Raw genomic sequence first — 55,982 nt, forward strand, 5'->3', positions numbered from 1 at the left:
GGCCGCTCGGCCGCGCAGTGCTCGGCCAGCCCGGCGACGGCGGCGGCCAGCACCTCGGGGTCGCCCTCGGCGGCCAGCAGGCGACGCGCGTCGTCCGGCACCGGCCCCGTCGTCGGCCTGTCAGCCCGCGGCCCGCAGATTGGCCTCGACCCAGGCGACCACGTCGCTGGTCGGCGTGCCCGGGGTGAAGATGTCGGCGACGCCCATCGCCTTCAGCTCGACGATGTCCTCGTCCGGGATGATCCCGCCGCAGAAGACCTTGATGTCCTCGGCGTCGCGCTCCTTCAGCAGCTCCAGCACCCGCGCGCAGAGCGTCATGTGCGCCCCCGAGAGGATCGACAGGCCGATGCCGTCCGCGTCCTCCTGGATCGCGGTGTCGACCACCTGCTCCGGCGTCTGGTGCAGACCGGTGTAGATGACCTCCATGCCGGCGTCGCGCAGGGCGCGCGCGATCACCTTGGCGCCGCGGTCGTGGCCGTCCAGCCCCGGCTTGGCGACCACCACGCGGATCGGGCCTGACACACCCATCACTGCCTCCCGGACCTCGTCGTCCATCCCCCACCGGACCTCGTGGGCACGGGCGAGGTTAACGATCAATAACCAACCTGAGGGGAGGGTAGCGCCACCCGTCCGGGTTGGCCGCACCACCCCTCAAGACGAGGGGAAAATCACAGACCGCCTACCGCCCTCCCCTGTTCTACCCCGCAACCGCACACCCCCAGCCCCTTGACATACGGACTTTTGTCCGGATGTCGGGCTTCCGGCTACAGTCTCGGTCGTTTGGCCCCCCGCCCGACGACGCGCCCGAGGCCCACTGAGGAGGCAGCCGCGATGGCTCCCGAAGCAGCCGCCCGCCCGACCCGTGCGGAACTGCGCCTCGCCGCGCGCGAGCAGTCCCGGTCCCAGCGCCGCGATGCCGCCAAGGCGGCCACCCGCACGGCGCTGCTGCGGGTCGCGCTGCCCTCGGTGGCCGCGCTCGGCGTCGCCGCCGCGGCGGCCGTCACCGTCCAGGGCGAGGCCGACCAGCAGCGCGCCCAGGCCGCCGGGCTGGTCCCCCAGCAGATCACCGCCGCGGACGCGCCGGACAACGCGCCCGCCGAGGCCGCGCAGGCCGCCCAGCAGGCGCTGGCCGCCGGCGATGCCGCCCAGGCCTCCCGCGGCGACGCCCGCCAGCCGCTCGCCGGCACCCAGGGCACGCCCGACGCCGGGCAGGACGGGCAGAGCGGCCAGGCCGGCCAGCAGGCCGCGCAGGCCGCCACCACCGACCAGCCGCCCGCACCGGCCCGCCCGACGGTCTCGATGCCGGTCGCCCAGCACGGCATCGGCGAGGCCTTCGGCGCGGCCGGCACCCACTGGGCCAAGCGGCACACCGGCATCGACTTCCCGGTGGACGGCGGCACCCAGGTGATGGCCGTCGCCGACGGGACCATCCGCACGCAGTGGAACCCGTCGTACGGCTACATGACCATCCTCAAGACCTCCGACGGCACCGAGGTCTGGTACTGCCACCTGCGCTCGTACAAGATCCGCAAGGGCACGGTGAAGGCCGGCGACGTGATCGCCTTCGTCGGCAGCAGCGGCAACAGCACCGGCCCGCACCTGCACCTGGAGATCCGCCCGGCCGGCGGGGGCGCCCCCGTCGACCCGCTGCCCTGGTTCCTCGCCCAGGGCCTCGACCCGCGCTAGGAAGCGCGCGGGCCGGGGACCCGCCGCTCTACAGCTTCTCCACCGGCGCGTAGCGCAGCAGCAGCTGCTTGCGCCCCTCCGTACCGAAGTCCACCGTGGCCTGCGCCTTGTCGCCGGCCCCGGTGGTGGCCACCACGGTGCCCAGCCCGAAGGTGTCATGGGTGACCCGGTCGCCGACCGCCAGCCCGACCACCTCCCGCTCCGCCGCCGCGCCCGAGCGCCGCGCCGACTGCCCCCAGCCCGCCTTCGGCGAGGCCGCGGCCGACGAACCGCGCGAGGAGGAGCCGCCGCGCGAGGAGGAGCCCGCGCCGCCCGAGGACCTCCCGCCCCAGGACGACCCGGACGAGAAGCCGCGCGAGGCCGGCGCCGACGCCGCCCCCGTGCGCTTCCACTCCACCAGCGGCTCCGGGATCTCCTCCAGGAACCGCGAGGCCGGGTTGTACGACGGCTGCCCCCAGGCGCTGCGCAGCACCGACCTGGTCAGGTAGAGCCGCTGCCGCGCCCGGGTCAGCCCGACGTACGCGAGGCGCCGCTCCTCCTCCAGCTCCTTGACCTGGTTGAGCGCCCGCATGTGCGGGAAGATGCCGTCCTCCATGCCGGTCAGGAAGACCACCGGGAACTCCAGGCCCTTGGCGGTGTGCAGGGTCATCATCGTGATGACGCCCTGCCCCTCCTCGTCCTCGTCCGGGATCTGGTCGGAGTCGGCGACCAGCGCCACCCGCTCCAGGAAGTCGGCCAGCGAGCCGACCGGCGGCGCGCCGTCCTCGCCCGCGTCCGGGCGCTCGCCCGGGTCCTGCTCGTACTCCAGGGCGACCGAGGCCAGCTCCTGGAGGTTCTCCACCCGGGTCTCGTCCTGCGGGTCGGTGGAGGCCTGCAGCTCGGCCAGGTAGCCGGTCTCCTCCAGCACCGCCTCCAGCACCGCCGCCGGGCCCGCGCCGGACGCGACGACCTGGCGCAGCCCGGCCATCAGCGCGTTGAACTTCTTCACCGCGTTCGCCGAGCGCGCGGCCATGCCGTACGCCTCGTCGACCCGCTGCAGCGCCTGCGCGAAGGAGATCCGCTCGCGCGCGGCCAGCGCGTCCACCATCGCCTCGGCCCGCTCGCCGATGCCGCGCTTGGGCACGTTGAGGATCCGGCGCAGCGGCACGGTGTCCTCCGGGTTGGAGAGCACCCGCAGGTAGGCCAGGACGTCCTTGACCTCCTTGCGCTCGTAGAAGCGCACCCCGCCGACCACCTTGTACGGCAGGCCGACCCGGATGAACACCTCCTCGAAGACCCGGGACTGCGCGTTGGTGCGGTAGAAGATCGCGACGTCGCCGGGCCTGGCGGCGTCCGCGTCGGTGAGCCGGTCGATCTCGTCGGCGATGAACTGGGCCTCGCCGTGCTCGTCGTCCGCGACGTAGCCGACGACCTTCTCGCCGTCCTCGCCGGCCGTCCAGAGCTTCTTCTTCCGCCGGTTGGCGTTGCGCTCGATGACGGCGTTGGCCGCGCTCAGGATGGTCTGGGTGGAGCGGTAGTTCTGCTCCAGCAGGATCGTGGTGGCGTTCGGGTAGTCCTCCTCGAACTGGAGGATGTTGCGGATCGTCGCGCCCCGGAAGGCGTAGATCGACTGGTCCGCGTCACCGACCACGCACAGCTCGGCGGGCGGCACCTCGGCCAGCCGGCCGGCCGCCGGGTCGACCCAGTCGCCGTCGACGGTGCGCTTCGGGGCGTCGGCGACCGCGCCGCCGCTCAGCTCGCGGACCAGCGTGTACTGGGCGTGGTTGGTGTCCTGGTACTCGTCGACCAGGATGTGCCGGAACCGCCGCCGGTAGTGCTCCGCGACGTCGGGGAAGGCCTGCAGCAGGTTCACCGTCGTCATGATGATGTCGTCGAAGTCGAGGGCGTTGGCCTCGCGCAGACGCCGCTGGTAGAGGAAGTACGCCTCGGCGAGCTTCTTCTCCATCGGGTTGGCGGCCTGGTCGGCGTAGGTCTCCTCGTCGATCAGCTCGTTCTTGAGGTTGCTGACCTTCGCGGTGAAGGACTTCGGCGGGAACTGCTTCGGGTCCAGGTCGAGGTCGCGGCAGACCAGCGCCATCAGCCGCTGCGAGTCGGCCGCGTCGTAGATCGAGAACGACGAGGTGAAGCCGAGCAGCTTGGACTCGCGGCGCAGGATCCGCACGCAGGCGCTGTGGAAGGTGGAGACCCACATCGCCCGGGCGCGCGGGCCGACCAGCTGCTCGACGCGCTCGCGCATCTCGCCGGCCGCCTTGTTGGTGAAGGTGATCGCCAGGATCTCGCCCGGCTGCACGCCGCGCGCGGCCAGCAGGTACGCGATCCGGTGGGTGAGCACCCGGGTCTTGCCGGAGCCGGCGCCGGCCACGATCAGCAGCGGCGAGCCGGCGTGCAGCACGGCCTCGCGCTGCGGGTCGTTCATGCCCTCCAGCAGCGTGGCCGGGTCGATCACCGGGCGGGCGGCGCCGTTGCGGTACCAGGCGTCCCGCTCCGCCTCGGCGGCGTGGTCGGTCTGGAACAGGCCGTCCGGGATCGCCTCCTCGAAGGCGTCGTACGGGGCGTCGTCCTCGTACGGCGGCGGCTCCTCGTCGATCGGCGGCGCGGGCTGCTTCGACCCGGCGGCGGGGGCCTCGAAACCGGGGAGCGGGAGGTCGTCAAAGAGGCTACTCATGGCACTGACGAGTCTATGGCCACCCGCCGACAAGCCCGCCCGGCCCCTGACAGGACCGGGCGGGCGGGCCGGACGACCTGCTCAGACCAGCCGGCGCGCGGTGGCCCACCGGGTCAGCTCGTGCCGGTTGCTCAGCTGGAGCTTGCGCAGCACCGCCGAGACATGGCTCTCCACCGTCTTCACCGAGATGAACAGCTGCTTGGCGATCTCCTTGTACGCGTAGCCGCGCGCGATCAGCCGCAGCACCTCGCGCTCGCGCTGGGTCAGCCGGTCCAGGTCCTCGTCCACCGGCGGGGTGTCGGTGGCGGCGAAGGCGTCCAGCACGAAGCCGGCCAGCCGGGGCGAGAAGACCGCGTCCCCGTCGCCGATCCGGAAGATCGCGTCGACCAGGTCGGTCCCGGTGATCGTCTTGGTGACGTAGCCGCGGGCGCCGCCGCGGATCACGCCGATCACGTCCTCCGCCGCGTCCGACACCGAGAGCGCCAGGAACTTCACCCCCGCCCGGCGCCCGCCACCGCCCTTGTCCGAGGCGCTCTGCGCCGCCCCTCCCGACTCCCCCATCAGCCCGGCCGAGCGGCGCAGCACTTCGACACCACCGCCGCCGGGCAGGTGGACGTCCAGCAGCACCACGTCGGGCCGCGTCTCGGCGACCACCCGGACCGCGGACTCCACGTCGTCGGCCTCGCCGACCACGTCGATGCCGGTCACCTCGGTGCGCCCGATCTCCGCCCGTACCCCCGTCCGGAACATCCGGTGGTCGTCGACCAGGACGACCCTCGCGCGGCGCTCCGGCGCTGCCTCAGTCATTCGCTCTCTCCATCTCCAGCTCGACCTCGGTCCCGCCGTCCGGCGCGGGCCGCACCCGTGCGGTGCCGCCGTTGCGCTTCATGCGGCCGAGGATCGACTCGCGTACGCCCATCCGGTCCTCGGGCACCGTGTCCGGGTCGAAGCCCGGGCCGTGGTCGCGGACGAACACCATCACGGTCCTCCCCTCGACCTCGGCGTAGACCTGGACCGGTCCCCCGCCACCGTACTTGGCCGCGTTGACGGTCGCCTCCCTCGCGGCCTGCATCTGCGCCGCGATGCGCTCGTCCATCGGGCAGTCGCCGACGATCACCACCTCGACCGGAACGCCGTGCCGGTCCTCGACCTCGGCGACCACCGCGCGCAGGCTCTCCGCCATGGTGTCCGGCGCCTGCTCGGCGACCGCCTCCGGGCGGTAGAGCCACAGCCTCAGCTCGCGCTCCTGCGCCCGGGCGAGCCGCAGCACCTCCTTGGGGTCCTCGGCGCGGCGCTGGATCAGGGTCAGCGTGTGCAGCACCGAGTCGTGGACGTGGGCGGCGATCTCGGCGCGCTCCTGGGCGCGGATGCGGGCGGTGCGCTCGGCGCCGAGGTCCTGCCACATCCGCAGCGCGTACGGGCCCAGCAGCACCAGCACACCGGCCAGCACCGCGAGCGAGGCCTCGACCACCGAACCGATCGTCGAGCCGCTGCCCTGGGTGGCGAGGAAGGCGATGATGCCCGCCACCACCAGCAGCACGCCCGCGCCGACCCGGGTGTAGGCGCCGCGCCGCTTCTCGCCCTCCTCCAGGCCGAACCAGCGCTGCCAGCGCGAGTCGTCGGCCTGCCGCCAGACCAGCGCCACGCCGACGCCGATCGCCAGCAGCGGCCAGGTGTACGGCTTGGCGGTCTGCACGTTGAGCGCGTTGAGCAGGGCGATCACACCGATCACCAGCATCACCAGCGCGGCCAGCTGGCCCAGCCCGCCCTGCCGCTGGCCGACGGCCGCGGCACCGGAGGCGCCGGCCCCCTCGCCCGCCTCGACCGGCTCGCCCCGCAGCGCGTGCTGCAGCACCTCGCGCATCCGGCCGATCCACCCGCCGCGCCGGCCGCCGTCCTTGCTCAGCTCCCCGCCGCCGCCCGCCTGCCCGGAGCCGACCGGGACGAAGGCGCCGTTCACGTACACCCAGTGCGCGCCGGCCCGCCGGGCGGGCTCGCCGATGCCGATCGGCACCACGAACCAGAACGCCGCGTACAGCAGGCCGCCGAGGCCCTGGGCGAAGAACAGCACCACGAAGGCGATCCGCACCCAGCTGACGGGCAGTCCGAGGTGCACGGCCAGCCCGTGCGCGACCCCGCCGAGCATCCGTCCCTGCGGGCTGCGGTACAGCCGGCGGTACGGCGGCCTCCCGTCGGCCGGCGCGGACGGGTCGCCGCCCCCGGGCGACGCGGGCTCGGGGGCGAGGGGACGGGGGTCGGAACCGGGTGCTGCCACGGCACCGATGGTTCCACGCGGGCGGACCCGGACGCATCAGGGTGGAGCCCTGACGCTTATCAGGGACAAGTCAGGGTCCGAGCAGGGGCGGGACCGGTTGGGCCGGGGTCCGGCACCCACCAGGATGGTGGCATGACCGAAGACCACCGCGCAGAGGAGCTCCACGAGGCCGGGACGAGCGCCCCGCCCGCCCCGGACCGGCCCCCGCTGACCCGGGCCGAGCACCACCGCGTGGTGGCCGGCGTCTGCGGCGGCCTCGGCCGGCACCTGGACATCGACCCGGTGGTGTTCCGCGTGGTGACGGTCGTGCTCTGCCTCTCCGGCGGCCTCGGCCTCTTCCTCTACGGGCTGGCCTGGCTGATCGTGCCGACCGAGGCGGGCGCGGACGGCACGGGCGGCGGCCGCTCCGGCCGCACCGAGCTCCAGCGGGTGCTCACCGGCCGGGTGGACGGCCAGTCGGTCGGCGCGGTGCTGCTGACCGTGATCGGCACCGGCGTCTTCTTCTCCGAGATGGGCGACGGCGACCAGCTGTTCCCGCTGCTGCTGCTCGCCGGGCTGGTCTTCCTCGCCGTCCGCTACGACCCGGAGCGCCGGCGCGGCGGCCGGGTCCGCGGCCGCCGCCGGCACCACCACGACCACGACCACGGCCACGGGAACGGCGGACGGCCGGGCGGCCCGTACGACCGGTACTTCCCCGAGGCCGACCCCGCCGCCGGAACCGCCGCGAGCGACTACCGCTGGCCGCGCGAGGAGCCCGCCGCGGACGACGAGGCCCGCGCCCGGCACGCCGCCGCGCGCGAGGCCGGCACCGTCCCCGCCGACACCCCGCACGCCGGCCCGTCCGGCTACCTGTGGGACCCGCGCCACCCCGAGCGCAACCCGTACGGCGGCAGCGCGCCGACCCCGCCGCCCGGCGCCCCGGCCCGGCCGTGGTGGCAGCGGACCGACCTGCCGCAGGGCGACCCGCTGCGCAAGGACGCCGGCCCCGCCGCGCCGGCCGCCCCGCGCCCGCCCGTGGTGGTCCACCGGCGCGAGCGCTCCCCGCTCGGCCTGATCGGCCTGCTGCTGGCGGTGGGCGCGGCGAGCGCCGTCTGGTCGGCCTCGACCGACGGCGGGGCGACGGTGCGGGCCGGCAGCGTGCTGGCCACCGCGCTGCTGGTGATCGGGCTGACCCTGCTGCTCGGCGCGAAGTTCGGCCGGGCCCGCCGGCTGGTGGTGCCGGGCCTGCTGCTCACCATCGCGCTGACCGCGGTCGGCGGCTCCTCGATCACCGCCCGGAACGTCGTCGGCGACCGCACCTGGACCGTCGCGACGGCCGCCGAGCTGCAGCCGAAGTACTCCCTGGGGGTCGGCTCGCTGCGGCTGGACCTCAGCGGGATCGACCCGACCGGCGCGACCCTGGCCACCAGGGCCGAACTGGGCGCCGGCGAGCTGACCGTGACGGTGCCGGCGGGCGTGACGGTCAACGTGCGCAGCGAGATCGGCCTGGTCGAGGTCCGCATCGCGGGCCGCGAGGGCTACGACGAGGGGCCGGGGGAGCGCACCTACCAGTTGCTCCCGGTGAACGGACAGACATCCAAGGGCACGCTCGACCTCACGCTGAAGGCCGGGCTCGGCAACATCAAGGTGGTCCAGCAGTGAGGAAGCACCAGCTCGACCTGTTCTCGCTGATCGCCGGGGGGCTGTTCACCGCGATCGCGGTGCTCTACCTGGTGGCGGCGGTGAACGACGTCTCGGTGAACGGCCGGATCGTCATCCCGGTGACCTTCATCGTCCTGGGCGTCGGCGGCCTGGCCGGGGCGGTGGCGGCGGCGGTGCGCCGCTCCCGGCCGGAGGAGCCCCGGCAGGACGCCCCCTAGCCTCCGGCCCTCCGCTAGCTCTCCAGAGGGCCGAGCCGGAGCTGGTCGCCCTCCTTGGTGACCCGGTACTTCGGCAGCGGCTTGGTGGCCGGGCCGTTCACCACCGCGCCGGTGGCCGCGTCGAACCGGGAGCCGTGGCAGGGGCAGTACAGCTGGCCGTTCTTCGGCGCGTCGACCGCGCAGCCGGAGTGGGTGCAGACCGAGGAGAACGCGCAGTACTGGCCCGCCTTGGGCTGCACCACGTAGACCGCGTCGCCGCTGGCCGGGTCCTTGACCTGGGCGGAGCCGCCGACCGGGACGCTCGCGGCGTCCACCGTGACCGGCGCGCCGGCCGCCGGGGCCGCGGACTGCTTCGCCTTCGCGGTGGGCTTGTCCCGCCCGAAGGTGGCGGTCAGCGAGCCGGAGAGCAGCCCGGCGCCGCCCATCGCGACGGCCGCGATGCCGCCGTCCATCAGGGCCCGGCGCCGGACGTGGTCCTCGCGCAGGCCGCGGGCGCGGTCCCGGGCGGCCCGCCGGGCGAGGTAGCCGTCCACCGAGAGGTACGGGGTGCCGGCCAGCACCAGCGGCGTCCAGGCCATCAGGTAGGCGAGGTCGTTGCCGAGGTAGTACGGCGTGACGGTCCAGCTGACGGTGAGCCAGAGGGTGAGATTGATCAGCGCCCCGCCGGCGGCGGCGAGCCGGCCCCAGAGGCCGAGCAGGGTGCCCAGGCCCACGGCCAGTTCGCCGAAGGCGACCAGCAGGGCGAACGGGGTCGGGTGGTTCAGGGCCGGGCCGAGCAGGAAGTCGATCGGGCTGGAGCCCTTGACGGCCCGGGTCTGCGAGACGAACGAGGCCGGGTCCCCGGCCCCGGCCAGGTAGTGGCTGTCGGAGAGCTTGTCGAGCGCCGCGTAGACGAAGGTGACGCCGAGGAAGAGCCGCAGCGGCAGCAGCGCCAGCCGCGAGCCGGCCGCCTTCCACCCGGTGATCCGCCCGGTCCTTCCCGTCGGGCCCGCGCCGTCCGGGGTGCCCGGGCCCGGTCCGGCCGCGCCGTCGCCGACGGTCCCGGCCGCGGCCGCGCCCGGCCCGGCCGCCACGGAGCTGCTGGCCTCCGTCATTCCCCACACCTTCCCTCACCGGCCCGCCAGCCGCCTGACAGGTCCGGACGCATTCTGCCCGCTCGTGAGCCCTTTCGGTGGGAGGGCCCACCACGGCCGGCGAACCCGGCCGGCAAACACACCCGCGCCGCCGCCCCCTGGTACGGGGACGGCGGCGCGGGTGTTCAGAACCGGTCAGGACCGGCCGGGACGGGGAGTGCTCACTCCCACTCGATGGTGCCCGGCGGCTTGCTGGTGCAGTCCAGCACCACGCGGTTGACGTCGCGGACCTCGTTGGTGATCCGGGTGGAGATGCGGGCCAGCACGTCGTACGGCAGGCGCGACCAGTCGGCGGTCATGGCGTCCTCGGAGGACACCGGGCGCAGCACGATCGGGTGGCCGTAGGTGCGGCCGTCGCCCTGGACGCCGACGCTGCGGACGTCCGCGAGCAGGACCACCGGGCACTGCCAGATCTCGCGGTCCAGGCCGGCCGCGGTCAGCTCCTCGCGGGCGATCGCGTCGGCCTCGCGCAGCAGGTCCAGGCGCTCCTCGGTGACCTCGCCGACGATCCGGATACCCAGGCCCGGGCCCGGGAACGGCTGGCGCTGGACGATCTCCTCCGGCAGGCCGAGCTCCTGGCCGACCATCCGGACCTCGTCCTTGAACAGCTTGCGCAGCGGCTCGACCAGCTCGAACTGGAGGTCCTCGGGCAGGCCGCCGACGTTGTGGTGGGACTTGATGTTGGCGGTGCCGGTGCCGCCGCCGGACTCCACCACGTCCGGGTACAGGGTGCCCTGGACCAGGAAGTCGACCGACTCGCCGTGCTCGCCGGCCTCGGCGATGATCTCGGCCTGCGCCTGCTCGAAGACCCGGATGAACTCCCGGCCGATGATCTTGCGCTTCTCCTCCGGGTCGCTGACGCCCTTGAGCGCGTCGAGGAAGCGCTCCTGCGCGTCGACGACCTTCAGCTGCACGCCGGTGGCGGCCACGAAGTCCTTCTCGACCTGCTCGGTCTCGCCCTTGCGCATCAGGCCGTGGTCGACGTAGACGCAGGTCAGCCGGTCGCCGATGGCCTTGTTGACCAGGGCGGCGGCGACCGCCGAGTCCACGCCGCCGGACAGGCCGCAGATCGCGCGCTTGTCGCCGACCTGGGCGCGGATCGCCGCGACCTGCTCCTCGACCACGTTGCCGGTGGTCCAGGTGGGGGCGAGGCCGGCGCCGCGGTAGAGGAAGTGCTCCAGGACCTGCTGGCCGTGGTCGGAGTGCAGCACCTCGGGGTGGTACTGGACGCCGTAGAGGCGCGCCTCGTCGTTCTCGAAGGCCGCGACCGGGACCACGTCGGTGGAGGCGGTGACGGTGAAGCCCTCGGGGGCCGCGGAGCAGGCGTCGCCGTGCGACATCCACACCGAGTGCGCGGCCGGGACGCCCTCGAACAGGGTCGAGCCGGTGCGCGAGACGGTCAGCGGGGTGCGGCCGTACTCCCGGGCGCCGGTGTTGTCGACGGTGCCGCCGAGCACGGTGGCCATCAGCTGGAAGCCGTAGCACATGCCGAAGACCGGCACGCCGGCCTCGAAGATCGCGCGGTCGAGCTGCGGCGCGCCCTCCTCGTAGACCGACGAGGGACCACCGGAGAGGATGATCGCCTTCGGGTTCTTGGCGAGCATCTCGGCGACCGGCATGCTGCTCGGCACGATCTCGCTGTAGACCCGGGCCTCACGCACCCGACGGGCGATGAGCTGGGCGTACTGGGCACCGAAGTCGACGACCAGGACGGTGTCGGTCTCAGGTACGGACTGGACGGGAGTAGCAGAGGACACAGACGGCCTTCCGGCAGCGGTACGAAAGGTGTCGCGCGGCGCGCCCTACGGAGGGTGTGCGGCGGGCGACGGGCGGGGGTCTGCCATCGAGTCTACCGGGCTGGCCGGTTTCACTCGTCTGCCCGCCCCGGCGGCCGTGACCGCCGTGGCGCCCGGTTCGTTGCTCCGGGCGGACCGTACGACCCGCGCCGCGCCCACCAGACGCGTCGCCCCGGCCCCGGCCAGGGCCCTCCGTACGGCATTGCAGGACCACGCGTGGAGCTCACCCCAGTCCACCGGCGCGCGTGGCGTCGTCGCGGAGAACCGGCCCGGCCGGGGAGCGGCGCGCCGTGGGACCGTGCGCGGGTGCTGCGGCCGGCCAGCAGGGGACAGCGACCCCGGCCGCGACTGGACCAAGGAGGTGGGGCGGCCGGCCGCCGGGGACGCCCGGAGCCGGCCGCCACACCCGCCGCGATGCCGGCGCATCCCGTCCGCCGTCCCCGCGCCGCGCGCACGTCCCCGTGCGCTACGGCCAGCGCCATTACGCACCGTGATCATCGCCGACACCCCTCCGCCGACCCTCCCGGCCCCCGGCCCGGCGGGCCCCACCGCGGTCCAGCCACCGGCCCGGCCGGAAACAGCCTGTACCGAATCATGCCGAATCGGTTGCAGAGCAAGCCCTTCGTCCAGGACGATGCTGCGTGGAAGCGGTTCCCCGGTGGCCGAACGGCCACCCGAGGGTCCCGTCCCGGTGCCCACCGAGACCCACGGTGGCAACGATTATCAGCTCACGCTCCGTGAGCGCTGGTCCGATGCAGGCCTGCGTGCCGGACCACCGCCGCGGCACTGTGCGCCCGCGCGCGCCGGCCCATCCCCGCCGGAGCGTCGGCGGTGCCCCACCCATCGAGCCAACCGTCCGGACGGCGCTCCTCCCCCGGCGCCGTCACCCAGCACCCGGCGCGGCCCTGACGCCGAGTGCTGAGCGACAAAGGGCCCCGTTCCCCCGCGGGGCCCTTTGCCCTGTCCGGGGCCGCCCGCCCGTACCGGCGGCGGGCCCGGACCGGCGGCGGGCCCGTACCGGCGGCGGGCCCGGACCGGCGGCGGGCCCGGACCGGCGGCGGGCCCGGACCGGCGGCGGGCCCGGTCAGGGCCGGCGGCTCCAGACGCTGGGATCCACCGGATCGTCGTCCTCGGGCCGGCCGCCGGCGGGCTTCGGCCCGTCCCCCGAGCCGATCACCTCCGAGAGGACCGGCGCGCCGGGGAACTCCCCCTCGGGCTGCGCCGGCACCTCGGCCGGCGGCGTCGCCGGCCGGCGGTCGCGGGCCGCCAGCAGCGGCGGCAGCGCCAGCGCGCCGACCGCCGCCCAGACCAGGTTGGCCGCCAGCAGCGTCCACGGCACCAGCGACAGCGTGCTCTCGAACCCGGTGTCCTGGCTCCGGCCGAGGTAGTGGACGGTGCTCCTTGAGGAGCTCAGCATCCCGGACACCACCATCAGCAGGCTGAGCCCCACCGCGTACACCGCCGCCAGCCGGAGCCGGTCCGCGGCGTCCAGGCGCCGCCGGTACGCCGTCCAGCCGAGCACCGCGGCGGCGGCCAGCGCGAGCAGCCCGGTCCAGCGCCAGTCGCCGTTCGCGCCGTGCAGGTCGAAGAAGGAGTACTCGTCGATCTCACGCGGATCCCGGGACCAGTCCGTTTCGCCGCCGCCCGCCATCCGGCTGTCGGCCCGGAAGGTCGCCCCGGAACCCAGCCCGAGCAGCATCAGGCCCACATTGGGCAGGAAGGCCGTCGCGGTACCGGTCAGATCACCGGCGGCACCCTGCTCGTCGCCCAGGACCGCGACCACCACCAGACCGGCGGCCGACGCCAGGCCCACCGAGACCGCCAGCGCGCGGCCGGCCGCCAGCCCGGCGACCGCCCAGCCGCGCACCGTCCGGTTGCGCCAGGCCGCCCAGCGCAGCGCGTCCGTGCCGTACACGGCGAACGCGAGCAGCCCGGCGAGCAGCGCCGTCCAGCCGGCCGCCTCGACCCAGCCGGCCGAGGACTCGTAGCCGGTCCGGTCGAGCGCCCCGGAGGCGACGTCCACATCGAAGCGGCCGCCCGGGTGCCAGGTGGCGCCGCCGAGCAGGCCGAGCAGCACGGTCACCGCGGCCGCGACCACGGCGGTGCGGCCCGCCTCGGCGGCCGCCTGCCGGCGGGTCTGCTGCTCGCCGGTGCGCTCCTGCACGCGGCGCGCCCCGATCCGCAGGCCCAGCCAGAGCGCGAGCAGCCAGAGCACGGTGACGGTCAGCGGCACCGCGCGGACCAGCACCTCGCTGCCGTGCGCGAGGCCGGCCCGGGCGTCGGCGTCGGAGTCCAGCCGGAACGGCGCGCCGAGGGCGCCGAGGACGACCGCCAGCGCGGTGCCGAAGCGCTTGCCGTAGGAGGGCGGGTCGAGGACGACGGTGTAGGGGAAGAAGCCCTCCGGGATCGCGACGACGAGCGCGGCCAGCAGCAGCACGGCGGTGGGCGCGACGACCGCGCGCAGCGCCGGGCGCCAGTCGGCGCCGGTCAGCCGGGCGAGCGCGGCGGGCCGGCCGGCGGCCGGGTCGTACGGCCGGCCGGCGCCCCAGGGGCCGCCGGCTCCCGCTCCCGGCGGATCCGGGGGCAGCACCGGCGGCGGCAGGTGCATGGGCGGCGCCGGTGGCGCGGACGGCGGTGGCGGTGGCGGTGGCAGCGCCGGTGGCGGCACCAGCGGCCTCCCGCAGGACGCGCAGCCGAGCGCCCCCTCCGCCGAAGCCGCGCCGCAGGATGCGCAGATGGCCATGGACCGCGTCCCCCCGTCCGAACGAACGATCTCCTGGTCCCCCAGGGCGCCCCTTTTCTCCCATCGGGTACGGACGGCTGTCAACCGGTCACGCGCCACCGGGACACGCCCGGGACATTCCCGGAGGTCGGCGACCGTCCGCCGGCGGGCCGGATCAGGACCCCGTCCGCTGGCGGGCCCGGGTCAGGACCGCTTCTTCGGCACCTCCGGGACCGCCAGCAGCGGCAGCCGCAGCGCGCCGAACGCGTCGTCCGGCACCGCCGGGACGGCCGGCGCGACCGGGGCGACCCGGCGGTACTCCTCGCCGGGCGCCGGACGGGGGTCCGGCTCGCCCTTGTTCGGCCACAGCGACATGGCCCGCTCGGCCTGCGCCGTGATGGTCAGCGACGGGTTGACGCCGAGGTTGGCGGAGACCGCGGCGCCGTCCACCACGCTGATCCCCGGGTGGCCGTAGAGCCGGTGGTACGGGTCGACGACGCCGGTCAGCGGGGAGTCGCCGATCGGGCAGCCGCCCAGGAAGTGCGCCGTCATCGGGATGTCGAAGATCTCGCCGACGGTGCTGCCGGGGAAGCCGTTGATCTCCTCGGCGAGCGCCCGGGCGCCGCGCTCGGCGGCCGGGATCCAGGTCGGGTTGGGCGTGCCGTGGCCCTGGCGGGAGGTCAGCGTGCCCTTGCCGAGGCCCTTCTCCTTCAGCGAGACGGTGATCGAGTTGTCCAGGGACTGCATCACCAGGCCGATGATCGTCTTCTCGGACCACCGGTGCTGGTTCATCGACCGGGCGAAGGTCACCGGGTGCTTGACCGAGTTGCCGAGGTAGCGCAGCCAGCGCGGGACCCGGCCGCCGCCCGCGACCTGGGCGATCGACAGCGCGCCCATCGCGTTGGAGCCCTTGCCGTAGCGGACCGGCTCGATGTGGGTGTTCCCGTCCGGATGGATCGAGGAGGTGATCGCCACACCCTTGGTGAAGTCCGCGCGGGCGCCGTACCGCCGGTCGGTGGTCTGCGCGCCCACCAGCGCCTCGGAGTTGGTCCGGGTCAGCTCGCCGAGCCGGGCGGAGATCCGGGGCAGGTGGCCGGCCGCCCGCATCCGGTGCAGCAGGCTCTGGGTGCCGTAGGTGCCGGCCGCCACCACCACCCTGGCGGCGGTGATGGTCCGCGCGCCGGCCTTGACCGGGTCGGTGGTGGAACGGCTGTCGGTGCGCCGGACGTCCACCGCGAAGCCCTCGCCCCGCTCGCGGATCCGGGCCACCGTGGTGAGCGGGTGGATCTCGGCACCGCCGCGCTCGGCCAGGTACAGGTAGTTCTCGGTCAGCATGTTCTTGGCGCCGTGCCGGCAGCCGGTCATGCACTCGCCGCACTCCACGCAGGCCCGGCGGGCCGGACCGGCGCCGCCGAAGTACGGGTCCGCCACCTCGCCGCCGGGCGCCGTCCTCGCGCTGCCGTCACCGTCCTCGCCGTCGCCGAAGAAGACCCCGACCGGCGCCATGTGGAAGGTGTCTCCGACGCCCATCCGCTCGGCGGCGGCCCGCAGGTGGACGTCGGACGGGGTGACGGTCGGGTTGAGCCGTACCCCGAGCATCCGCCGCGCCTGGTCGTAGAACGGCGCCAGCTCCTCCTGCCAGTCGGTGATGTGGCGCCACTGGCGGTCCTCGAAGAAGGCCTTCGGCGGCACGTACAGGGTGTTGGCGTAGTTCAGCGAGCCGCCGCCGACCCCGGCGCCGGCCAGGATCATCACATTGGCCAGCAGGTGGATGCGCTGGATGCCGTAGAGGCCGAGCTTCGGCGCCCACAGGTAGGCGGCCACGTCCCAGGAGTTCCTGGGCAGTTCGTCGCGGTCGAAGCGGCGCCCGGCCTCCAGGACGGCGACCCGGTACCCCTTCTCGGTCAGCCGCAGTGCCGAGACCGAACCACCGAAGCCGGAGCCGACCACGACCACGTCGTAGTCGAACTCCCGCTCCTCAGCCGAACCCACCATCTGCCACTGCTCCTTCGGAAGTCGTCCACGAGTCCATGAAACGGGGTACCGGCCCGCGGCCGGCGAGGTCACCTGACGCGCAGGGCCTTCAGCACCCGCAGTCCGGCGCTCATCACCGCGGCGTACTGCCGGTCGTCCTGGCCGAACACCGGCGCGATCGGCAGCAGCCGCTGGCTGGCGATCGTCTGCGCCTCGGTGAACCGCAGGATGCCCTCGGCGCCGTGCCGCCGGCCGAGCCCGGAGTCGCCCATGCCGCCCATCGGCGAGCCGGCCGAGCCGTACGCCGCGCCGTAGGCCTCGTTGACGTTGACCGTGCCGGTGCGCAGCCGGGCCGCGACCGTCCGGCCGCGCCGCACGTCCCGGGTCCAGACACTGGAGTTGAGGCCGTACGGGGTGGAGTTGGCGGCGGCCACCGCCTCCTCCTCGGTGTCGAAGCGGTAGACCGAGACCACCGGGCCGAAGGTCTCCTCGCCGCACACCGCCATGTCCGGGGTGACGCCGTCCAGGATGGTCGGCTCGAAGAAGAACGGGCCGAGGTCCGGCCGGGCCTTCCCGCCGGCCACCACGGTGGCGCCGGCCTTGACCGCCTCCTCGACGTGCCGGGTGGTGGTCTCCAGCTGCCGGGCGGAGACCAGCGAGCCCATGTCGGCCCCGTAGGCGAGGCCGCCGCCGAGCCGCAGCGCGCGGGTGCGGGCGGCGAACTTGGCGAGGAACTCGTCGGCCACCGAGCGGTGCACCAGCAGTCGTTCGATCGAGATGCAGAGCTGGCCGGCTGAGGAGAAGCAGGCCCGGACGGCGCCCTCGGCGGCCCGGTCGAGGTCGGCGTCGGCGAGCACCAGCATGGCGTTCTTGCCGCCGAGTTCGAGCGAGACGCCGACCAGCCGCTCGGCGGCGCGCCGGGCGACGTCGCGGCCGGTGCGGGTGGAGCCGGTGAACGAGACGTAGTCGCCGTGCTCGACCACCGCCGGGCCGATCACCGGGCCGTCGCCGATCACGATCTGCCACAGGTCGGCCGGCAGCCCGGCCTCGACCAGCAGCTCACGGGCCCAGAGCGCGGTCAGCGCGGTCTGCGTGTCCGGCTTGTTGACCACGGCGTTGCCCGCCACGAAGGCCGGCAGGGCGTCGCCGACGGACAGCTCCAGCGGGTAGTTCCACGGCGAGATGTGGCCGACCACGCCCTTGGGACGGCGGGCCTCGACGGCCTGGGTGAGCAGCGGCAGCGCGCCGAGGTGCCGCTTGTCGCGCAGGTAGGCCTGGGCGGAGCGGCCGTAGTGGCGGGCGGCGATGGCGACGGCGAGGATCTCCTCGAAGGCGTGCAGCCGGGCCTTGCCGGTCTCCGCCTGGATGAGGTCGAGCACCTCGTCCTGCCGCTTGAGCAGCAGGTCGTGGAAGCGCAGCAGCACGGCGGCGCGGCGGCGGACCGGCAGCGCGGCCCAGGCCGGCTGGGCACGCCGGGCCAGCTCGAAGGCGACCTCGACGTCCGCCGGGGTGGACCGCGGCAGGCCGGCCAGCCGTTCGCCGGTCAGCGGGGCGACGGTCTCCACCACGCTGGGCTCACCGGTGGCGGTGACCCCGGCGGCGAGCCGGGCGACCAGTGACGGGGGCACGGCCGAGGCGACGGTGCGCCCGCCGCCGGGGGCGGCGGGGTTGCGGCCCGGCGAGCCGGTGCCGGCGGGGTCATGGGCCGTGGCAGCTGCTGTGAGGTCCGTCATAGGGCGCAGCCTAGGCGCTCGGCGCCCGCTTCGGTACCCGTCGGTAACAACAAACCGGGCGGTCGGCGGCCCGGCGGGTCAGCCGGTCAGCGGGTCGGGGTGAAGTAGTGCAGGACCGCGTTGAAGCGCTGCTCGGCCTCGTTCCACTCGTTGCCCCGCTCCGGGCTGGACGAGTAGATCGCGTAGCTGGTGCCGTCCTGGTCGATGAACTCGGCCTCGATCGCCCGGCGGCGGCCGCCCTCCTTGGCCAGGTAGCTGAACTCCCAGACCGCCGCCTCGTGGCCGTTCACCGCGACGCTGGTCAGCTTGTGCTGCTTGTACTCCTTGCGCGCGACGGAGACGCCGGCCTCCATCTGCCGCATGTGCTCCAGCGGCCTGACCGACTGGCCCACGGTGACCGCGAACTGCAGGTAGTGCACCTTGTTGTCGGGGCTGTAGTAGATCTGGTTGTCGGACGTACTGCTGCGCTCCCAGACCGGGGTGGTCGCCGGCAGCGGGAAGCGGAAGCCCGCCGGGTCGTCCACCCAGCGGTAGCCGGCGGGCGGCGCGGGCATGCCGTCGCCGGGTCCGCTCGGTTCGGCCGCGGTCGGGACCGGCTTGACCGGGTCCGTCCCGCCGTCGCGGTCGGCCAGGTAGAGCGCCCCGGTGGCGCCCCCGGCGACCAGCACCGCCAGCGCGACCGCCAGGACCAGCAGCACCCGCCGGCGCTTGGCCGGCCCACGCACCGGCGCGTCGGCGTACCCCACCGGCGCGACCGGCCCGGTGGGCGCCCCCTCGGCGGCCTCCCGCGCCGGGCCGGCCCCCACGGACGGCACCGTCGACGCCTCCTCGGTCACCGCCGCGGCCGCCGCCGGACGCGGCACCGTGACCGCCTCGGCCGAGCCCTCCGGCCCGTCCGGTCCGTCCGAGCCCTCCGGCCCGCCTTGCTCGCCCGACCGGTCCACCACCGGCACCGACTGGGTCGGCATCCGCACCGGCGTGACCGGCTTGAACCCGATGGTGTGCCCGGCCTGCACCTCGGCCAGCATCCGGGCAGCCTCGTCCGCGCTCGGCCGGTCCGCCGGGTCCTTGGCCATCAACGCGGCCAGCACCGGCCCCAGCGGGCCCGCCCGGCGCGGCTCCGGCAGCGGGTCGCCGACCACCGCGGCCAGCGTGGTCAGCGGCGAGGTGCGGCGGAACGGCGAGTCGCCCTCCACCGCCGCGTACAGCGTCGCGCCGAGCCCCCACAGGTCGGAGGCCGGGCCCGGCCGCTCGCCCTGCGCCCGCTCCGGCGCCAGGTAGTCCGGCGACCCCACCAGGTCGCCCGGCCGGGTCAGTTCGGCCGAGCCCTCGTACGTCGCGATCCCGAAGTCCAGCAGCACCGCCCGCCCGGTCCCGTGCTCCAGCAGCACGTTGGCCGGCTTCACGTCCCGGTGCAGCACGCCCAGTTGGTGGCCCCGGTGCAGCGCGGCCAGCACCTGGCCGCCCACCCCGGCGGCGGCGCGCGGCGGCAGCGTGCCGTCCTGGCTGATCACATCGGCCAGCGAACGGCCGTCGACCAGCTCCATGACGATCCACGGCCGGCCGTCCTGCTCCAGCACGTCGTGCACGGTGATCACGCCGGGGTGCTTGATCCGGGCCGCCGCGGAGGCCTCCCGCTTCATCCGGGCGTGCAGGATCTCCAGCTCCTCCTCGGGGAGGTGGCTGACGGTCAGCTCCTTGACCGCGACCTCGCGGTCCAGCATCCGGTCCCGGGCCCGCCAGACCGTGCCCATCCCACCGCGGCCCAGCCGCTCACCCAGCTCGTAGCGCCCGGCCAGCAGCCGCTCCGCCTCGGCCGACTCCGGCCGGTCCTGCGCGCCCATCCGCGACCGCTCCCCCTCATCCACCTGCCGTCACCGCGACGGAGGGCCCGGCGCAGACCACTCGGTGCAACCACTGAATCGAACAATCCCACGGACACATTAGGCGCCCCGGGCGCCCCCCGGTAATCTCCCCCACCCGCCACGGTGGCGACCATGCTCCCACCGGCCCCGTCAGCCTGCGAACAGCACCACGGCCACCACTCCGAGGACCAGCAGCAGGAACACCCCACCGACCAGCAACGGGCCCAGCAGCGACGGCGGGATCCGCGGTGGCCGGGCCGGGCCGGACACCTCCGCCCGCGCCCGCTCCGCGCCGTCCGCGCCGCCGCCCTTGGCCGCACGGCGCTTCCCGGCCGGGCGACGCGGCTCCGGCACGGGCGCCGCCACCCGCTCCCCCGCCGCCGGCTCCGGCGCGCCCGCCAGCAGCTCCGCCAGCTCCAGCCGGACCTCCGCCGCCGTCGGCCGCCGCGCCGGATCGGACTGCACCAGCCGCTCCACCAGCGGCCCCAGCGGCCCGCACGCCTCCGACGGCACCCGCCGGCCCTCCCGCACCGCCGTCACCAGCTCCGGCACCCCGCTCTCCGGGTACGGCGCGCGGCCGGTCGCCATCCGGTGCAGCAGCACCCCGAGCGCCCAGCAGTCACCGGCCGGACCGCCGTCCAGCGGCCAGCGCTCCGCCACCGGCCCGACCAGCTCGGCCCGGACCTCGTAGCGCCGCCGCCCACCGGGGCCGCCCAGCTCCTCGGCCAGCACCTCCTCGGCGACCCCCGGCAGCAGCCCGCCCAGCAGCGCCGCGCCGTCCTCGCAGACCAGCACCGACCCGGCGGTCAGGTTCCCGTGCGCCAGCCCCGCGTCGTGCAGCGCCCGCAGCGCCGCGGCGAGGTCCGCCGCGATCTCCGCCGCCCGGTACGGCGGCAACGGCCCGTCCGCGAGCACCGCGGCCAGCGAACGCCCGGCCGGGCACTCCTCGACGGTCCAGAGCAGCTCGCCCTCGACGAACGCCCCGGCCCCCTGCAACAGCCGCGGATGCCGCGGTGCACCGGCACCGACCGCCGCCACCCGGCGCACCAGCCGCTCCCCCGGCTCCGGGCCGGCGCCGTCCGGCTCCTGAACCCCGGTCAGCGGCGCGGGCAGCTCCCACCCGCGAAGCCGCACGACATCGCCGCTCCCCTCGTCCACGGCGACCGCACTCAGCGCCTCCGGACGGTCCGTCAACCGGTAACGCCCCGCCAGCACCTGCCCCGGGCCCGCTCGCATGCGTGTTCCTCTCCGCTCACCGCCCAAGCCTAGGCCCTGCCTGGCCGCAGGAGGCGCCGCGCGTGCCCCGGATTACCCTCGGTCCATGGACTGGACCGATCTGATCGACGCGGCCTTCGACGTGGCCGGCAACAGCAGCAGCGACAACCGGGCCGCGGCCCTGCGCACCGTCGAGGCGAACGTCGCCCCCGACGAGAAGCCGGTCGCCTCCACGGCCGGGCGCCACCCCGACCACTTCCGCAAGGGCGTGCTGGTCCTGACCACCCACCGGCTGCTCTTCCTCAAGGACGGCAAGCCCCCGGTCCCGGTTCCGCTCGACGCGGTCACCGACGCCACCGTCACCAGGACCCGGATCAACGGCGAGGTGCTGCTGGTGGTCGCGCTGACCGGCTCGCACCGCTTCGAGGACGTGGTCAAGGCGGAGATCTTCGCCGAACAGCTCCGCGCCGCCGCCCGGCTGGCCCGCGAGGCCTCGCGGAAGGCGCTCACCGCCCCGGCCCCCGCCGCCCCGGCCGCCTCCTCCGGCGCCGAGCTGCTGGACCAGCTGGAGCGGCTGGCCGCCCTGCACACCGCCGGCGCCCTCACCGACGACGAGTTCACCCGGGCGAAGCAACGCCTCATCGGCTGACGGGCCCGCCCCGCCCCTACTCACGCCCCGAGCCGAAGGGGCGCGCCGGCGCCGAAAGGGAGGAGCGAGGACGCCGTGACGAAGGAGCGGCGTTGGAGCGACGACCGTCGGCGCCGGGTCAGAGCGCCCCGGAGGCGAGCGGGCGAATCACAGCGCCGGGTCAGAGCGCCCCGGAGGCGAGCGGGCGAATCACAGCGCGGGCTGGAAGGTGTCGAACGCGGTCTGGCGGGCCTGGGCGTTCTGCGGCGCGGCCCAGTCCGCGTCCGGCGTCGTCCAGTAGATGGCGTAGCCGTACTTGGCCGGGGTGCCGGTGACGAAGCCGCGGTTCAGCGAGTGCATCCGCGCGCTGCCGCTGATCCACTCCCAGTCGGCGGCGTTGGTCCACTCCCGGTAGGCCACGGACTGCAGTTGCACCCGCTGGTAGTTGGTCACCTGGCCGCGCAGCCCCGGCTCGGCGTCCTGCCAGTCGGCGAGCGCGCTCGACCCCGGCGCGGTCGTCCACTCGATCCGCAGGGTGCTGCCGTTGCCCTTGAAAGTGCGGCGGATCGACTCCGAGCTCGACAACTGCAGCCAGTCGGGCAGCACGATCGAGAAGCCGGACGGGTCCTTGTACTCGTGGTACCCGGCCGGCACGACCGCCCCGGTCGGCGTGGGAGTCGGCGTCGGCGTGGGAGTGGGCGTGGGAGTGGGCGTAGGCGTCTCGCTCGGCGTGGGGGCGGGCTCCGGCGCCGCGCTCTCCACCGGGGCGGAGCTCTGCGAGGCCGTCTCCTGCTCCGCGCCGCCGCCCGGCGTGGCGTCGGAGGCCGCCACCACCGGAGCGGTGCCGTGCGCGCCCTCCGCCGAGCCGTCGTCGGAGCCGCCGAGCGCCTGGACCAGCGCGACCACACCCGCGATCAGCAGCAGCACCACCACGACCGTCGCCACGGCCAGGCGCCGCCGGCCGGTGCGCGGGTCCGCCCCGGCCGCCTGGGTCGCGCCCAGCGTCCACTCACTGGTCACCGGCCGAGCCGCCTCGGTCTCCGGCCCCGACGGCCCCGACGGCTCCGATGGCCCCGATGGCTCCGACGGACTCGACGCCCCGGCCGGCTTCCCGGACTCCGTCGCCTCCGCGGGCGCGACCGGCTCCGCCGGCGCCTCCCCGCCCTTCGCGTCCCCGGCCCGGCTGCCCACCCGGACCGTCCCCAGCAGCCCGCCGACCCGCGGCTTCCCGCCGCCCTCGGCGACCGGCACCGCCTGCTCGGTGGTCGACTCGGCCCGCGCGGTCGACTCCGCGACCACCCGCTTGAGCATCGACCGGGTCTGCGAGGCGGTCAGCCGCTCCGCCGGGTTCTTGGCCAGCAGCCCCTCGATCACCGGCAGCAGCGGCCCGGCGTTCACCGGGGTGGACAGCTCCTCCGTCATCACCGCCGTCAGGGTGGCCAGCGCCGAGCCCCGGTCGTACGGCGGACGGCCCTCGACCATCGCGTACAGCGTGCCGCCCAGCGACCACAGGTCGGCCGGCGGTCCGGGCTTCTGCCCCTGGGCCCGCTCCGGGGAGATGTAGGAGGGCGCGCCGACCAGCATCCCGGTGGAGGTCACCGAGGTGTCGCCCTCCACGCTGGCGATGCCGAAGTCGGTGAGCACCACCCGGCCGTCCTCGCCGATCAGCACATTGGACGGCTTGACGTCCCGGTGCAGGATGCCGAGCGCGTGCGCGGCGCTCAGCACGCCGAGCACGTCCAGCGCGATCTCCGCCGCCCGGGCCGGCGCCAGCGGGCCGTCCTCCCGGACCACGTCCGCCAGCGACCGGGACTCGACCAGCTCCATGACGATCCACGGCCGGTCGTCCTCCTCGACCACGTCGAAGACGGTGACCGCCGAGTTGTGCCGGATCCGCGCCGTCGCCTTGGCCTCGCGCAGGGTCCGGACGATCAGCCGGTGCTTCTCGTCCTCCTCCACGCTGGCGTTCATCCGCAGTTCCTTGACCGCGACCGTCCGGCCCAGCATCTCGTCCTCGGCGCGCCAGACGGTGCCCATGCCACCGCGCCCGAGCACCGCGTTCAGCCGGTAGCGGCCGGCCAGGAGGCGGCCGGTGGAACCCTGCGCCTGGGTCATTTCGGAACGTTCCCCCATGTGCTGCTGGCGGTCGTGGTGACGGCGCGTCGGACCGGCCGGGCCCGAACGCCCAAGCCTCCATCATCCCCTGTCCCGCGCGCCCCCGACCACCCGGCCCCCGGCCACCCTGGCACGCGTCGCGGACCGGGGCGGCGCTCCGTGCCCGATCTGTGATCGAAAACTCTGTCGATGCCGCTCCGGGCCCTGCTACCGTGCGGCAGCTCATCGTCTTTCCGGGGGGAACACGACGTCCATGACCGCATCCGCACCGGGCGCTGACGGCCAGTCGGGCCGGCCGCCCACGGCCCCGCACTTCTCGGTCGCACCGGAACCGGAGACCCCGGAGGGGTACGTGGCGCCCGGCATGCCCGGTGCCCCGGTGGCCGGTTACCGCCCCGCCGTCCCAGCCGCCCCCGCCGATCCCGCCTCCTCCGGCGACGCCGCCGACGCGGCGGGCCGCGCCCCCGGCCGGCGGCACCGGACGGGCCGGGCCGTGGCGCTGGCCGTGCTCGCGATGCTGGCCGGCGCCGTGGCGTTCGGCTGCGCGCCGACCCGCGCGGAGGCCACCGTCGGCTGGCTGGCCATCGCCCCGGCGGCGGCGGTCGCCTGGCCGCTGGGCCGGCTCGGCGGCCCGGGCCGGCTGCTGCCGCCGCTGGGCGCCCTGCTGGCGTCCGGCGCGCTGTTCCTCGGCCAGTTGCTCGGGCAGACCCGCCGGCTGCACGAGCTGGCCGGCCCGGGTTACGGCGAGCTGCTGCGCGACGCCCTCCCGCTCTGGCGCGACGCCCGCCGCCCGCTGGACCTGGTCTTCTACGGCATCGCGGTGATCGGCGGCTTCCTCCTCACCCGCCGCGCCGCGACCCGCCAGTAGGCCGCCCCCACAGGCCCGCCCCGGCACGGCGCGGGGCCCCCGTCGCGCGATGCGACGGGGGCCCCGGGACGGCGGAGCCGCAGGACCGGCTCAGCGGTGGTTGAGCGCCGGGTTGACGGTCACCTCGACCCGCTGGAACTCCTTGAGCTCGGTGTACCCGGTGGTCGCCATCGCCCGGCGCAGCGCGCCGAAGAGGTTCATGGTGCCGTCCGGGGTGTGCGACGGGCCGGCCAGGATCTCCTCGGTGGTGCCGACGGTGCCGAGGTCCACCCGCTTGCCGCGCGGCAGCTCCTCGTGGACGGCCTCCATGCCCCAGTGGTAGCCCTTGCCGGGCGCGTCGGTGGCCCGGGCCAGCGCGGCACCGATCATCACCGCGTCGGCGCCGCAGGCGACCGCCTTCGGGATGTCGCCGCTGTAGCCGACGCCGCCGTCCGCGATGACGTGCACGTAGCGGCCGCCGGACTCGTCCATGTAGTCGCGGCGGGCGGCGGCCACGTCGGCGACCGCGGTGGCCATCGGGACCTGGATGCCGAGCACGTTGCGGGTGGTGTGCGCGGCGCCGCCGCCGAAGCCGACCAGCACGCCGGCCGCGCCGGTGCGCATCAGGTGCAGCGCGGCGGTGTAGGTGGCACAGCCGCCGACGATGACCGGGACGTCCAGCTCGTAGATGAACTGCTTGAGGTTGAGCGGCTCGGCCGCGCCGGAGACGTGCTCGGCGGAGACGGTGGTGCCGCGGATGACGAAGACGTCGACCCCGGCGTCCACGACGGCCTTGGAGAACTCGGCGGTGCGCTGCGGCGAGAGCGCGGCGGCGGTGACCACGCCGGAGTCGCGGACCTCCTGGATCCGCTGCTTGATCAGCTCGGCCTTGATCGGCTCGGCGTAGATCTCCTGCAGGCGGCGGGTCGCGGCGGCCTCGTCGGAGATCGCGGCGATCTCGTCGAGCAGCGGCTGCGGGTCCTCGTAGCGGGTCCAGAGGCCTTCCAGGTTCAGCACGCCCAGGCCGCCGAGGCGGCCGATGGTGATGGCCTGCTGCGGGGAGACCACGCTGTCCATGGGAGCGGCCAGGAACGGCAGCTCGAAGCGGTAGGCGTCGATCTGCCAGGCGATCGAGACCTCCTTCGGGTCACGCGTACGGCGGCTGGGGACGACGGCGATGTCGTCGAAGGAGTACGCCCGGCGGCCGCGCTTGCCTCGCCCGATCTCGATCTCAGTCACTTCGAGCCCTTCTGGTGGTATTGCTCATGCCCGCCGGGTCACCCCGGCCGCCCCCCAGTATCCCGCACCCGCCCGCCGCCGCACGGCGCCGCCTGCCGCCCGGCCCCGCGAGGGGTGGGTGCCCGGACAGCCCGCGGGGCCCGCCACCGAGCGGTGGCGGGCCCCGCGGCCGGGTACCGGGATCAGCGGCGGGCGCTGTAGTTCGGCGCCTCGACGGTCATCTGGATGTCGTGCGGGTGGCTCTCCTTGAGGCCCGCCGAGGTGATCCGGACGAACCGGCCCTTGCTCTCCATCTCGGCGACGGTGGCCGCGCCGACGTAGCCCATGGTCTGGCGCAGGCCGCCGACCAGCTGGTGCAGCACCGCGGCGAGCGGGCCGCGGTAGGGCACCTGGCCCTCAATGCCCTCGGGGACGAGCTTGTCGTCCGAGGCGACCTCGGCCTGGAAGTAGCGGTCCTTGGAGTAGGACCGGCCCTGGCCGCGGGACTGCATGGCGCCCAGCGAGCCCATGCCGCGGTAGGACTTGAACTGCTTGCCGTTGATGAACATCAGCTCGCCCGGGGACTCCTCGCAGCCGGCCAGCAGCGAGCCCAGCATCACGGTGTCGGCACCGGCGGCGAGCGCCTTGCCGATGTCGCCGGAGTACTGCAGGCCGCCGTCGCCGATGACCGGCACGCCGGCCGCCTGGCAGGCCAGCGCGGCCTCGTAGATCGCGGTGACCTGGGGGACGCCGATGCCGGCGACCACGCGGGTGGTGCAGATGGAGCCCGGGCCGACGCCGACCTTGACGCCGTCCACGCCGGCGTCGATCAGCGCCTGGGCGCCGTCACGGGTGGCGACGTTGCCGCCGACCACGTCGACCTTGACGGCCGACTTGATCTTGGCGATCCAGGCCAGCGCGTTGTGGCTGTGGCCGTGCGAGGTGTCGACGACCAGGAAGTCCACGCCCGCCTCGACCAGGGCCTGGGCGCGGTCGAAGGCCTCGGCGCTGGCACCGACGGCGGCGCCGACCAGCAGCCGGCCCTCGGCGTCCTTGGCGGCGTTCGGGTACTGCTCGGCCTTGACGAAGTCCTTGACGGTGATGAGGCCCTTGATCCGGCCGTCGTCGTCGACCAGCGGCAGCTTCTCGATCTTGTGGCGGCGGAGCAGCGCCATGGCGTCGACGCCGGAGATGCCGACCTTGCCGGTGATCAGCGGCATCGGGGTCATGATCTCGCGGACCTGGCGGGTGCGGTCCGTCTCGAAAGCCATGTCGCGGTTGGTGACGATGCCGAGCAGCTTGCCGCTCTCGTCGGCGATCGGCACACCGGAGATCCGGAACTTGGCGCAGAGCGCGTCGGCCTCGGCGAGCGTGGTGTCCGGGCCGACCGTGATCGGGTCGGTGACCATGCCGGACTCGGAGCGCTTCACCAGGTCGACCTGGTTGGCCTGGTCCTCGACCGACAGGTTGCGGTGCAGGACGCCGACACCGCCCTGACGGGCCATCGCGATCGCCATCCGCGACTCGGTGACCTTGTCCATCGCCGCGGAGAGCAGCGGAATGTTGACGCGCACGTTGCGCGAGACCCGCGAGGAGGTGTCGACCTGGTTCGGCAGCACCTCGGACGCCCCCGGCAGCAGCAGGACGTCGTCGTACGTGAGTCCGAGCATCGCGAACTTCTCGGGTACGCCTGCGGCGTTGTAAGACATTTCGGGGGTACCTTCCGTGGCCGGCTCGATCAGCTCGCGCCCTGAGGGTGGGGGCGCTGTCATCAGCTCACTCGCTCGGACCGCCGAAAGCCCGGTGGCCTTTGGAGGATCCTCCAGGGAAAACCCGTGCACACCGTCGAAACTTTGGCGACCCGCCCAGGCGCCGATACCCCATGGTACTGGCACCGCGAATGCGCTCTCGTGTGCCCTTGACAACAAAGGCCGGCCATGAGCCATTCCGGCGCTAGGAGGACTCCTCGGCGAGCGCCCGCAGCCTGCTCAGCGCGCGGTGCTGGGCGACCCGGACCGCCCCCGGGGACATCCCGAGCACCTCGCCGGTCTCCTCCGCCGAGAGCCCGGCGGCCACCCGCAGCAGCACCAGCTCGCGCTGCCTGGCCGGCAGGTTGGAGAGCAGCTCCTTGGCCCAGGCGGCGTCGCTGCTGAGCAGCGCCCGCTCCTCCGGGCCGAGCGCGTCGTCCGGCACCTCCGGCAGGTCGTCCTGCGGGATCACCGTCGAGCCGGGCCCGCGCATCGCGGCCCGCTGCAGGTCGGCGATCTTGTGCGCGGCGATCCCGTAGACGAAGGCCTCGAACGGGCGCCCCTGGTCCTTGTACCGGGGCAGCGCGCAGAGCACCGCGACGCAGACCTCCTGCGCGATGTCGTCCACGTGGTGCCGGGCGCCGCCGGGCAGCCGGACCAGCCGGCCGCGGCAGTACCGCAGGGCCAGCGGGTGGACGTGGGCGAGCAGCGCGTCGATCGCCGGTCCCTCGCCGCGGACGGCGGCCGCGACCAGTTCGGCGAGCGCGCCGGGCCCGTCGGCCGGTTCCGCGTACGCCGGGCCGGGCCCGGGCGCGGAGGGCTCGGCCTCCACCGGGTCCGCCTCACCGGGAGCCCCGGTCACGTCGTCACGCATCGGTCCATGGTGCCTGGTCGCGCGGGAAAACGCGGCACCGCGTCCGGAGTTGTGCACCGGAACGTTATGCGGTGCCGCACCGGTCCGCACCACCGGCCCCTCCTGCACCGTCCCGCCTCCCGCCCCGCCGCCCCGGGCGGTCCCGTCCGCGGCGCCGTCCGCCGAGTCTCCTGCGGCTGCGTGGTTCGCCGCAGTTCCTGTCCGCTGGTCCCCGAGGTGCTCCACTCCTCCATGGTGCAACCTCGGGACCGTAACGTCACACGCCCCCGCGCGGGCAATCGCGCGGAGCGTGCCGCAACCGGCGGCGCCGGCGGCGGTCAGCGGACCAGGCCCCAGCGGAAACCCAGCGCCACCGCGTGCGCGCGGTCCGAGGCGCCGAGCTTCTTGAACAGCCGTCGGGCGTGGGTCTTGACGGTGTCCTCGGAGAGGAACAGCTCGCGCCCGATCTCGGCGTTGCTGCGGCCGTGGCTCATGCCTTCGAGCACCTGGATCTCACGCGCCGTCAAGGTCGGGGCCGCGCCCATGTCGGGGCTGCGCAGCCGGCGCGGGGCGAGCCGCCAGGTCGGGTCGGCGAGCGCCTGGGTGACGGTGGCCCGCAGTTCGGCGCGCGAGGCGTCCTTGTGCAGGTACCCGCGGGCGCCCGCGGCGACCGCGAGGGCGACACCGTCGAGGTCCTCGGCGACGGTGAGCATGATGATCCGGGCGCCCGGGTCGGCGGACAGCAGCCGCCGCACCGTCTCCACCCCGCCGAGGCCGGGCATCCGGACGTCCATCAGGACGAGATCGGAGCGGTCGGCCACCCAGCGGCGGAGGACCTCCTCCCCGTTCGTCGCGGTGGTGACCCGGTCGACACCGGGTACGGTCGCGACCGCGCGGCGAAGCGCCTCGCGGGCGAGCGGGGAATCGTCGCAAACGAGAACGGAAGTCATGACCGTCGTCCTCCGCAGCTGATCCGCGTCACGTTGAGCCTCCTGGCTGGTACGAACCTCTCCGACACGGCCGATCGGCGTCAGACTCCGTGCTGATCGCCTGAGATTCCCCGCGATCGTTCCCGACGTCCGGCGTCCGCTAACCGCCTCCGCACTTCCAACGACCATCACTCGAATGAGTTACGGCCTTCGGGGCCACCTCCACCACTGTACGTGGCCGACCCGTTACCGATCAGCCGCATCGCGGTGCACACGCCGCACTTTTGCGCAGCTCGCGCGCGGTCGGCGTACAACCCGCACACCCGCGCGGGTCCGCGCGCGCCCGTCGGCCACCCGAATGCCACATCCGCGCCCGGCGGCCGCCGGCCGGGCCGCCATGCCCACTTTGCCCGGTTTTCGAGCTTTTGTATGGTCATTGACTGTTGTGCCACTCTGTGGGTGACTTGTCCATGGAGTTGCCGTAAGTCATATTTCCAGGTGTCCACACCGCGCCGGACGCCCCGCCGCCCCACCGCCGACACGATCCGCCGGTGGGGCCCGCGGTCGACGACCTCTGAAGGGAATGAGCCATGGCAGATTTCTCCCGACTCCCCGGCCCCAACGCGGACCTCTGGGACTGGCAGCTCTCCGCGGCCTGCCGCGGCGTGGACAGCTCGCTCTTCTTCCACCCCGAGGGCGAGCGCGGTGCGGCCCGGAGCTCGCGCGAGGCGAGCGCCAAGGAGGTCTGCATGCGCTGCCCGGTACGCACCGAGTGCGCCGCGCACGCGCTGGCGGTCCGCGAGCCGTACGGCGTCTGGGGAGGCCTGACCGAGGACGAGCGCGAGGAGATGATGGGCCGTTCGCGCCACCGCCTGGTGGAGGTACCGCTCACCGCGCCGGGTGCGGCCCAGCAGTAGGACACCGGCACCGCCCACCGGGAGGAAACGTTTCTTCCCGGGGTGAGGCGTGCCTGCCGCGGGCCCGGCGCGCCGACGGGTCAGCGCCCGGCCGCCGCCCCGGCCAGCCGCTCCAGCATCAGCGCCACCGCCGGCACCTCGGCGAGGTCGGGCAGGGTCAGCGCGACGACCTGCCGCACCGCCGGCGCCCCCGAGGCGGCGTGCACCGCCACCGGCGCCACCCCGTCGGGGCGCACCGATTCCAGCGCCAGCCCGGGCAGCACCGCCACCCCGAGCCCGGCGGCCACCAGCCCGACCACCGCCGGGTAGTCGTCGGTCGCGAAGTCGATCCTCGGCTCGAAGCCGGCGCCCGCGCAGAGCTCCACCAGGTGGCCCCGGCACTGCGGGCAGCCGGCGATCCACTGCTCCCCCGCCAGCTCGGCCAACTCCACCGGCCCGCCCCGCCCGGCCAGCCGGTGCCCGGCGGGCAGCAGTCCGACCAGCGGGTCGTCCAGCAGCGGGGTGACCACCAGATCGGACCAGTCGGCCCCCGCGCTCAGCTGCTGGGCCTCCAGATTGGCCTCGGCCCGCGCCTCCCGGGGTGTGCCGTGCGCGGGCGCGGGCGCCGGCGCGAGGGCGGATCCGGGGGCCTGCGGGTAGCGGAAGGCGAGCGCCACCTCGCACTCGCCGCCGCGCAGCATCGCCAGCGACTCCGGCGGCTCCGCCTCGACCAGCGACACGCGCACGCCCGGATGGCTGTCCCGCAGCCGGGCGACGGCGGGCGGCACCAGGGTGGAACTGGCGGTCGGGAAGGAGACCAGCCGGACCCGCCCGGCCCGCAGCCCGGCGATCGCCGCGACCTCCTCCTCGGCGGCGGAGAGCCCGGCGAGGATCCCGGTGGCATGCTTGAGCAGGACCCGCCCGGCCTCGCTCAGCTGCATCCCGCGGCCGGATCGGACCACCAGCGGGGTGTCCACGGACTTCTCCAGCGCCTTCATCTGCTGGCTGATGGCGGGCTGGGTGCAGCCCAGCTCGCGGGCGGCCGCGGAGAAGGAGCCGGTGCGGGCGACAGCACGCAGGACGCGCAGGTGGCGGGCCTCGATCATGGCACCAAGATATAAGGAATTCTTTGCAACACGCAAAATTCAACTGATGGTTGAAGCCTTGAACACGCCGCAGGCCCGGCCCGCCTCCCCTCGCGGGGCGCGGACCGGGCCTGCGTCAGTGGCTGCGGTCAGCAGCCGCGGCCTCAGTGCGAGTGGCCGTGACCACCGTGCGAGTGACCGTTGTCGGCCTCCTCCTCCTTCTTCTCCACCACGAGGGTCTCGGTGGTGAGCAGCAGGGAGGCGATCGAGGCGGCGTTCTCCAGGGCGGAGCGGGTGACCTTGACCGGGTCGATGACGCCGGCCTTGACCAGGTCGCCGTACTCGCCGGTGGCGGCGTTGTAGCCCTGGCCCTGCTCCAGCTCGGAGACCTTGGAGGTGATGACGTAGCCCTCCAGGCCGGCGTTCTGGGCGATCCAGCGCAGCGGCTCGTGCAGCGCCTTGCGGACGACCGCGACACCGGTGGCCTCGTCGCCGGACAGGCCCAGGCCGTCGTTCAGCACCTTGGCGGCGTGGACCAGGGAGGCGCCACCACCGGCGACGATGCCCTCCTCGACCGCGGCGCGGGTCGCCGAGATGGCGTCCTCCAGGCGGTGCTTGCGCTCCTTGAGCTCCACCTCGGTGGCAGCACCGACGCGGATGACGCAGACGCCGCCGGCCAGCTTGGCCAGGCGCTCCTGCAGCTTCTCGCGGTCCCAGTCCGAGTCGGTGTTGGCGATCTCGCCCTTGATCTGGGCGACGCGGCCGGCCACGGCCTCGGACTCGCCGGCACCGTCGACGACGATCGTGTCGTCCTTGGTGACGGTCACGCGGCGGGCCGAGCCCAGCACGTCCAGACCGGCCTGGTCGAGCTTGAGGCCGACCTCCTCGGAGATCACGGTGCCGCCGGTCAGGACGGCCAGGTCGCCGAGGATCGCCTTGCGGCGGTCACCGAAGCCCGGGGCCTTGACGGCCACCGCGTTGAAGGTGCCGCGGATCTTGTTCACCACGAGGGTGGACAGCGCCTCGCCGTCGACGTCCTCGGCGATGATCAGCAGCGGGCGGGAGGTGCCGCCCTGCAGGATCTTCTCCAGCAGCGGCAGCAGCTCCTGGATGGAGGAGATCTTGCCCTGGTTGATCAGGATGTACGGGTCCTCGAGGACCGCCTCCTGCCGCTCCGCGTCGGTGACGAAGTACGGCGACAGGTAGCCCTTGTCGAACTGCATGCCCTCGGTGAAGTCCAGCTCCACGCCGAAGGTGTTCGACTCCTCGACGGTGATGACACCGTCCTTGCCGACCTTGTCGATCGCCTCGGCGATCAGCTCGCCGACCTGGGCGTCCTGGGCGGACAGGGTGGCGACGGCGGCGACGTCGTCCTTGCCCTCGATCTCGCGGGCGACCGACAGCAGGTGCTCGGAGACGGCGGCGACGGCCTTGTCGATGCCCTTCTTCAGGGCGGCCGGGCCGGCGCCGGCGGCGACGTTGCGCAGACCCTCGTTGACCAGGGCCTGGGCCAGCACGGTGGCGGTGGTGGTGCCGTCACCCGCGACGTCGTTGGTCTTGGTGGCGACCTCCTTGACGAGCTGCGCGCCAAGGTTCTCGTACGGGTCGTCGAGCTCGACCTCACGGGCGATGGTGACACCGTCGTTGGTGATGGTCGGGGCGCCGAACTTCTTGTCGATGACGACGTTGCGGCCCTTGGGGCCGATGGTCACCTTGACGGTGTCGGCCAGCTTGTTGACACCGCGCTCCAGCGAGCGGCGGGCGTCCTCGTCGAACTGCAGGATCTTCGCCATGTTCCCTATTCCCTCGGGGGTGCGGCCTTCGCGGCGGCCGCTCGACTACGTGAACCAACAGCCACGCCCCGGTCCCCTGTCACTAGGGACACGGATCCGGGGCGTGGCAGGACGCTTTACTTCTCGATGATGGCGAGAACGTCGCGGGCGGAGAGCACCAGGTACTCCTCGCCCTGGTACTTCACCTCGGTGCCGCCGTACTTCGAGTACAGGACGATGTCACCGACGGCGACGTCGAGCGGCAGACGCTGGCCGTCCTCGAAGCGGCCCGGGCCGACGGCCAGGACGACGCCCTCCTGGGGCTTCTCCTTGGCGGTGTCCGGGATAACCAGGCCGGAGGCCGTGGTGGTCTCGGCGTCGAGCGGCTGGACCACGATGCGGTCCTCGAGCGGCTTGATGGCAACCTTGCTGCTGGTGGTCACGTCCGAGCTCCCCTTCGGAGATTACGGGGTTTTCTAACGGGTAGGGGCGAACACACGCGTCTGCCGTCGCGGGGGTCAGACACGCACTGTCGCGTTAGCACTCCCCCGGTGGGGAGTGCTAGGACGACCATAGGCCGCAGTTAGCACTCAGTCAACCAGAGTGCCAACGACGCGCCCGTCGGCACCACGCCGTGGATGAGTGGCCGTACTCATGTGCGAAGGCCCGGGGCCGCGGACCCGGTCCATGACCGAGCCGGTCCGAGCGGCCCCGGCCCGTGCCGCGACCGGCGAGAATGGCCCTGTGGAGAACGACGACCTGCGGCCCCTGCTGACCGACCGGGGCCAGTCCCTGCTCGCCGAACTGCGCGACTTCGCGCCCGGGGAGGAGCTGGCGCTGGCCACCCGGCTGCGCAAGGAGCACCCCGCCGATCTGGTGTCGGCGGCCTTCGGGCAGGCCCGGCTGCGGCAGCGGGCCCGGGCCAAGTTCGGGGCCGACGCCGATCTCATGTACTTCACGCCCAACGGCGTCGAGCAGTCCACCCGGCGCGAGGTCGCCGAGTGGCGGGCGCGGCGCTTCGCGGACCTCGGGGTGAAGCGGCTGGCCGACCTCTGCTGCGGGATCGGCGGCGACGTGCTGGCGCTGGCCCGGGCGGGCGTCGAGGTGCTCGCCGTCGACAAGGACCCGGCCGCCTGCGCCGCCACCGCCGCCAATGCGGCCGCCCTGGGCCTGGCCGACCGGGTCGAGGTGCGCTGCGCGGACGTCGCCGACGTCGACGTCACCGGCTTCGACGCGGTCTTCACCGACCCGGCACGGCGCACCTCGCGCGGCCGGGTCTTCGACCCCGAGGCGTACGCGCCGCCGCTGTCCTGGGCGATCGGGGCCGGCCGGCGCACCCCGGTCGGCGCGCTGAAGGTGGCCCCCGGCATCCCGCACGAGGCGGTGCCGGCCGACGCGGAGGCCGAGTGGGTCTCCGACCACGGCGACGTCAAGGAGGCGGTGCTCTGGTTCGGCACCCGGGCCGAGCGCCCGCACCGCGCCACCCTGCTGCCGCAGCGGGCCAGCCTCACCGGCGGCGACCTGCCCGATCCGCCGGCCGGCCCGGTCGGCCGCTACCTGTACGAGCCGGACGGCGCGGTGATCCGCGCCCATCTGGTCGCCGAGGTGGCGGAGCGGGTGAGCGGGCGGCTGATCGACCCGAAGATCGCCTACGTCACCTCGGACGAGCTGGTCGACACCCCCTACGCGCACGGCTTCGAGCTGACCGACGTGCTGCCGTTCCACATCAAGAAGCTCAAGGCGCTGCTGCGCGAGCGGGGCGTCGGCACGGTGGTGATCAAGAAGCGCGGGATGGCGATCACCCCGGAGGAGCTGCGCCGCCAGCTGAGGCCCAGCGGCCCGAACACCGTCACGGTGATCCTCAGCCGCACCGACCACGGCCCGCTGATGATGCTCGGTCACCCGGTGACCGGGCCGGCCGCGGCCGTTCAGGCGGGCGGCGCCGCGATGTAGTCCTCCAGCCGGGCCACCGCGAAGCCCTGCTCCTGGATCCGGGCCAGCAGCTCCCCGAACATCTGCGTCATCGTCTCGCCCTTGAGGTCCTTCGGGCCCCGGAAGTGGGCGAGCACGATGTCGCCGGGCCGCAGCTTCTTGTCCGCCGCCTGGTACTGCATGTCGTGGATCTGCATCGACTCGCGCCACAGCACGATCGCCTTCGGCCCGCACTGCTGCACCGCGGAGTTGAGCGCCGGCGTGTTGGCGCCGTCGCCGTACGGCGGGCGGAACAGCAGCGGCGGGGTGCCGTACTGCTGGGTGAGCGCGGCCTGGGCGTCGCAGACCTCGGACTTCTGCTTCTCCGGCGCCACCCTGCTCAGCTGGGCGTGGTCCACGGTGTGGTTGTGGACGTGGTTGCCGAGCGCCTGGAGGCGCTTGAAGTAGCCGTAGTCGTCCTTGACGATGTCGCGGGTCAGGAACATCGAGACCGGCACCTTGAGGTCGGTCAGCATCTCGACGAACGCCGGGTCCTTCTCGGCGCCGTCGTCGATGGTGAGGAAGACGACCTTGTCGGTGGTCCGCACCTCGCTGAACACCGGGACCGGGCCGGTCCGCTGGAGCTTCACCGGCTTGTCGGCGGGCGCGGGGGGCGCCGGCGGCAGCGGCGTGAGGTGCCACTTCGCCCAGGCGGCGGCGTCCCCGGCGGCCGGGGCGGGCGGCGCGCTCGGCGGCGCACTGGCCGCGCCCTGCGGCGACGCGGCCCCGGCCGGGGCGGTGGCGCTGCTCGGCGCCACCAGGGCGGCGGAGGCGGCCCCGCTGTCGCCCCCGCCCGCGCACCCGGTGGCGGCGGCCAGCAGGACCACCGCCCCCGTCGCGTACGCCGTCGTCCTGCTCCGCCCGTGCCTGTTCACCGCGCCGTGCTCCCCGCTCCCGTTCAGCGATCCCGCTCGCTAGCACGGTAACGGTCGGACGTTCGGTTCCCGGTCGGGCGTGCGAACGCTACGAGCGGCTACTCCACATGCTCGCTGGTGAAGGACCAGCGGTGCACCGGACGGCCCAGCAGGCCGGCGGGCGGCTCGGCCACCGGCACCGGCTCGCCGGACCACCAGGTGATCAACAGCACACGCTCGCCGGGAGCGGCGAACAGCTCGGCGCGCAGCAGTCCGGTACGGCCGCGCAGCGCGGGCAGCGCGGTCTCCCGGACCCAGGCGGAGAGCTCGGCGCCCCGCCCGTCGGCGGCCCGGGCCTCCCACATCGCGGCGGTGGTGCTCACGCCTGCCCGCCCAGGGCCTGGTAGGCCTGGCCGTGGAAGTCGGTGTGCGGGACGTGGACCTCGGTGACGGGCAGCGAGGAGTCCGCCGACAGGTCGAAGGAGGACGGCGCGCGGTCCCGCCAGACCATCTCGGAGCCGAGCGCGGCGACCATCGCGCCGTTGTCGGTGCACAGGCCCGGGCGCGGCACCCGCAGCCGGATGCCGGCCTTGTCACAGCGCTGCTGGGCCATCTCGCGCAGCCGCGAGTTGGCCGCGACGCCGCCGCCGATCATCAGGTGGTCGACGCCGTTGTCCTTGCAGGCCTTGACCGCCTTGCGGGTCAGCACGTCGGTGACCGCCTCCTGGAAGGACGCCGCGACGTCGGCGATCGGCACCTCCTCGCCGGCCCGGCGCCTGGCCTCCACCCAGCGGGCGACGGCGGTCTTCAGGCCGGAGAAGGAGAAGTCGTACTCCGGGTCCCTGGGGCCGGTCAGGCCGCGCGGGAAGGCGATCGCCTTGCGGTCGCCCTCGCGGGCGGTGCGGTCCACCACCGGGCCGCCGGGGAAGCCGAGCCCGAGCACCCGGGCCACCTTGTCGAAGGCCTCGCCGGCCGCGTCGTCGATGGTCGCGCCGAGCGGGCGCACATCGCTGGTGATGTCCTCGCTGAGCAGCAGCGAGGAGTGCCCGCCGGAGACCAGCAGGGCCATCGTCGGGGACGGCAGGCGGCCGTGCTCCAGCTGGTCCACGCAGATGTGCGAGGCGAGGTGGTTGACGCCGTACAGCGGCTTGTCCAGGGCCCACGCGTACGCCTTGGCGGCGCTCACGCCGACCAGCAGCGCGCCGGCCAGGCCGGGCCCCGCGGTGACGGCGATGCCGTCCAGGTCGCTCGCCTTGACGCCCGCGGTGTCCAGGGCGCGCTGGATGGTGGGGACCATCGCCTCCAGGTGCGCGCGGCTGGCGATCTCGGGGACGACGCCGCCGAACCGGGCGTGGTCGTTGACGCTGGAGGCCACCGCGTCGGCGAGCAGGGTGGTGCCGCGCACGATGCCGACGCCGGTCTCGTCGCAGGAGGTCTCGATGCCGAGGACGAGCGGTTCGTCAGCCATGGGGGGTGTCCTTCTTCACGTCCGGTCGCGGGTGGTCCGCGGGTTCGTCGAGGTCTTCGGGGGCGGCGGCACCGTCGACGGCGGCGGCCGCGAGGTCGAGGCGCATCACCAGCGCGTCGATGCCGGCCGGCTGGTAGTAGCCACGCCGGATGCCGACCGGCTCGAAGCCGAAGCGCTCGTAGAGCCGCTGCGCGCGGGTGTTGTCCACCCGCACCTCCAGCAGCAGGTCCGCACACGCGCGCCGGGCGGCCTCCCGGACCAGGTCGGCGAGCAGCGCCGCGCCGAGCCCGGTGCCCTGGTGGCGGCCGTCCACGGCGATGGTCTGCACGTCTCCCTCGGCGGCCACCGCCATCAGCCCGGCGTAGCCGACGATCGTGCCGTCCGGGGTGACGGCGACGGTGTAGTGGCGGGTGCCGCCCGGGTGGGCCTCGGCCAGCTCGGACCAGAACATGCCGGCGGACCAGGCGTCCTCGGGGAACAGCTCCAGTTCCAGCGCCAGCACCGGGGCGATGTCCCACCAGCGCATCGGGCGCAGCGTGGCGGCGGGGACGGCGGTGGTGCGCGCGGCCCCGTCGGTGCTCGGGCCGGTCACGCCGGGAGCACCGCCTTGTAGCCGGCCGGCACCTGGGCGTCCGGGCGGCGCAGGTAGAGCGGGGCGTTGGGCAGCAGGTCCCGGCCGGCGGCCAGCTCGGCGGCGGCGAAGTCGGCGAGCGCGCCGGCCGAGACGTGCTCGGGGCCGTGCGCGCCGGGGAAGGTGTCCGGGTAGAGCAGCGCGCCGGCGCCGACCGAGCGGGCCGGCGGCGTCAGCTCGCCCGGGCGGTCCACCGACGGGCCCTCGGTCCGGCGGCCCTCGGCGTCGTACGCGGCCCAGTAGACCTCCTTGCGGCGCGCGTCCGTGGCCACCGTGAACGGCTCGCCGGCCAGGCCCTCGGCGCGGGCCCGGTGGGCGATCGCGTCCAGGGTGCAGACGCCGTGCACCGGCAGGCCCAGGGCGTGGCCCAGCGCGGCGGCGGTCACCAGGCCGACCCGCAGGCCGGTGTAGGGGCCGGGGCCGACGCCCACGGCGATGCCGGTCAGCCGGTGCTTGTCGACACCGGCCGCCCGCAGCACCTGGTCGATCGCGGGCAGCAGGAGTTCGCCGTGGCGCCTGGCGTCGACCTGATCGGTCTCGGCGAGGACGGCCGTGCCGTCGTGGACGGCGGCGGTGACGGCGGGGGTAGCGGTGTCGAACGCGAGCAGCAGCACGGGTCAAGGTTAGGCCCTCTCTTCCGGATCACGTCGGGCGGTGACCTGTCGGGACCCGGTCCGGTCCCGGCGTCCGGCGCGGACGCGCCGCACCGGCCGGTGTCCGCCGCACGACCGAAAACCCGCTCCACGGCGGAACACACGTCCGACGCGATGCGGACCGGACGGGCGAACCTGGCACGATGGGGCCGACGGTTGTTGGGACGGCGGTGGGAGCACACGTGGCGAAGATGGGTCCTGGAGTAGTGGTCACGGGGCTGACCCTGGGGGCCCTGGCGGTGGTGAGCCTGCTGGCCTTCCAGGCCAACGGCGCGCAGGACCGCGCGATCGCGGCCAATCCCGGCGCGAGCACCTCCGCCTCGTCCAGCGGGCCGGCCGCCTCGGCCACCCCGACCGCCACGCCCACGCCGACCGCCCCGACGCTGCCCGCCGCGGGCACCGGCACCGGGCTGCGGGTCGTCTACTCGGTCGGCTCGCACTACGTCTGGCTGATCGACCCGAAGAAGACCCCGCAGGTGGTGGCCGCCTTCCCGGTCACGCCGGGCACGGTCGAGCCGGCCCTCGGCAGCTACCCCGTGTACAGCCGCACCCAGTCCGGCACCGGCACCGACGGCAAGCAGATCGAGCACGTGGTGCGGTTCGCCCAGCAGAACGGCGTGGTGTTCGGCTTCAGCGCCCCCGTCGACGGCGCCACCGGCACGCCGGCCGCCGCCCCGACGAGGTCCGCGTCGGGCACGCCCTCCGCGATCGGCGGCGGCGACACGAAGGCCAAGACCGGCGGCATCCGCAGCAGCCGGGCGGACGGCCAGCTGCTCTGGGACTTCGCGCCGAAGGACACCAAGGTGGTCGTGATCGCCTGACCCGGGTGTGGATCAGGCGGCGCGGCGGGTGTCGTGCGCGCCGCCGTCCACCGGCGGCTCCTCGGGCCGCGGGTTCGCGGCCGGACGGCGCCCGGGCGGGGTGGAGACCGCCTCGGCGGCCGCGCAGGCGGCCAGCAGGGCCCGCATCGGCTCCGCCGCGGCTCGGCGGTCGGGCCCCTCGGCCCCGGTCCCGCGCGGTTCGCGCTCCGGGGCGGGCGTGGTGCTCGGCATGGCGCCTCCCTAGTTAGGCAGACCTAACCTCAAAGCCCATCCCACCACGCCCGGGACCCCGACCGCAACATCTTCCCGACAGCCTGTCGGCAAACCGTGACCCGCCCGGCCGCCTCCCTCAGGCCAGCACCGACAGGTCGACGCCGTCCCAGCGCGGGCCGATCCCGGTCAGCTCCACCCGGCGCGGGTCCAGGTCGTCGGCCGCCGCCTCGGCGCCGATGGCCCGCTCGATCCGGACCTCCAGCCGGTCCTCCGAGAGCCGCTCGACCTTGCCCTCGCCCCACTCGACCACCACCACCGACTCGGGCAGCGAGACGTCCAGGTCGAGGTCCTCCATCTCGTCGAGGTCCCCGCCCAGCCGGTACGCGTCGACGTGCACCAGGGCCGGGCCGCCGACCAGCGACGGGTGCACCCGGGCGATCACGAAGGTCGGCGAGGTGACCGCGCCGCGCACCTGGAGCCCCTCGCCGAGGCCCCGGGTCAGCGTGGTCTTCCCCGCTCCCAGCTCGCCGGAGAGCAGCACCAGGTCCCCCGGCCGCAGCAGCGCGGCCAGCTCCCGGCCGAGCCGGCCCATCCGGTCGGGGGTGGCGGCGGTGAGAGTGGCGTGCGAGCCCATGCGCGAATCAAGCCCTTCGGTCCGTACGGCGGCGCACCGGCCCTCGGGCGCCCCCGCTACCGTGCCACATCCCCGGCGCCGTGCTCGACGCCGGGCGCGCTACGCCGGCGGGGTGGCGCCGCGGAAGCGGGCGGCCTGCTCGAACAGCTCGGCCAGCCGGCGGTCGACCACGTCGGGGCGCTCCAGCATCACCAGGTGCCCGGCGTCCTCGACCAGGACCAGCTCGGCGCCCGGCAGCTGTTCGGCCATCACCTCGCCGTGGCCGGGCGGGGTCAGCAGGTCCTTGGTGCCGGTCAGCACCAGCACCGGGATGCCACGCAGCGCGGCGAGCGCCTCGGTCTTCTCGTGCGCCGAGAACACCGGGTAGAACTCGGCCACCACGTCGATCGGGGTGGCGTCCAGCATCTGCTCGGCGAACCGGGCCACGCCCGGGTCGACGTCCTTCCCGCCGAACGAGAACCGCCGGTAGAAGACGGCGCTGACGTCCGTACCCAGCCGGCGGGTCGCCTCCACCAGGTCCACCTGGCGGCCGAGCAACTTCATCATGCTCGGCGCGACCCGGCGGAACAGCCGGGCGCCGGCCAGCGGCAGACCGAAGGTGACGGCGTCCCAGTTCCCGGCCAGGGTGCCGATCAGCGCCACCCCGGCGACCCGCTCGCGGAACAGCTCGGGGTACTGGTCGGCCAGCGCCATCACCGTCATGCCGCCCATCGAGTGGCCGACCAGCACCAGCGGGCCGGTCGGCGCGACGGCGTCGAGCACGGCCTTGAGGTCACCGCCCAGCTGGTCGATGGAGGCGGGCTCGCCGGCCAGGAAGGAGCGGGAGCGCTCGGAGCGGCCGTGGCTGCGCTGGTCCCAGAAGACCAGGCGCAGCCCGTCGCGGAACGCGGCGCGCTGGAAGTGCCAGCTGTCCTGGTTGAGGCAGTAGCCGTGGCAGAAGACCACGGTCAGCGGTCCGGCGGCGCCGTCCGGCTCACCGGTCCCGTCGAGCTCGACGTACAGCTCGGTGCCGTCCGCGGCGGCGACGGTGCGGGGGCGGCCGCGCAGCGAGCCGTACGGGGCCTTGGCGTCCAGCTCGGCGCGGGCCCGGCGGCGCATCGTCCGGCCGACCGTCAGCCGCTCGATCGCCACGCCGGCGGCGGCGCCGGCCGCGAGCACGCCGACCGAGATGCCGATCAGGCCGGCCCGGCTCACCCCGGTGGCCGTCCCGGCCGCCCTGACGGCGCGGGCCACGCCGCTGACCGCCTCGACCGGGTCGGCGCCGGACTGCCCGCTCATCCGAACAGGCCCTCGTCCAGGCCGCCGACGTAGCGGCGCGGCACCCGGGAGCCGATCCGGGTGACGATCTCGTAGGAGATGGTGCCGCAGGCGCGGCCCCAGTCCTCGGCGGTCGGCTCACCGCGGTCGCCGTTGCCGAAGACCAGCACCTCGTCGCCGATCGGCGGGGTGTCGCCGCCGAGGTCGACGACGAACTGGTCCATCGCCACCCGGCCGGCCACGGTGCGCCACTTGCCGTCGACCTGCACCGGGCCGGTGCCGCTGGCGTGCCGGGGGATGCCGTCGCCGTAGCCGAGCGGGACCAGGCCCAGCGTGGTCGGGCCGGGGGTGGTGTAGTGGTGGCCGTAGCTGACGCCATGGCCGCCGGGAACGTGCTTGACCAGGGCCAGCCGGGCGGTCAGCGACATCACCGGGCGCAGTCCGAAGTCGGCCGGCGAGCCGACCTCCGGGACCGGCGAGAGCCCGTACATCGCGAGGCCGGTGCGGACCATGTCGAAGTGCGACTGCGGGAGAAGCAGGGTGGCCGGCGAGTTGGCCAGGTGCCGCACCTCGGGGCGCAGGCCGGCCGCCTCGGCGGTGGCCAGAGCGGCGCGGTAGGCGTCCAGCTGGGCCTGGATGGAGGGGTGGCCGGGCTCGTCGGCGGCGGCGAAGTGCGACCAGACGCCGACCACGGTGAGCAGGCCGTCCAGCTCGGCCCGGCGGGCGGCGGCGACCAGCTCGGGCCAGTCGTGCGGCTGGCAGCCGTTGCGGCCGAGGCCGGTGTCGGCCTTCAGGTGCACCCGGGCCGGTATGCCGGTGGCGCGGACGGCGTCGAGCAGTTCGGTGAGCGCCCACTGGCCGCTGACCGAGATGTCGAGGTCGGCGAAGAGGGCCTCGCGCCAGGGGCCGCCGGGGGTCCACAGCCAGCACAGGACGCGGGCCTGGTCCGGGCGGATGCCGGCGGCGCGCAGCGCGAGCGCCTCCTCCGGCGTCGCCGTGCCCAGCCAGCGGACTCCTGCGGCGACCGCCTCCCGGGCGCACCGGACGGCGCCGTGGCCGTAGGCGTCCGCCTTGACCGCGGCCATCACCGTGGCACCGCCGACCCGCTCGCGCAGCGTGTCGAGGTTGCCGCGCAGCGCGGCGAGATCGATGGTCGCCTCGGCTCGCGCGCCTTCGGTGAGCGTGGCCATCACGGTCGTCTTCGCAGTTGTCATCAGGGTCAGTCTCCCAGACGTCCCAGGGTCCTCGCCGAACGGCCCGTCGGCGCACCGCTCCCCCGTAACCCCCCACCCCTCCCCGGACGCCCACGAATCACCCCCCGGTTCCCTCCCCTTCACCGGACCGGGCGCCCGGGCCCGCCGCCGAGCGGACGTCGTTCCAGGCGGCCGGGAGGGCGGCCGCCACCTCGGGGGCGGTGACGGGGGCGCCGGGGGTTCCCGCGGTACGGCGGGCGGCGAGGCCGTGCAGGTAGGCGGCCACCGAGGCGGCGTCCAGCGGGGCGAGGCCCGCGGCGAGCAGCGAGCCGGCCAGCCCGGCCAGGACGTCCCCGCTGCCGGCCGTCGCCAGCCAGGAGGTGCCGGTCGGGTTCACCCGGACGGCTCCGCCCGGGTCGGCGACCACCGTGGTCGAGCCCTTCAGCAGCACCGTCGCCCGGTACGCCGCCGCGATCCGGCGCGCCGTGGCCAGCCGGGCGGCCGCCAGCTCGTCGGCGGCCGGCGGCCGGGCCCCGGCGCCCCCGCCCGCCCCGGCGAGCAGCCGGGCCGCCTCGCCCGTGTGCGGGGTGAGCAGCGTCGGCGCGGTCCGCCCGGCCAGCGCGTCCGGCCCGAGCCGGGCCAGCTCGGTCAGCCCGTCCGCGTCGACCAGCACCGGCACGTCGGCGGCCAGCGCTTCCGCGAGCGCCCGCTCGGCCCCCTCGCCACCGCCCGGCCCGACCACCCAGGCCTGCACCCGCCCCGCCCCGGCCGGCCCGCCCTCGGTGACCAGCGTCTCCGGGAACCGCCGCACCACCTCCTCGGCCGCCGTCCCCACGTACCGCACCGCGCCCGCACCGCCGCGCAGCGCCCCGGCGACCGCGAGCAGCGCCGCCCCCGGGTAGCGCGCCGAGCCGGCCGCCACCCCGACCACCCCGCGCCGGTACTTGTCGCTCTCCGCCCCCGGCACCGGCAGCAGCCCGGCCACGTCCGCGTGCTGCAGCGCCGCGACCTCGGCCGGCGGCAGCTCCAGCCCGATCCCCACCAGCTGCACCGCCCCGGCGCAGGAGGCGCCCGGGTCGATCAGCAGCCCGGGCTTGTAGGTGCCGAAGCAGACCGTCACGTCCGCCCGCAGCGCCACGCCCGCGACCTCTCCGGTGTCGGCGTCCACCCCGCTGGGCACGTCGACGGCCACCACCACCCCGGACCGCCCGGCGCGCGCGTACGGCCGGGCCTCCGGCCGCAGCCCACCCTGCCCGCCGATGCCGACGATGCCGTCCAGCACCAGGTCCGCGCGCGAGAAGTCGGCCAGGCCGGCGGCCTGATCCGCCACCACCCGCCCGCCGGCCGCCCGCAGCGCCGCGAGCCCGGCGGCATGCGCCCGCTCCGGGGCGAGCAGCACCGCCGACACCCGCGCCCCGCGCCGCGCCAGCGCCGCACCGGCGTACAGCGCGTCACCCCCGTTGTCCCCGCTGCCCGCCAGCACCACCACCCGGCTGCCGTACACCCGCCCGCGCCGGCGGGTCAGCAGCCGCGCACAGGTCGCGGCCAGTCCGGCGGCGGCCCGCTGCATCAGCGTCCCCTCGGGGAGCCGCGCCATCAGCGCGGCCTCGGCGGCACGGACGACTTCGACGCGATGGGCGTGACGCATGCGGAGACTCCTTCAGCGGTCGGCTACCGCCGACGCTAGCCCGCGTCACCGCCCCACGGCAGCCGGGCCTGCGGCACACTTTCGAGTGACACCCACGTCGATCCCCCGCCGGTGTCGGTCCGGATGCCTACCGTGTGGCTCGGCACGGACCCACAGGAGGGAGAAGGGCCATGGTCGCCATGCCGGCAGTCGAGCACCCGCTGGGCGAGGACAGCCTCCTCCAGGCGTTTCTGGAGTTGGACGCCCCGTTGGGGAGCAAGGCAGAGTTCATCGAAGGGGAGATCGTCGTGACGCCGCCACCGGACGGACAGCACGAGGGCGCCGTCTCGAAGCTCGCCAAGCAGTTCTTCCGAAGCGCCGCGATCGATCTGGACATCGCCGGTGTCAAGGGCCTGATCACTCCCAAGGGCCGGTTCATCCCCGACGGCACAATCGTCCCGGCCGACCAGTTCGACCATCTGGATTCCTGGGCCCCGGCGGGAGGCGTCCTCCTCGTCTTCGAGGTCACCTCGATCAACCCGCACAAGGACCGCGAGCCCAAGCGCAGGGGCTACGCCGCTGCGGGAATCCCCTGCTACCTGCTGATCGACCGCGACGAGCACACGGTCACTCTGTTCACCAACCCCGAGGGCGACGACTACATCACCCGGACCAAGGTCGAGTTCGGCAAGCCGCTCGACCTGCCCGCGCCGTTCTCGTTCACGCTCGACACGGCGCCCCTGCGGTAGGACGCAGCCACCGCAGGGGCACCCGGCCGGACTACTCGACGGTGACCGACTTCGCCAGGTTGCGGGGCTGGTCGACCTCGTGGCCCTTGGCCGTGGCCAGCTCGCAGGCGAAGACCTGGAGCGGCACGGTGGAGACCAGCGGCTGCAGCAGGGTCGGCGTGACCGGGATGCGGATCAGGTGGTCGGCGTACGGGACGACCGCCTCGTCGCCCTCCTCCGCGATCACGATGGTCCGCGCGCCGCGGGCCCGGATCTCCTGGATGTTGGAGACGATCTTGTCGTGCAGGATCGAGCGCCCGCGCGGCGACGGCACGACCACCACCACCGGCAGACCCTCCTCGATCAGCGCGATCGGCCCGTGCTTCAGCTCGCCGGCCGCGAAGCCCTCGGCGTGCATGTAGGCGAGCTCCTTGAGCTTGAGCGCGCCCTCCAGGGCCACCGGGAAGCCGACGTGCCGGCCCAGGAACAGCACCGAGCGCGCGTCGGCCAGGGAGCGGGCCAGCTCGCGCACCGGCTCCATGGTCTCCAGCACCTGCTCGACCTGCTTCGGCGCGTCGCCGAGCTCCTTGATGACGGCGAGGATCTCGTCGCCCCACTTGGTACCGCGCACCTGGCCCAGGTAGAGCGCCACCAGGTAGCAGGCGACCAGCTGGGTCAGGAACGCCTTGGTGGAGGCGACGGCCACCTCCGGACCGGCGTGGGTGTACAGCACCGCGTCCGACTCGCGCGGGATGGTCGAGCCGTTGGTGTTGCAGATCGCCAGCACCTTGGCGCCCTGCTCGCGGGCGTGCCGCAGCGCCATCAGGGTGTCCATGGTCTCGCCGGACTGCGAGATGGCGATGACCAGCGTGCCCGGGCCCATGATCGGGTCGCGGTAGCGGAACTCGGAGGCGACCTCCACCTCGCACGGGATCCGGGTCCAGTGCTCGATCGCGTACTTGGCGATCATGCCCGCGTGGAAGGCGGTGCCGCAGGCGACGATGACGACCTTGTCGACCGAGCGCAGGTCCGCGTCGGACATCCGCAGCTCGTCGAGGGTCAGCCGGCCGTCGGTGCCGATCCGGCCGAGCAGGGTGTCGGCGACGGCCTTCGGCTGCTCGGCGATCTCCTTGAGCATGAAGTAGTCGTAGCCGCCCTTCTCGGCGGCAGAGGCGTCCCAGTCGACGTGGTACTCGCGCACGTCGGCGGGGGTGCCGTCGAAGTTCGTCACCGTCACGCCGTCCCGGCGCAGCTCGACGACCTGGTCCTGGCCCAGCTCGATCGCCTCGCGGGTGTGCGCGATGAAGGCGGCCACGTCGGAGGCGAGGAAGTTCTCGCCCTCGCCGCGCCCGACCACCAGCGGCGAGTTGCGGCGGGCGCCGACCACCACGTCCGGGGCGTCGGCGTGCACCGCGACCAGGGTGAAGGCGCCCTCCAGCCGGAGGCAGACCGCCCGCATGGCCTCCGCCAGGTCGCCCCGGTACTCCTCGCCGAGCAGGTGCGCGACGACCTCGGTGTCGGTCTCCGAGCGCAGCGTGTGGCCGCGCTCGGCCAGCTCGCCGCGGAGCTGGGCGAAGTTCTCGATGATGCCGTTGTGGACGACCGCCACCCGGGCGGCGTCGTCCAGATGGGGGTGGGCGTTGGCGTCCGTCGGCCCGCCGTGGGTGGCCCAGCGGGTGTGGCCGATGCCGGTGGTGCCGCCGGGAAGAGGGGTCTCGGCGAGCGACTTCTCCAGGTTCGCGAGCTTGCCTGCCCGCTTGTCGGTGGCGAGGCTCCACTGCCCGTCGGAGCCCTGCACCTGCACCGCGACACCGGCCGAGTCGTAGCCCCGGTACTCCAGTCGCTGCAGGCCTGCGATTACTACGTCAAGGGCGGGCTGGGAGCCCACGTATCCAACAATTCCGCACATGCGTGCCAGCATAAGGGCGCTCCGTGGGCCCTTTTCGCACGGTTCGCCCGCGGGCCGTGACCGACACCACAACCACCCCGAACGGCGCTACGGCCCACAATGGAGCATGTGCTGACCGAACTCTGTACGCGTGGCGACGCCACGCCCGGCCCCTCGCCGTCCCCCTACGTGGACCTCAGCCGGGCCGAGTGGAGCGCGCTGCGCGAGCGTACGCCGCTTCCGCTGACCGCCGAGGAGGTGGAACGGCTGCGCGGTCTCGGCACCGCCCTCGACCTCGACGAGGTCCGGGACGTCTACCTGCCGCTGTCCCGGCTGCTGAACCTCTACATCCACGCCACGCACGAACTGCGCGGCGCGCTGGGCACCTTCCTCGACACGCCGGACACCGAGCGCACCCGCACCCCGTTCATCATCGGCGTGGCCGGCTCGGTCGCGGTCGGCAAGTCCACCACCGCCCGCCTGCTGCAGGCGCTGCTGGCCCGCTGGCCGGAGCACCCCCGGGTCGAGCTGGTCACCACCGACGGTTTCCTGCTGCCCAACGCCGAGCTGCGCCGGCGCGGCCTGATGGCCCGCAAGGGCTTCCCCGAGTCCTACGACCGCCGGGCGCTGATGCGCTTCGTCGCGGACGTGAAGGCCGGCAAGGAGCGGGTCACCGCGCCGGTCTACTCGCACCTGGTCTACGACATCGTGCCGGACCAGCGGCTCACCGTGGAGCGCCCGGACATCCTCATCGTCGAGGGCCTGAACGTGCTCCAGCCGGCCCTGCCCGGCACCGACGGCCGCACCCGGCTCGCGGTGGCCGACTACTTCGACTTCTCCATCTACGTCGACGCCCGCACCGACGACATCGAGAGCTGGTACCTGGACCGCTTCCGCAAGCTGCGGCAGACCGCCTTCCAGGACCCGAACTCCTACTTCCGACGCTTCACCGAGGTGCCGGAGGAGGAGGCGATGGAGTACGGCCGCCAGGTCTGGCGCACCATCAACCGGCCCAACCTGCTGGAGAACGTGCTGCCCACCCGCGGCCGGGCCACCCTGATCCTGCAGAAGGGCCAGGACCACAAGGTCCGCCGGGCGCTGCTGCGCAAGCTCTGACGGAACGACGGCTGACGACGGCTCACGACGGAGCACAAGGGTGAGGGCCCCTGCCGCGCGGCAGGGGCCCTCACCGTCGCGGGACGGTCAGCCCAGGTGGGTGCGGACCGCCTCGGCCAGCTTCTCCGCGACGGACTGCGCCTGCGCCTCGTCGGCCGCCTCGACCATCACCCGCACCAGCGGCTCGGTGCCCGACGGACGCAGCAGCACGCGGCCGGTGGCGCCCAGCTCGGCCTCGGCCGCGGCGACCGCGGCGCCCAGCTCCTCGCTGCTGCGCACCCGGCTCTTGTCGACGCCCTTGACGTTGATCAGCACCTGCGGCAGCCGGGTCATCACGGCGGCCAGGTCGGCCAGCGGCTGCTTGGTCGCCGCCAGCCGGGCGCCCAGCATCAGACCGGTCAGCGTGCCGTCGCCGGTGGTCGCGTGGTCCAGCAGGATGACGTGGCCGGACTGCTCACCGCCCAGTGCGAAGCCCTGCTCCTTCATCGCCTCCAGCACGTACCGGTCGCCGACGGCCGTCTCGACCAGCTCGACGCCCTCGCGCTGCATGGCCAGCTTGAAGCCCAGGTTGGACATCACGGTGGCGACCGCGGTGTTGCGGCGCAGCGTGCCGGCCTCCTTCATGGCGACGGCCAGGATCGCGATGATCTGGTCGCCGTCGACCTCGTTGCCGTCCGCGTCGGCGGCCAGGCAGCGGTCCGCGTCGCCGTCCAGGGCGATGCCGAGGTCCGCCGCGTGCTCGCGCATGGCGGTGCGCAGCCGGTCCAGGTGGGTGGAGCCGACGCCGTCGTTGATGTTGAGGCCGGTGGGCTCGGCGCCCAGGGTGTGCACGACCTCGGCGCCGGCCCGGGCGAAGGCCTCGGGGGCGACGTACGCGGCCGCGCCGTGCGCACCGTCGATGACCACCCGGATGCCGTCCAGGCGGTTGGGCAGCACGCCGATCAGGTGGGCGACGTACTTGTCGAAGCCCTCGGTGTACTCGCGGACCCGGCCGACGTCCGCGCCGGTCGGACGGTTCCACTCCTCGCCGCCCGCCGCGTGCTTGTGGTAGTGGGACTCGATGGCGTCCTCGATCCGGTCGTCCAGCTTGTGGCCGCCGCGGGCGAGGAACTTGATGCCGTTGTCCGGCATGGCGTTGTGGCTGGCGGAGAGCATCACGCCGAAGTCGGCGCCGAGCGCGCCGGTGAGATAGGCCACCGCGGGGGTGGGCAGCACACCGACCCGCAGGACGTCGACACCCGCGCTGGCCAGGCCGGCGATGACCGCGGCCTCCAGGAACTCGCCCGAGGCGCGCGGATCGCGGCCGACCACCGCGACCGGCCGGTGGCCCTCGAAGGCCCCCGCCTCACCGAGCACGTGCGCCGCCGCGACCGACAGGCCGAGCGCCAGCTCCGCCGTCAGTCCCTCGTTGGCCACACCGCGCACGCCGTCCGTACCGAAGAGTCGTCCCACAGTCCCGTCCTCCATCGCCGCAATGCCTTGCAGTGAATCCGATCGAATCCCCGGGCTCCGCACAATGGCCGGGGAACACGACGCCCCGGAGTACACGAGGTACTCCGGGGCGTGTAGAGCGCATCCGGGGGCGTGCACCACCAGGGCGGTACGCACCCCCGGGGGCGCAATTAGCGCTTGCTGTACTGCGGCGCCTTGCGGGCCTTCTTCAGACCGGCCTTCTTGCGCTCGACGGCGCGGGCGTCACGGGTCAGGAAGCCGGCCTTCTTGAGGGCGCCGCGGTTGTTGTCCACGTCGGCCTCGTTCAGGGCACGGGCCACGCCGAGGCGCAGCGCGTAGGCCTGGCCGGACACGCCGCCGCCGCTGATGCGGGCGACGACGTCGTAACGGCCGTCAAGCTCCAGGAGCTTGAAGGGCTCGTTCACGGTCTGCTGGTGCACCTTGTTGGGGAAGTAGTTCTCCAGGGTGCGACCGTTGATCTTCCACTGCCCGGTGCCCGGGACGATGCGCACGCGGGCGATCGCCTCCTTGCGACGGCCGAGGCCGGCGCCGGGGACGGCCTCGCCGAAGCGGCCGGCCAGGGACTCGGAGGTGTAGCTCTCCTCGGAGGTGTACTCGCCCTCGACGACGGTCTCGTCGAAGTCGACCTCAAGGGTTTCGGTGGTCTCGGCCACGGTGTTCCTCAGCTCTTTTCAGTGTTGGGGGGCTTGGTGGCCGGAATTACTGCGCGACCTGGGTGATCTCGAACGGCACCGGCTGCTGGGCAGCGTGCGGGTGCTGGTCGCCCGAGTAGACCTTCAGCTTGGAGAGCATCTGGCGACCCAGGCTGTTCTTCGGGATCATGCCCTTGATGGCCTTCTCGACGGCCTTCTCCGGGTTGTTGGCCAGGAGGTCGTCGTAGCGGACCGAGCGGAGACCGCCCGGGAAACCGCTGTGGCGGTACGCCAGCTTCTGGGTCTTCTTGTTACCCGACAGGTGCACCTTGTCCGCGTTGATGATGATGACGAAGTCACCGGTGTCAACGTGCGGCGCGTAGATCGCCTTGTGCTTGCCCCGGAGGAGGTTGGCGGCCTGGGAGGCCAGGCGGCCGAGCACGACGTCGGTCGCGTCGATGACGTGCCACTGACGCTGGACGTCGCCGGGCTTGGGGCTGTACGTACGCACGGTCGTAGCCTTCGCTTTTCAGTGAGTGAGTCCTGACAGGAGCACCTGGAGGAGGGATCAGCCTGGCCGCCTTGGACGCAATTCAAGGGGGAGCCGCTGGTCGTCGACCTGATGTCTCCGGCGTACCGACCTCTCACGTGAGATAGAGCGAGCCAATACGCACATCAAGCGCCCAGGTTACCGGGAGGCGAGGGGAGGGTCAAAATTCCTCAGCGATCCCGCTCGACCCGGGTGACGTCCCAGACCGGCTCGGACGACTCGTAGACCCGGCCGTCGGCGCCGAACACCAGGAAACGGTCGAAGGTCCGGGCGAACCAGCGGTCGTGGGTGACGCACATCACCGTGCCGTCGAAGGCCTCCAGACCGGCCTGCAGCGCCTCGGCGCTCTCCAGGTCCAGGTTGTCGGTCGGCTCGTCGAGCAGCAGCGCGGTGACGCCGGACAGCTCCAGCTTGAGGATCATCAGCCGGGCCTGCTGCCCGCCGGAGAGCGACTCGAACTTCTGCTCCTCCTGGCGGTCCAGCTCGTAGCGGCGCAGCGCGCCCATCGCGGCGCCGCGGCTGAGCGCGTGCTCCTCCTCGACGATCGAGCGGACGGTGCGGCCGAGCAGTTCCGGGTGGGCGTGGGTCTGCCGGAAGTGGCCGGGCACCACACGGGCGCCGAGCTTCCAGCCGCCGGTGTGGGCGACCGTCTCGTCGCCCGCGAGCAGCCGCAGCAGGTGCGACTTGCCGGCGCCGTTGGCCCCGAGCACGCCGATCCGCTCGCCGTAGAAGACCTCCAGGTCGAAGGGCTGCATCAGGCCGGTGAGCTCCAGCCGCTCCATGGTGAAGGCGCGCACCCCGGTGCGCCCGCCCTTGAGCCGCATGGTGATGTTCTGCTCGCGCGGCGGCGCCTCCGGCGGGCCGGCGTCCTCGAACTTCTTGAGCCTGGTCTGCGCGGCCGCGTACCGGGAGGCCATCTCGTGGCTGACCGCGGCGGCCTGGCGCAGGGTGACGACCAGCTTCTTGAGCTTGGCGTGCTCCTCGTCCCAGCGGCGGCGCAGCTCCTCGAAGCGCTCGAAGCGGGCCTTGCGGGCCTCGTGGAAGGTGTCGAAGCCGCCGCCGTGCACCCAGACGCTGGAGCCGGCCGCGCCGGACTCGACGCTGATGATCTTCTCGGCGGTGCGGGAGAGCAGCTCGCGGTCGTGCGAGATGAACAGCACCGTCTTCGGGGTGGCCTTGATGGCCTCCTCCAGCCAGCGCTTGCCCGGGACGTCCAGGTAGTTGTCCGGCTCGTCGAGGAGCAGCACCTCCTCGGGGCCGCGCAGCAGCGCCTCCAGCACCAGCCGCTTCTGCTCGCCGCCGGAGAGCGTGTTCAGGCCGCGCCACTGGGCCTTGTCGAAGGGCACGCCGAGGGCCGCCATGGTGCAGACGTCCCAGTCGGTCTCGTAGTCGTAGCCGCCGACGTCGGCCCAGTCGGAGAGCGCCTGGGCGTAGGCCATCTGGGTCTTCTCGTCGTCCTGGGCGATCATCGCCAGCTCGGCGGCGTCGACCGCGCGGGCCGCCTTGGCGATCCGCTCGGGGGCGACGGAGACCAGCAGGTCACGGACCGAGGCGTCGGCGGGCAGTGCGCCCGGGCCGCCCTCGTCGTCGGCCCTGCGCTGCTCCTCGCGGCCGGTGGTGCCGACGAACTGGCGCATCACGCCGAGCCCGCCGCTGATCGTCACCGTGCCGCCGTGCGGCTGGAGGTCGCCGGCGATCATGCGCAGCAGCGTGGTCTTGCCGGCGCCGTTGGCCCCGACCAGCGCCACCGCCGCGCCCTCCCCCACCCGGAAGGACGCGTCGTCGAACAGCACCCGCCCGTCCGGCAGGTAGTACTCCAGGTGCGAAATCTCGACGTGTCCCATGGGGGCGATTGTCCCAAGCCGCCGCCCCGGACCAAAACCGATTAATCGACCGCCGGCTCCGGAGCCCCGGCGGGGGCGCCGACGGGGGCGGTGCCCGGCAGGGTCCGCATCCGGCGGGCGGCCCGGCTGCGCTCGGCGAGTCGGTCGTCCGCCGGGTAGCCGACCTCCTCCAGGGTCAGCCCGTACGGCCGGATCACGTTCACGGCCGAGTTGCGCACGCCGCCGGCCAGCACCTCGCCGGGGAACTCCACCGGCCGGTGCCCGTCGCCGACCAGCAGCATCGCGCCGACCAGCGCCCGCACCATGTTGTGGCAGAAGGCGTCGGCCCGGACGGTGGCGACCGCGAGCGAGCCCTCCTGGGCGGCGTAGGTGTCGACCGGGACACGGTCCCAGCGCAGCTCCAGCAGGGTGCGGATGGTGGTCGCGCCCTCGCGCTTCTTGCAGTACGCGGCGAAGTCGTGCTCGCCGAGCAGCAGCCGCGCGGCCGCGTTCATCCGCTCCAGGTCGAGCGGCCGGTCGTGCCAGAGCACATGGCCGCGCAGCAGCGGGTCGACGCCGCCGGGGTGGTCGGCGACCCGGTAGGCGTAGCGGCGCCAGATCGCCGAGAAGCGAGCGTCGAAGCCGGCCGGGGCCTCGGCCGCCCGGTAGATCCGGACGTCGCCCGGCAGCCGCCCGGCCAGCCGGCGCAGCAGCTTCTCGCCGTGCTGGGCCCACAGCTCGGCCGGCAGGTCGACGTGGGCGACCTGGCCGCGGGCGTGCACCCCGGCGTCGGTGCGGCCGGCCACGGTGAGCGGGAAGAGTTCGGAGCTGCGGGTGACCACCTGCAGGGCGGTCTCGATCTCCTCCTGGACCGTCCGGCGGCCGCCCTTCTGCCGGGCCCAGCCGGAGAAGTCGGCGCCGTGGTAGGCGAGGTCGAGCCGGATCCGGACGTACCCGGCGGCCGGGCCGTCCTTGACCGGAGGCTGCTCGGCGCAATCGTTGACCACTGCTCTTCACTCCCTGGACATGAGGAACGGGCCCGCTCCCCCACGGATGGGGAAGCGGGCCCGTGACACACCTAGTGGTGTCAGGCCTGCTCGGCGGCCTCGGCCTCGTCGGCCTTGGTCTCGGTGGCCTCGACCTTGGCGTCGGCCTCCTTGACGGCACGCTTGGTGGCGGCCTCGGCCTCGCCGACGGCGGTCTGCGCGACGGTCAGCGCCTCGACCAGCTCGATCACGGCCATCGGGGCGTTGTCGCCACGACGGGGACCGATCTTGGTGATGCGGGTGTAGCCACCCGGGCGGTTCTCGTAGCGCGGCGCGATCTCGGTGAAGAGGGTGTGCAGCACCGACACGTCGGTGATGGTCTTGCGCACCAGGCGACGGTTGTGGATGTCGCCCTTCTTCGCCTTGGTGATCAGCTTCTCCGCCAGCGGGCGCAGGCGGCGGGCCTTGGCCTCGGTGGTGGTGATGCGGCCGTACTGGAACAGCTCACGGGCCAGACCGGCGAGCAGCAGGGGCTCGTGGGACGGGCCGCCGCCGAGGCGGGCACCCTTGGTGGGACGCGGCATGGAATTACTCCTCGAATCTCCGACTGCGGCCGTACCAGGTACCGCAGCGGGCGTACGGGCACGGTGCCCGCACGACTTTCACGACGACGGGGGCGGTTCCGCGGAACCGCCCCCGCGGTCAAGTCTCTCAGTACTGCTCGGTCTCCGCGTAACCCGCGTCGTCCAGGTCGTCGGCGCCGAAGGCGTCGGCGGCGGCGGTCGGGTCGAACCCGGGCGGGCTGTCCTTAAGGGCCAGGCCCATGCCGGCCAGCTTCGCCTTGACCTCGTCGATCGACTTCGCACCGAAGTTGCGGATGTCGAGCAGGTCGGCCTCGGAGCGGGCGACGAGCTCACCCACGGTGTGGATGCCCTCGCGCTTGAGGCAGTTGTAGGAGCGGACGGTGAGCTCCAGCTCCTCGATCGGCAGCGCCAGGTCGGCGGCCAGGGCGGCGTCCGTCGGGGACGGGCCCATGTCGATGCCCTCGGCGTCGATGTTCAGCTCGCGGGCGAGGCCGAACAGCTCCACCAGGGTCTTGCCGGCCGAGGCCATGGCGTCGCGCGGACGCATGGCGGGCTTGGTCTCGACGTCGACGATCAGCTTGTCGAAGTCGGTGCGCTGCTCGACACGGGTGGCCTCGACCTTGTAGGTGACCTTCAGCACGGGGCTGTAGATCGAGTCGACCGGGATGCGGCCGATCTCCTGGCCGGAAGCCTTGTTCTGCACGGCGGAGACGTAGCCGCGACCGCGCTCGACGGTCAGCTCCATCTCCAGCTTGCCCTTGCCGTTCAGGGTGGCGAGGACCAGCTCGGGGTTGTGCACCTCGACACCGGCCGGCGGCGCGATGTCGGCGGCGGTGACCACACCCGGGCCCTGCTTGCGCAGGTACATCACGACCGGCTCGTCGTGCTCCGAGGAGACGACCAGCTGCTTGATGTTGAGGATGAGGTCGGTGACGTCCTCCTTGACGCCCGGCACGGTGGTGAACTCGTGCAGGACGCCGTCGATGCGGATGCTGGTGACAGCGGCACCCGGGATCGACGACAGGAGGGTACGACGCAGGGAGTTGCCGAGGGTGTAGCCGAAGCCCGGCTCCAGCGGCTCGATCACGAACCGCGAGCGGAACTCGTCGACGACCTCTTCGGTCAGCGAGGGGCGCTGAGCGATGAGCATGTTTCTGATCCTCCAGTGATCTTCGGCACCCACTATTTGATGCCGAACAGAACCAGCGTACGGGGTCCCGCAGGAAACGGGACCCCGTACGAGGTTTAAAACAGAACCCAGCGTGCCCGAAGGCGCTGCGTCAGACGCGGCGGCGCTTCGGCGGACGGCAGCCGTTGTGCGGGGTGGGGGTGACGTCCTGGATCGAGCCGACCTCCAGGCCGGTGGCCTGGAGCGAACGGATCGCGGTCTCGCGGCCGGAGCCCGGACCCTTCACGAAGACGTCGACCTTGCGCATGCCGTGCTCCTGCGCGCGACGGGCAGCGGCCTCGGCGGCCATCTGCGCGGCGAACGGGGTGGACTTGCGCGAGCCCTTGAAGCCGACGTGGCCGGCGGAGGCCCAGGAGATCACGTTGCCCGACGGGTCGGTGATCGAAACGATGGTGTTGTTGAACGTGCTCTTGATGTGCGCGTGGCCGTGAGCGACGTTCTTCTTTTCCTTGCGGCGGATCTTCTTCGCGCCGGCAGCCTGACGACCCTTGGGGGGCATAAGTCTGTTCTCCTACTGAGGTGGTCGGTCCGCTGACCCGCGGGCCGGAGGGATGTCCGGTTACGGGACGGACTACTTCTTGCCCGGCTTCTTCTTACCGGCGATCGCGCGACGCGGGCCCTTGCGGGTACGCGCGTTGGTGTGGGTGCGCTGGCCGCGGACCGGCAGGCCACGGCGG

49 protein-coding genes and 1 pseudogene (1 of these 50 running past the window's edge) are annotated in these 55,982 nt (G+C 73.9%); 10 read left to right on the forward strand and 40 right to left on the reverse strand.

The window, feature by feature from the left end; all coding sequences use genetic code 11:
• Positions 1–120: 120 nt before the first annotated feature.
• A complete protein-coding gene (gene icmB / locus ABTX81_RS07210) occupies positions 121–528 on the reverse strand; it encodes a coenzyme B12-dependent isobutyryl CoA mutase small subunit (RefSeq protein ID WP_350542253.1) in 408 nt (135 codons plus the stop codon).
• Between the two features lie 303 nt (positions 529–831).
• Between icmB and ABTX81_RS07215 the strand changes: the two genes are divergently transcribed.
• On the forward strand, positions 832–1,686 hold the full coding sequence (locus ABTX81_RS07215; protein WP_350542254.1) for a M23 family metallopeptidase: 855 nt from the start codon (positions 832–834) through the stop codon (positions 1,684–1,686).
• Positions 1,687–1,714: 28 nt separating this feature from the next.
• Here ABTX81_RS07215 and pcrA read toward each other — a convergent pair whose 3' ends face one another.
• From pcrA to ABTX81_RS07230, 3 genes are all read right to left on the reverse strand, one after another.
• Complete coding sequence (gene pcrA / locus ABTX81_RS07220) at positions 1,715–4,351, reverse strand: DNA helicase PcrA (RefSeq protein ID WP_350542255.1); 2,637 nt, start codon at positions 4,349–4,351, stop codon at positions 1,715–1,717.
• 81 nt (positions 4,352–4,432) lie between these two features.
• Positions 4,433–5,158, reverse strand: coding sequence for a LuxR C-terminal-related transcriptional regulator (locus ABTX81_RS07225; protein WP_350542256.1), 726 nt, complete (start codon positions 5,156–5,158; stop codon positions 4,433–4,435).
• Entirely contained in the window at positions 5,151–6,521 is a 1,371-nt protein-coding gene (locus tag ABTX81_RS07230; protein WP_350542517.1) for an ATP-binding protein, read from the reverse strand. The genes ABTX81_RS07225 and ABTX81_RS07230 overlap by 8 nt, the downstream gene beginning before the upstream one ends.
• 237 nt (positions 6,522–6,758) lie before the next feature.
• On the opposite strand from ABTX81_RS07230, the gene ABTX81_RS07235 reads away from it, so the two are divergent.
• Both ABTX81_RS07235 and ABTX81_RS07240 read left to right on the forward strand, forming a co-directional pair.
• Positions 6,759–8,267 carry a PspC domain-containing protein gene (locus ABTX81_RS07235; RefSeq protein ID WP_350542257.1) on the forward strand — a complete coding sequence of 503 codons (1,509 nt, stop codon included), beginning with the start codon at positions 6,759–6,761 and terminating at the stop codon, positions 8,265–8,267.
• Positions 8,264–8,485 carry a hypothetical protein gene (locus ABTX81_RS07240; protein ID WP_350542258.1) on the forward strand — a complete coding sequence of 74 codons (222 nt, stop codon included), beginning with the start codon at positions 8,264–8,266 and terminating at the stop codon, positions 8,483–8,485. The genes ABTX81_RS07235 and ABTX81_RS07240 overlap by 4 nt, the downstream gene beginning before the upstream one ends.
• A 14-nt stretch (positions 8,486–8,499) precedes the next feature.
• Here ABTX81_RS07240 and ABTX81_RS07245 read toward each other — a convergent pair whose 3' ends face one another.
• The 8 genes and pseudogenes from ABTX81_RS07245 to ABTX81_RS07280 all read right to left on the reverse strand — a co-directional run bounded on the left by ABTX81_RS07245 (position 8,500) and on the right by ABTX81_RS07280 (position 20,944).
• A complete protein-coding gene (locus ABTX81_RS07245; protein ID WP_350542518.1) occupies positions 8,500–8,937 on the reverse strand; it encodes a QcrA and Rieske domain-containing protein in 438 nt (145 codons plus the stop codon).
• 42 nt (positions 8,938–8,979) lie between these two features.
• Positions 8,980–9,579 (reverse strand): annotated as a pseudogene (locus tag ABTX81_RS07250) (DoxX family membrane protein); the annotation flags it as partial.
• Positions 9,580–9,779: 200 nt separating this feature from the next.
• The gene (gene guaA / locus ABTX81_RS07255; protein ID WP_350542259.1) at positions 9,780–11,375 is read right to left on the reverse strand and encodes a glutamine-hydrolyzing GMP synthase; all 1,596 of its coding nucleotides are present in this window, start codon (positions 11,373–11,375) and stop codon (positions 9,780–9,782) included.
• A 1,123-nt stretch (positions 11,376–12,498) separates the two neighbouring features.
• A complete protein-coding gene (locus ABTX81_RS07260) occupies positions 12,499–14,022 on the reverse strand; it encodes a hypothetical protein (protein ID WP_350542260.1) in 1,524 nt (507 codons plus the stop codon).
• Between the two features lie 318 nt (positions 14,023–14,340).
• Positions 14,341–16,131, reverse strand: a complete 1,791-nt coding sequence (locus tag ABTX81_RS07265) for a GMC oxidoreductase (protein ID WP_350542261.1) — start codon at positions 16,129–16,131, stop codon at positions 14,341–14,343.
• A gap of 68 nt (positions 16,132–16,199) precedes the next feature.
• The gene (locus tag ABTX81_RS07270) at positions 16,200–17,843 is read right to left on the reverse strand and encodes a succinic semialdehyde dehydrogenase (protein ID WP_350542262.1); all 1,644 of its coding nucleotides are present in this window, start codon (positions 17,841–17,843) and stop codon (positions 16,200–16,202) included.
• A gap of 86 nt (positions 17,844–17,929) precedes the next feature.
• Positions 17,930–19,687, reverse strand: coding sequence for a serine/threonine-protein kinase (locus ABTX81_RS07275; RefSeq protein ID WP_350542263.1), 1,758 nt, complete (start codon positions 19,685–19,687; stop codon positions 17,930–17,932).
• Positions 19,688–19,858: 171 nt separating this feature from the next.
• Positions 19,859–20,944 carry a protein kinase domain-containing protein gene (locus tag ABTX81_RS07280; RefSeq protein ID WP_350542264.1) on the reverse strand — a complete coding sequence of 362 codons (1,086 nt, stop codon included), beginning with the start codon at positions 20,942–20,944 and terminating at the stop codon, positions 19,859–19,861.
• Between the two features lie 85 nt (positions 20,945–21,029).
• Between ABTX81_RS07280 and ABTX81_RS07285 the strand changes: the two genes are divergently transcribed.
• The gene (locus ABTX81_RS07285) at positions 21,030–21,572 is read left to right on the forward strand and encodes an SHOCT domain-containing protein (RefSeq protein WP_350542265.1); all 543 of its coding nucleotides are present in this window, start codon (positions 21,030–21,032) and stop codon (positions 21,570–21,572) included.
• A gap of 189 nt (positions 21,573–21,761) precedes the next feature.
• On the opposite strand, the gene ABTX81_RS07290 is transcribed toward ABTX81_RS07285, so the two are convergent.
• The gene (locus ABTX81_RS07290) at positions 21,762–23,666 is read right to left on the reverse strand and encodes a serine/threonine-protein kinase (RefSeq protein WP_350542266.1); all 1,905 of its coding nucleotides are present in this window, start codon (positions 23,664–23,666) and stop codon (positions 21,762–21,764) included.
• A 253-nt stretch (positions 23,667–23,919) separates the two neighbouring features.
• On the opposite strand from ABTX81_RS07290, the gene ABTX81_RS07295 reads away from it, so the two are divergent.
• Positions 23,920–24,534 carry a hypothetical protein gene (locus ABTX81_RS07295; RefSeq protein ID WP_350542267.1) on the forward strand — a complete coding sequence of 205 codons (615 nt, stop codon included), beginning with the start codon at positions 23,920–23,922 and terminating at the stop codon, positions 24,532–24,534.
• A gap of 90 nt (positions 24,535–24,624) precedes the next feature.
• Here the strand turns inward: ABTX81_RS07295 and ABTX81_RS07300 are convergent, their stop codons facing one another.
• From ABTX81_RS07300 to ABTX81_RS07315, 4 genes are all read right to left on the reverse strand, one after another.
• Positions 24,625–25,752 (reverse strand): GuaB3 family IMP dehydrogenase-related protein, encoded by a 1,128-nt coding sequence (locus tag ABTX81_RS07300; protein ID WP_350542268.1) that lies wholly within the window; start codon positions 25,750–25,752, stop codon positions 24,625–24,627.
• Between the two features lie 182 nt (positions 25,753–25,934).
• Positions 25,935–27,440, reverse strand: a complete 1,506-nt coding sequence (gene guaB, locus ABTX81_RS07305; RefSeq protein ID WP_350542269.1) for an IMP dehydrogenase — start codon at positions 27,438–27,440, stop codon at positions 25,935–25,937.
• Between the two features lie 244 nt (positions 27,441–27,684).
• A complete protein-coding gene (gene shbA / locus ABTX81_RS07310) occupies positions 27,685–28,353 on the reverse strand; it encodes an RNA polymerase sigma factor ShbA (RefSeq protein WP_350542270.1) in 669 nt (222 codons plus the stop codon).
• A 317-nt stretch (positions 28,354–28,670) separates the two neighbouring features.
• A complete protein-coding gene (locus ABTX81_RS07315; RefSeq protein ID WP_014136228.1) occupies positions 28,671–29,282 on the reverse strand; it encodes a response regulator transcription factor in 612 nt (203 codons plus the stop codon).
• Positions 29,283–29,851: 569 nt separating this feature from the next.
• On the opposite strand from ABTX81_RS07315, the gene ABTX81_RS07320 reads away from it, so the two are divergent.
• Positions 29,852–30,178 (forward strand): WhiB family transcriptional regulator, encoded by a 327-nt coding sequence (locus ABTX81_RS07320; RefSeq protein ID WP_350542271.1) that lies wholly within the window; start codon positions 29,852–29,854, stop codon positions 30,176–30,178.
• A gap of 80 nt (positions 30,179–30,258) precedes the next feature.
• Here ABTX81_RS07320 and ABTX81_RS07325 read toward each other — a convergent pair whose 3' ends face one another.
• The 3 genes from ABTX81_RS07325 to groES form a co-directional block, all read right to left on the reverse strand.
• Complete coding sequence (locus ABTX81_RS07325; protein ID WP_350542272.1) at positions 30,259–31,263, reverse strand: LysR family transcriptional regulator; 1,005 nt, start codon at positions 31,261–31,263, stop codon at positions 30,259–30,261.
• Positions 31,264–31,406: 143 nt separating this feature from the next.
• Positions 31,407–33,035, reverse strand: a complete 1,629-nt coding sequence (groL, locus tag ABTX81_RS07330; RefSeq protein WP_350542273.1) for a chaperonin GroEL — start codon at positions 33,033–33,035, stop codon at positions 31,407–31,409.
• 116 nt (positions 33,036–33,151) lie between these two features.
• Complete coding sequence (gene groES, locus ABTX81_RS07335) at positions 33,152–33,457, reverse strand: co-chaperone GroES (RefSeq protein ID WP_014136232.1); 306 nt, start codon at positions 33,455–33,457, stop codon at positions 33,152–33,154.
• Between the two features lie 301 nt (positions 33,458–33,758).
• Between groES and ABTX81_RS07340 the strand changes: the two genes are divergently transcribed.
• On the forward strand, positions 33,759–34,967 hold the full coding sequence (locus tag ABTX81_RS07340) for a class I SAM-dependent methyltransferase (protein ID WP_350542274.1): 1,209 nt from the start codon (positions 33,759–33,761) through the stop codon (positions 34,965–34,967).
• On the opposite strand, the gene ABTX81_RS07345 is transcribed toward ABTX81_RS07340, so the two are convergent.
• From ABTX81_RS07345 to tsaB, 5 genes are all read right to left on the reverse strand, one after another.
• A complete protein-coding gene (locus ABTX81_RS07345) occupies positions 34,943–35,860 on the reverse strand; it encodes a polysaccharide deacetylase family protein (RefSeq protein ID WP_350542275.1) in 918 nt (305 codons plus the stop codon). The genes ABTX81_RS07340 and ABTX81_RS07345 overlap by 25 nt on opposite strands.
• A gap of 98 nt (positions 35,861–35,958) precedes the next feature.
• The gene (locus ABTX81_RS07350) at positions 35,959–36,222 is read right to left on the reverse strand and encodes a hypothetical protein (RefSeq protein ID WP_502892719.1); all 264 of its coding nucleotides are present in this window, start codon (positions 36,220–36,222) and stop codon (positions 35,959–35,961) included.
• Positions 36,219–37,307, reverse strand: a complete 1,089-nt coding sequence (gene tsaD, locus ABTX81_RS07355) for a tRNA (adenosine(37)-N6)-threonylcarbamoyltransferase complex transferase subunit TsaD (protein ID WP_350542276.1) — start codon at positions 37,305–37,307, stop codon at positions 36,219–36,221. The genes ABTX81_RS07350 and tsaD overlap by 4 nt, the downstream gene beginning before the upstream one ends.
• Positions 37,300–37,833 carry a ribosomal protein S18-alanine N-acetyltransferase gene (gene rimI / locus ABTX81_RS07360; RefSeq protein ID WP_350542520.1) on the reverse strand — a complete coding sequence of 178 codons (534 nt, stop codon included), beginning with the start codon at positions 37,831–37,833 and terminating at the stop codon, positions 37,300–37,302. Before rimI ends, tsaD begins: the two co-directional genes overlap by 8 nt.
• A 62-nt stretch (positions 37,834–37,895) precedes the next feature.
• Positions 37,896–38,552 (reverse strand): tRNA (adenosine(37)-N6)-threonylcarbamoyltransferase complex dimerization subunit type 1 TsaB, encoded by a 657-nt coding sequence (gene tsaB / locus ABTX81_RS07365; protein ID WP_350542277.1) that lies wholly within the window; start codon positions 38,550–38,552, stop codon positions 37,896–37,898.
• A 230-nt stretch (positions 38,553–38,782) separates the two neighbouring features.
• On the opposite strand from tsaB, the gene ABTX81_RS07370 reads away from it, so the two are divergent.
• Positions 38,783–39,412, forward strand: a complete 630-nt coding sequence (locus ABTX81_RS07370) for a hypothetical protein (RefSeq protein ID WP_350542521.1) — start codon at positions 38,783–38,785, stop codon at positions 39,410–39,412.
• Between the two features lie 12 nt (positions 39,413–39,424).
• On the opposite strand, the gene ABTX81_RS07375 is transcribed toward ABTX81_RS07370, so the two are convergent.
• The 5 genes from ABTX81_RS07375 to ABTX81_RS07395 all read right to left on the reverse strand — a co-directional run bounded on the left by ABTX81_RS07375 (position 39,425) and on the right by ABTX81_RS07395 (position 44,357).
• On the reverse strand, positions 39,425–39,643 hold the full coding sequence (locus ABTX81_RS07375; RefSeq protein WP_350542278.1) for a hypothetical protein: 219 nt from the start codon (positions 39,641–39,643) through the stop codon (positions 39,425–39,427).
• A 118-nt stretch (positions 39,644–39,761) separates the two neighbouring features.
• Positions 39,762–40,259: a tRNA (adenosine(37)-N6)-threonylcarbamoyltransferase complex ATPase subunit type 1 TsaE gene (gene tsaE / locus ABTX81_RS07380; RefSeq protein WP_350542279.1), complete on the reverse strand. Its 498-nt coding sequence runs from the start codon at positions 40,257–40,259 to the stop codon at positions 39,762–39,764.
• Positions 40,260–40,358: 99 nt separating this feature from the next.
• Positions 40,359–41,537, reverse strand: coding sequence for an alpha/beta fold hydrolase (locus ABTX81_RS07385; protein WP_350542280.1), 1,179 nt, complete (start codon positions 41,535–41,537; stop codon positions 40,359–40,361).
• Complete coding sequence (alr, locus tag ABTX81_RS07390; RefSeq protein WP_350542281.1) at positions 41,534–42,730, reverse strand: alanine racemase; 1,197 nt, start codon at positions 42,728–42,730, stop codon at positions 41,534–41,536. Before alr ends, ABTX81_RS07385 begins: the two co-directional genes overlap by 4 nt.
• A 97-nt stretch (positions 42,731–42,827) precedes the next feature.
• Complete coding sequence (locus ABTX81_RS07395; RefSeq protein WP_350542282.1) at positions 42,828–44,357, reverse strand: NAD(P)H-hydrate dehydratase; 1,530 nt, start codon at positions 44,355–44,357, stop codon at positions 42,828–42,830.
• Positions 44,358–44,536: 179 nt separating this feature from the next.
• On the opposite strand from ABTX81_RS07395, the gene ABTX81_RS07400 reads away from it, so the two are divergent.
• Positions 44,537–45,085, forward strand: a complete 549-nt coding sequence (locus tag ABTX81_RS07400) for a Uma2 family endonuclease (protein WP_502892727.1) — start codon at positions 44,537–44,539, stop codon at positions 45,083–45,085.
• A gap of 31 nt (positions 45,086–45,116) precedes the next feature.
• Here ABTX81_RS07400 and glmS read toward each other — a convergent pair whose 3' ends face one another.
• Positions 45,117–46,973, reverse strand: a complete 1,857-nt coding sequence (gene glmS / locus ABTX81_RS07405) for a glutamine--fructose-6-phosphate transaminase (isomerizing) (protein WP_350542284.1) — start codon at positions 46,971–46,973, stop codon at positions 45,117–45,119.
• 99 nt (positions 46,974–47,072) lie between these two features.
• On the opposite strand from glmS, the gene coaA reads away from it, so the two are divergent.
• On the forward strand, positions 47,073–48,068 hold the full coding sequence (gene coaA / locus ABTX81_RS07410) for a type I pantothenate kinase (RefSeq protein ID WP_350542285.1): 996 nt from the start codon (positions 47,073–47,075) through the stop codon (positions 48,066–48,068).
• 87 nt (positions 48,069–48,155) lie between these two features.
• On the opposite strand, the gene glmM is transcribed toward coaA, so the two are convergent.
• The 9 genes from glmM to rpsM all read right to left on the reverse strand — a co-directional run.
• Positions 48,156–49,520, reverse strand: coding sequence for a phosphoglucosamine mutase (gene glmM, locus ABTX81_RS07415; RefSeq protein ID WP_350542286.1), 1,365 nt, complete (start codon positions 49,518–49,520; stop codon positions 48,156–48,158).
• A 170-nt stretch (positions 49,521–49,690) separates the two neighbouring features.
• Positions 49,691–50,194, reverse strand: coding sequence for a 30S ribosomal protein S9 (gene rpsI / locus ABTX81_RS07420; RefSeq protein WP_350542287.1), 504 nt, complete (start codon positions 50,192–50,194; stop codon positions 49,691–49,693).
• Positions 50,195–50,240: 46 nt separating this feature from the next.
• On the reverse strand, positions 50,241–50,684 hold the full coding sequence (gene rplM, locus ABTX81_RS07425) for a 50S ribosomal protein L13 (protein WP_030055846.1): 444 nt from the start codon (positions 50,682–50,684) through the stop codon (positions 50,241–50,243).
• Between the two features lie 209 nt (positions 50,685–50,893).
• The gene (locus ABTX81_RS07430) at positions 50,894–52,567 is read right to left on the reverse strand and encodes an ABC-F family ATP-binding cassette domain-containing protein (protein WP_350542288.1); all 1,674 of its coding nucleotides are present in this window, start codon (positions 52,565–52,567) and stop codon (positions 50,894–50,896) included.
• Between the two features lie 41 nt (positions 52,568–52,608).
• Complete coding sequence (gene truA, locus ABTX81_RS07435; protein WP_350542289.1) at positions 52,609–53,553, reverse strand: tRNA pseudouridine(38-40) synthase TruA; 945 nt, start codon at positions 53,551–53,553, stop codon at positions 52,609–52,611.
• 80 nt (positions 53,554–53,633) lie between these two features.
• On the reverse strand, positions 53,634–54,116 hold the full coding sequence (gene rplQ / locus ABTX81_RS07440) for a 50S ribosomal protein L17 (protein ID WP_350542290.1): 483 nt from the start codon (positions 54,114–54,116) through the stop codon (positions 53,634–53,636).
• A 127-nt stretch (positions 54,117–54,243) separates the two neighbouring features.
• On the reverse strand, positions 54,244–55,266 hold the full coding sequence (locus ABTX81_RS07445) for a DNA-directed RNA polymerase subunit alpha (protein ID WP_030055844.1): 1,023 nt from the start codon (positions 55,264–55,266) through the stop codon (positions 54,244–54,246).
• A gap of 130 nt (positions 55,267–55,396) precedes the next feature.
• Positions 55,397–55,804, reverse strand: a complete 408-nt coding sequence (rpsK, locus tag ABTX81_RS07450; RefSeq protein WP_014136257.1) for a 30S ribosomal protein S11 — start codon at positions 55,802–55,804, stop codon at positions 55,397–55,399.
• Between the two features lie 72 nt (positions 55,805–55,876).
• A protein-coding gene (gene rpsM / locus ABTX81_RS07455; RefSeq protein ID WP_344338008.1) for a 30S ribosomal protein S13 crosses the window boundary here: on the reverse strand, positions 55,877–55,982 show its 3' portion. It continues 275 nt past the right edge of the window; only the last 106 of its 381 coding nucleotides appear in the window; its start codon lies beyond the right edge, outside the window; its stop codon occupies positions 55,877–55,879.

The sequence above is a fragment of the Kitasatospora sp. NPDC097605 genome, from assembly GCF_040302725.1.
Lineage (GTDB): Bacteria > Actinomycetota > Actinomycetes > Streptomycetales > Streptomycetaceae > Kitasatospora.

Bases quoted from the DNA above. Each gene is read 5' to 3' on its own strand.
- icmB (WP_350542253.1), bottom strand. From the start codon at position 528: ATGGGTGTGTCAGGCCCGATCCGCGTGGTGGTCGCCAAGCCGGGGCTG.
- ABTX81_RS07215 (WP_350542254.1), top strand. From the start codon at position 832: ATGGCTCCCGAAGCAGCCGCCCGCCCGACCCGTGCGGAACTGCGCCTC.
- pcrA (WP_350542255.1), bottom strand. From the start codon at position 4,351: ATGAGTAGCCTCTTTGACGACCTCCCGCTCCCCGGTTTCGAGGCCCCC.
- ABTX81_RS07225 (WP_350542256.1), bottom strand. From the start codon at position 5,158: ATGACTGAGGCAGCGCCGGAGCGCCGCGCGAGGGTCGTCCTGGTCGAC.
- ABTX81_RS07235 (WP_350542257.1), top strand. From the start codon at position 6,759: ATGACCGAAGACCACCGCGCAGAGGAGCTCCACGAGGCCGGGACGAGC.
- ABTX81_RS07245 (WP_350542518.1), bottom strand. From the start codon at position 8,937: ATGGACGGCGGCATCGCGGCCGTCGCGATGGGCGGCGCCGGGCTGCTC.
- ABTX81_RS07260 (WP_350542260.1), bottom strand. From the start codon at position 14,022: ATGCACCTGCCGCCGCCGGTGCTGCCCCCGGATCCGCCGGGAGCGGGA.
- ABTX81_RS07265 (WP_350542261.1), bottom strand. From the start codon at position 16,131: ATGGTGGGTTCGGCTGAGGAGCGGGAGTTCGACTACGACGTGGTCGTG.
- ABTX81_RS07270 (WP_350542262.1), bottom strand. From the start codon at position 17,843: ATGACGGACCTCACAGCAGCTGCCACGGCCCATGACCCCGCCGGCACC.
- ABTX81_RS07275 (WP_350542263.1), bottom strand. From the start codon at position 19,687: ATGGGCGCGCAGGACCGGCCGGAGTCGGCCGAGGCGGAGCGGCTGCTG.
- ABTX81_RS07280 (WP_350542264.1), bottom strand. From the start codon at position 20,944: ATGCGAGCGGGCCCGGGGCAGGTGCTGGCGGGGCGTTACCGGTTGACG.
- ABTX81_RS07285 (WP_350542265.1), top strand. From the start codon at position 21,030: ATGGACTGGACCGATCTGATCGACGCGGCCTTCGACGTGGCCGGCAAC.
- ABTX81_RS07290 (WP_350542266.1), bottom strand. From the start codon at position 23,666: ATGACCCAGGCGCAGGGTTCCACCGGCCGCCTCCTGGCCGGCCGCTAC.
- ABTX81_RS07295 (WP_350542267.1), top strand. From the start codon at position 23,920: ATGACCGCATCCGCACCGGGCGCTGACGGCCAGTCGGGCCGGCCGCCC.
- guaB (WP_350542269.1), bottom strand. From the start codon at position 27,440: ATGTCTTACAACGCCGCAGGCGTACCCGAGAAGTTCGCGATGCTCGGA.
- shbA (WP_350542270.1), bottom strand. From the start codon at position 28,353: ATGCGTGACGACGTGACCGGGGCTCCCGGTGAGGCGGACCCGGTGGAG.
- ABTX81_RS07315 (WP_014136228.1), bottom strand. From the start codon at position 29,282: ATGACTTCCGTTCTCGTTTGCGACGATTCCCCGCTCGCCCGCGAGGCG.
- ABTX81_RS07320 (WP_350542271.1), top strand. From the start codon at position 29,852: ATGGCAGATTTCTCCCGACTCCCCGGCCCCAACGCGGACCTCTGGGAC.
- ABTX81_RS07325 (WP_350542272.1), bottom strand. From the start codon at position 31,263: ATGATCGAGGCCCGCCACCTGCGCGTCCTGCGTGCTGTCGCCCGCACC.
- groL (WP_350542273.1), bottom strand. From the start codon at position 33,035: ATGGCGAAGATCCTGCAGTTCGACGAGGACGCCCGCCGCTCGCTGGAG.
- tsaD (WP_350542276.1), bottom strand. From the start codon at position 37,307: ATGGCTGACGAACCGCTCGTCCTCGGCATCGAGACCTCCTGCGACGAG.
- rimI (WP_350542520.1), bottom strand. From the start codon at position 37,833: ATGCGCTGGTGGGACATCGCCCCGGTGCTGGCGCTGGAACTGGAGCTG.
- ABTX81_RS07370 (WP_350542521.1), top strand. From the start codon at position 38,783: ATGGGTCCTGGAGTAGTGGTCACGGGGCTGACCCTGGGGGCCCTGGCG.
- ABTX81_RS07375 (WP_350542278.1), bottom strand. From the start codon at position 39,643: ATGCCGAGCACCACGCCCGCCCCGGAGCGCGAACCGCGCGGGACCGGG.
- tsaE (WP_350542279.1), bottom strand. From the start codon at position 40,259: ATGGGCTCGCACGCCACTCTCACCGCCGCCACCCCCGACCGGATGGGC.
- ABTX81_RS07385 (WP_350542280.1), bottom strand. From the start codon at position 41,537: ATGAGCGGGCAGTCCGGCGCCGACCCGGTCGAGGCGGTCAGCGGCGTG.
- alr (WP_350542281.1), bottom strand. From the start codon at position 42,730: ATGACAACTGCGAAGACGACCGTGATGGCCACGCTCACCGAAGGCGCG.
- ABTX81_RS07395 (WP_350542282.1), bottom strand. From the start codon at position 44,357: ATGCGTCACGCCCATCGCGTCGAAGTCGTCCGTGCCGCCGAGGCCGCG.
- ABTX81_RS07400 (WP_502892727.1), top strand. From the start codon at position 44,537: ATGCCGGCAGTCGAGCACCCGCTGGGCGAGGACAGCCTCCTCCAGGCG.
- glmS (WP_350542284.1), bottom strand. From the start codon at position 46,973: ATGTGCGGAATTGTTGGATACGTGGGCTCCCAGCCCGCCCTTGACGTA.
- coaA (WP_350542285.1), top strand. From the start codon at position 47,073: ATGGAGCATGTGCTGACCGAACTCTGTACGCGTGGCGACGCCACGCCC.
- ABTX81_RS07430 (WP_350542288.1), bottom strand. From the start codon at position 52,567: ATGGGACACGTCGAGATTTCGCACCTGGAGTACTACCTGCCGGACGGG.
- rplQ (WP_350542290.1), bottom strand. From the start codon at position 54,116: ATGCCGCGTCCCACCAAGGGTGCCCGCCTCGGCGGCGGCCCGTCCCAC.
- ABTX81_RS07445 (WP_030055844.1), bottom strand. From the start codon at position 55,266: ATGCTCATCGCTCAGCGCCCCTCGCTGACCGAAGAGGTCGTCGACGAG.
- rpsK (WP_014136257.1), bottom strand. From the start codon at position 55,804: ATGCCCCCCAAGGGTCGTCAGGCTGCCGGCGCGAAGAAGATCCGCCGC.